The following is a 57,671-nucleotide window of genomic DNA, read 5'->3' on the forward strand; positions in this document are numbered from 1 at the left end:
TACAACTTCGGCCGCAGACTCAAAACACTCAGGGGCCTGACTCCCTACGAATTCATCTGCAAACAGTGGACAGATGAACCTGAACTTTTTAAAATTGATCCGATCCATCAAATGCCGGGACTAAACACCTAGTAAAATCAAAATAATCACTAAGATCAAAGTAATCATGACTGTTTCCATAGCTTGACCTCTAAATCTTATATTTTATCTAATTTTAACATGCTCATTCGATCACTATATATTCAAAAAAGATCATTTTTTATTCTTAAAATATGGAGTTGCATATATATGTTTATTCATATATAAGTATATATAAAGATTCAATTGAGTTTGAGCAAATGCCTGCTACTCCAAAAGTTAAGATTTATCACAACCCTGAATGTGGTACATCACGTAATACATTGGCATTAATTCGTAATGCCAATATTGAACCTGAAGTGATTGAGTACCTTGTAACACCTCCATCTAAAAATGAATTGATTCAAATGATCGCGGATGCAGGTTTAACGGTGAGAGAAGCGATTCGTAAGAATGTTGATCCTTATCGTGATCTCGAGTTGGGCCGTGAGGACTGGACGGATGAACAGCTTTTAGATTTTATGCTGCAGCATCCAATTTTGATTAACCGTCCATTCGTAGTCACTGAATTAGGAACTCGTTTAAGTCGTCCGTCAGAACTAGTTTTAGAAATTTTACCACTCCCACAAAAGGGTGCTTTCACTAAAGAAGACGGTGAACAAGTACTTGATGCAAATGGGCAGCGATTAAAATAAATATGTACTGGGTATCTGTAAGTATTGCTATATCCAGAGGTTTGAGTAGGTGAAAGTATGGATCAAATCAATTTTTTTAAATGTTTAGCTGATGAAACGCGATTCAATATCGTCATGTTGGTTCTTGGAAATAATGAACAGTGTGTTTGTGATTTGACTGAAAAACTACAACTCAGCCAACCCAAGATTTCGCGGCACTTAGCCTTACTGCGTTCTTCGGGGCTTTTACAAGATCGACGTCAAGGGCAATGGGTGTATTACAGTCTCAATCCCAATTTACCCGCTTGGTGCTTAGACGTACTTAACACCCTTAAAAATGCCGATTTACAACCAAAAGTTGCACTATCCTTTCAGCAAATCAATAGTTATTGCGAGTAGAACAATATGAAATTTCTTTTTTTGTGCACTGGAAATAGTTGCCGTAGCATTTTATCCGAAGTACTGTTCAACAGTCGTGCCCCAAAGGGTTGGAAAGCCTACAGTGCAGGTAGCAAGCCATCTGGACAGGTACATCCATTGACCATTGAAACTCTGGAAAACTTAGGTCTTTCAACCGAAGGTTTGTGGAGTAAGACCATTGATGACTGCGAACAATTCCAACCTGATGTGGTGATTACGGTTTGTGATTCAGCCGCTCAGGAAGCATGTCCGCTCTATTTAGGTGGTGCAATCAAAGCACATTGGGGTTTAGCAGATCCATCACACTTGGATTTACCGAAAGAAGAAAAACTCAAAGCCTTCCAAGTCACTGTAGACCATATCAATCGTCGTTTAGATGCGTTATTTGCACTCGATACAGCGCATATGTCTCGTCCTGAATTGATTGCTGCAATCAATCACATCTCAGATATTGAATGAGAACATCATGGCTCAACAAAGATTATCCTTTTTAGATCGTAACCTTACGTTATGGATTTTCATTGCAATGGGGGTGGGAATAGCGATTGGTGTGTTCTTTCCACAAGCCTCAGTGGCATTGGATAAAATGAGTGTGGATTCCGTCAATATTCCAATTGCGATTGGTTTGATTCTGATGATGTATCCACCCTTAGCTAAAGTGGATTATGCAGCGCTACCACAAGTGTTTAAAGACAAAAAAACTTTAACTTTGTCTTTGGTACAGAACTGGGTGATAGCACCAGTATTGATGTTTGCATTAGCCATTATTTTTCTACATAGCTATCCAGAATATATGACAGGCTTAATCCTGATAGGACTGGCCCGTTGTATTGCGATGGTCTTGGTGTGGAACGGTTTGGCCTGCGGGGATAACCAATATGTTGCTGCATTGGTGGCCTTTAACAGTATCTTCCAGATCTTATTCTTCAGTACTTATGCTTGGCTATTCTTAACCTTCTTGCCACCTTATTTTGGTGTTGCAGGACAGGTGATCAATGTCGATTTTTGGACCATTACTCATGCGGTATTGGTGTATTTGGGAATTCCATTTTTCCTTGGCTTTATGACGCGATTCATACTGGTTCGAGCTAAAGGTTTGGATTGGTATCAACATGTCTTCTTACCGAAGATCAGTCCACTGAGTTTGTTGGCGTTATTGTTCACGATTGTGGCGATGTTTAGCCTCAAAGGGAATGATGTGGTGAGCTTGCCACTCGATGTCTTGCGTATTGCCATTCCATTGACCATTTACTTTATCGTGATGTTCTTCATCAGCTTTTTTATGAGCAAGTGGATGGGGAATGACTATCCTAAAACCACAGCAATTTCTTTTACTGCTGCGGGGAATAACTTTGAATTGGCGCTGGCTGTCGCGATTGCAACCTTTGGTTTAGCTTCACCTGTGGCGTTTACCACGGTAATCGGGCCATTGGTTGAAGTACCAGTGTTGATTGCTTTAGTCAGTGTGTCTTTGTGGCTTAGAAAAAAGCTTTTTAAAGCAGAGGTGTAATTTCTATGACTCTCCCAAATGTAGATATGAATCTTCTCGATCAACCGACTTTAGAAAAAGTACAGGCCAAAGGACTGGATCATCCACCCCGTATTTTGCTGCTGTATGGTTCTAACCGTGAGCGTTCATACAGCCGATTGGCGGTGATGGAAGCCGGGCGTATCTTGGAGCACTTTGGCGCTGAAGTAAAAATTTTTCATCCTAAGGGCTTGCCCTTACCTGAAGATGCGGATATGGAACATCCAAAAGCCAAAGAACTACATGAGCTTTTGGCTTGGGCAGAAGGGATGGTGTGGTGCTCGCCTGAGCGTCATGGCTCCATGAGTTCAATCTTTAAATCGCAAATTGACTGGATACCATTGGCAGGTGGTGCAATTCGTGCAACCCAAGGCAAGACTTTGGCGCTCATGCAAGTCAGTGGTGGATCGCAGTCCTTTAACAGCCTAAACCAGATGCGTATTTTAGGCCGTTGGATGCGGATGATCACCATTCCAAACCAATCGTCTATTCCCAAAGCTTTTTTAGAGTTTGAAGAAGATGGCAGGATGAAACCTTCAGCCTTTTATGATCGAATTGTCGATGTCATGGAGGAGCTGTATAAATTCACGCTACTGACGCGTGGGCAAAGTCAGTACCTCACAGACCGTTATTCAGAGCGAAAAGAGTCGGCAGAAGAATTATCTAAGCGTGTCAATCAACGGAGTTTATAAATTCTAGATGATCAAAGATGTTGAAAAGCAGCTTGAGCAATTGAAAAGCCCAATTACAGATTTGATCAATTTTTAAAATTCGCTCAGTTTGTTGAATAGACTGGGCTTTTTAATTTTGAATATGGCTTAACTATAGCAAATGGGAGAGTGGCTTTGGCACAACTACAAGCAGAAGTCGATGTGATTATTATTGGTGGTGGTCAGTCGGCACTTGCTACAGCTTATTTCCTCAAACGTAAAAAAGTGCCATTTGTGATTTTAGATGATCAAACGCAGGCAGGTGGAGCATGGCTGCATGCTTGGCAGTCGCTACGCCTTTTTTCACCGCATACATGGAGTTCGTTGTCAGGTTGGATGATGCCCACAACAGAACACACTTACCCAATGCGAAATGAAGTGATCGAATATTTGTCGGCATACGAGAAACGCTATCAATTTCCGATCATTCGGCCAGTCCATGTCGATCATATTGAACAAGAAGATGGTTATTTAGATGTATATGCTAGAGATCAATATTGGCGGGCAAAGGCTGTGGTCAGTGCAACAGGTACATGGAGCCAGCCTCATATTCCTAATGATATTGGACGTGAGAAATTTAAAGGAATACAGCTTCATTCAGCAGACTATGTCAATGCAACATCTTTTAAAAACAAGAAAGTCATCGTTGTAGGTGGTGGAAACTCAGGCGCGCAAATTCTTGCCGAAGTTTCAAAAGTGGCAGAAACGACTTGGGTCACGACGACAGCACCAGTATTTTTATCAGATGATGTTGATGGGCGAGTCTTGTTTCTTCGTGCAACGGAGCGTTTAAAAGCACAACAGGAAGGTCGGAGTTTGGAACAGCCTGCCGGTGGATTTGGAGATATTGTCATGATTGACAGTGTAAAAGAGGCAAGAACACGAGGAGTGTTACACAGTCGAGAGCCTTTTGTCGCATTTGCTGAGCATTCAGTTGTTTGGGCTGATGGTTCAACTCAAGCGGTAGATGCTGTCATTTGGTGTACAGGATTTAACCCTGCACTTAATCATTTAAGAGGTCTTGGTGTGGTAGAGCCTGATCAAACGGTTGCTGTTCATAATGGGCGTTCAATGAAACTAAATAATTTATGGTTGGTTGGCTATGGTGAATGGACAGGCATGGCATCGGCGACTTTAATTGGAGTGTCCAGAACAGCAAGAGCTGCGGCTGATGAAATTGCGGCCTATTTGACTGATACTTAAACCTATAAGTTTAAAGGGATGCATAGACAGGTTTCATGCATGAACAATTCGATTTGATTCGATACGGATGAGGACGGAAATAGAATTCGCCGTGAAGCAAATGGAAAGCAATTATTGATGATTGATAGGAGGTTTAAGGTACTCTAAGTAGCTAATTAAAATAAGAAAACCTATCTATTTACATCAGAAAAGCAGCCGAAGCTGCTTTGAGTTTTTAAAAAGTATCGTTTAAGTTGCCTCTAAGGCATTCACCATCCGCACAACTTCCGCCAGACTTAGGCGTCTACTTTGGCGGTGCGAGAATTATGGCTTAATTCATCTGCATGTAGGAAATGCGTATGCTGCGGTGCGCGTTTGGTTTTGCTCCATTCTTCCAGCATGTCATATTTCATTTGTTCAGTAATCATGGCAATTTTTTGTGGTGCTTTTTCATCGTCATAAGCCAATTCCAAACGATGGTCATTTGGATCAAAGAAATAAATTGAGTGGAAAATACCATGATTGGTAATGCCCAAGACCTCTATGCCATTGGCTTCTAGGTGTTCTTTCGCATCAATCAGTGCGTGACGGTCTTTGACTTTGAGTGCAATGTGCTGCACCCATTTTGGGGTGTTTTCATCACGGCCCATTTCAGGCTGGGTTGGTAGTTCAAAGAAAGCCAGCACATTGCCGTTTCCTGCATCTAGGAAGAGGTGCATATAAGGATCAAAGGCTTTAGTTGAAGGGACATGGTCTTCAGCAAAAGCGAGAATGAAATCCATATTTAGATTTTTTTTGTACCATTCCACCGTTTCTTTGGCATCTTTACAACGGTAGGCCACGTGGTGAATTTTTTCAATTTGAATGGTCATTTTTATATCCTTATAAAAAAACTTAAGCAGCTTCAGGTTGCATTTCGGGTACAGCGTGTTGAAAGGCTTCTAAAGTGTTGCAATGGGTGTAAATCGAACAAATTTTTGGATAGTCCGATAAATCAAAATCAAAACGTAGAGCGTTATAGACTTGTGGAATCAGGCAGCAATCCGCGAGGGTCGGTTGACTGCCAAAACAGAATTTGCCATTTGACTGTTCTAGCTGTGCTTCAAGGGCTTTAAAGCCTGTTAAAACCCAGTGTTTATACCAAGCTGTTTTCTGCTCATCACTTATTTCAAATGTACCCGTCAGGTACTGAAGTACCCGTAGGTTGTTGAGCGGATGGATATCGCAGGCAATACTTAAACTAAATGCACGGATTAAAGCACGCTGCTGCAAGTCTTGAGGGAGCAGGGCCGTGTCTGGGAATTTTTCTTCTAAATATTCAAGAATACTTAGCGATTGGGTCAGAACAAACTTCTGCTCTACCCATGTGGGCACCAGCTCACTCGCATTAATCTGACGGTAGCTTTCACTATGCTGCTCGCCGCCATTATTGACTAAGTGCACAGGTACATATTCAGCAGAAAGACCTTTTAAATTCAAGGCAATACGAACTCGGTAAGCCGCAGAACTACGAAAATAGGTATACAGTTTCATGGGCAACATCCTAGGCTGCAATTATTGGGTAAAACAAAAATCCACTGCTGGCAGAATTTTGCCGCTGACTTGACCAAAACCAATCCGCAAATCATCTTTTTCACAATAGCCTTTCATAATGACGGTATCGCCGTCTTGAATGAAGTTACGCTGTTCGCCATTTGACAGTGTTAAAGGTTTGGTGGCATTCCATGTGATTTCGAGCAATGAACCATAAGAATCTGGAGTTGGTCCTGAAATGGTCCCTGAACCCATCAAATCACCGACCTGCAAGTTACAGCCCGCAATCGTATGGTGAGTTAGCTGCTGAGCCATGGACCAGTACATATATTTAAAGTTGGTTTTGCAGATCACATCACTTTTGTCGTCATTCTCAGGCTGAATTTCAACCGAAAGATGAATGTCATAACTATTGCTGCTGTTGTCTTCACGCAGATAAGCCAAAGGTTTCGGCTCTTGTTCAGGAGAACTGGTTTTAAATGGCTCAAGTGCTTCCAGCGTCACAATCCAAGGTGAAATAGACGACGCAAAAGTTTTGGCATTAAACGGACCAAGTGGCACATATTCCCATTGCTGCAAGTCACGAGCAGACCAGTCATTAAACAGCACCATACCGAAAATATGATCCCAAGCGTTTTCAATTGGAACAGGTTGACCCAGCTGACTTGATTTACCTACGATAAAGCCAGTTTCCAGTTCAAAGTCGAGTTTACGACAAGCAGAAAATACAGGACGTTCTGAATCTGGCAGCTTGATTTGTCCTGATGGACGGACAATGTCAGTGCCGCTCACAATGACCGAACTGGCACGACCGTTATAACCAACAGGGAGTTCTGACCAGTTGGGTAGCAGCGCATTTTTCGGGTCACGGAACATGCAACCAACATTGGTGGCATGTTCTTTAGACGAATAGAAATCGGTATAGCCTGAAATGTGTACAGGCATATGCATTTTGACGTCTGATTGTTTGAAGAAAACTTGATCACGCAGGGCCTGATTGTCACGAAGTTCAGGATTATCTGCGGACAACAAAGCTTGTAATTCTGCGCGGACCTTAGACCAATTGGCTTTACCTGATTCAATAAACGTGTTCAATGTCGGTTGATTAAAGAGCAGTTTGCCATCTGCCTGTTTGCAATAACCATGCGCTTCCAGTACCGCCAGATCAACCACCCATTCTCCCAGTGCTACGCCAGCACGGGCCTGCGAATTGTGTTTTTCACTAAAAATGCCATAAGGCAGGTTTTCTAGTGGGAAATCTGAATGTGCAGCAATTTCAACAAATGACTTCAAGCGTTTGCTCATGGATATTGATCCTTTCCGTGGAAAATTTAAGTTCTAGATAGAATCATACTTATATTTTAAAATTACGCAATAAATAATTTATTTATGAATAGTGTAAATTGTTAGGCTATACTACTCTGAATGAGAGAGTCAGGTTTAGATGGCTCACATTTTTGATTTAAGTAGTACAATTCACCAATGGAGTTATGACAACTAATGCAGCTATGCAGGGTAAAGCGATGAGTGTTGAGGAAGAAAAAATACAGGGAGGGGTTCAGTCTCTGGAAGTTGGATTAACCGTATTGGATGCATTGACCGCACATAATGCACCGATGATGTTAAAAGAGCTGTCCGAAGTTTTATCCATGCATCCGGCCAAAGTACACCGTTATGTGGTGAGCTTGATTCGTAAAGGCTATGCTCAGCAATTAACTGATGGGCGTTATAGCTTAGGTGAGCGTGCACATGCTTTTGGGGTGAATGCACTCAAGCGAACAGATATGTTGGAATTAAGCCAGCGTTATATTCAGGATATTCAGCAACATCTGAATTGCAGTATTCATGTGAGTAAATGGTTTGCTGATGGAGCGGTCGTGGTTCAGTCTCTAGAATCTAACCATGTCTTTAATATTATTACTCGAGTCGGTTCACGCATGCCTCTGCTGAAATCTGCGACAGGGCGCTTGCATGCCTGCTATCAATCTGAGCACATCATCAAGCCATTATTGGAAAAAGAATGGGAAAGTAGCGCTAAACCAGAGCAGTATCCTGCAAATTGGGAAGATTTTTTAGAACTGAAAGCGAAAATTCTGAGTCAAGGTTATGCTTCAGTCGCAGGAGATATGATGGCTGGGATCAATGCGATTAGTATTCCAGTCTTTAATTTCACGCAGCAACTGGATCATGTCATTACTTGTATTGGCACAGAAGATCAGTTACCCGAAGGACAAATGCAGCAAGCAATTGATTATGTACTTGGCGTACAGCGACAGATCGATGCTTTATTTCGTCCAGCTGCTGCCATATAAAAGCGTCGATTGCATTGAAAAGATGAATTAAGTTTTAAATCCGCCCTTTGGTGGATTTTTTTATGGGATGCGGTCGTGCTAGACAGTATAAATATTTCATTTTCTGCCACGCTGTCTAAAGGAAAAGGGGAAATTAGGAAATAGACAGTGACGCTTAAACCCGTAGACTTAGGTTGCCTTGATTCAAGTTCTGAAAAATAACGATAAAAAAGGCTTCTAACCCTAGAGTGAGAAGCCTAAGTGAACATGATATATTTTTAAGCAAGCACAGACTCAGCGGAGCTTGCCGCTTTAAGCACAGTCGCCATCGACTCAGCCACATAATCAATATTGTTTAAATTTAGGCCAGCAGTACACATACGGCCGCTGCGGACTAAATAAATACCATAATCGTGTTTCAGCAAATCGACCTGTTCTGCACTTAAGCCCGTATAACTAAACATGCCTTGTTGCTGGGTCAGATAGCTAAAGTCCATATCTGGTAGCGCTTGACTGAGTTTGTCTTCAAGTAAGCGACGCATCAGTAAAATGCGCTGACGCATTTCTTCTAATTCAGACTGCCATAGCTGAGACAATGCTGTGTCATTTAATACCTGACTCACCAATAACGCACCGTTAGCTGCTGGGCTAGAATAAATGCGACGGACTGTCGCTTTAAGCTGGCCCAATACATTTTGGGCAATGTTTGCGTCATCGCAGACAAAGCTCAAGCTACCAACACGTTCGCCATATAAGGAAAAGATCTTGGAAAAAGAATGGCTGACAATAAAGTTCATACCAGACCGATCTAGCGCGTGGATTGCATAAGCATCTTGTTCTAATCCTTGACCAAAACCTTGATAGGCCATGTCCAAGAAAGGAATCAAGTCATTTGCTTTTAGAACCTCAATCACTTGATCCCATTCATGAGGTTCTAAATCTGCACCTGTCGGGTTATGACAGCAAGGATGCAGTAGTACGATACTTTGAGCAGGCAGCTGCTTTAAGGTATCTAGCATCGCAGTTAGATTTACGGCATTGGTATTTGCATCATAATAAGGGTAGAAATGGGTTTGAACACCAGCACCATTAAAGATCGCAATATGATTTTCCCAAGTCGGTTGACTGACCCAGATTTCAGACTTCGGGAAATATTTGTTTAAGAAGTCTGCACCTACTTTGAGTGCACCAGAACCACCCAAAGTCTGAATGGTGACGACACGTCCTTGCTGACGAGCAGGGCTTGCCTGACCGAAAATGAGTTCTTGTGCAGCGTGATTAAAGCTCTTGAGCCCATCCATCGGCAAATACACTCGGACTTTGTCATAGTCAGGAATTAAATGAGTATAGGCTTTTTGAACCGACTGCAGCTGTGGCACGATATTATCTTCATTATAATAAAGTCCGATACTGAGATTGACCTTATTATGGCGCGTATCTTTGCTGAATTCCTCCATCAGAGAAAGAATCGGGTCACCTGCATAGGCATCAATATGTTGAAACATGAATACATCCTAATATGATAAATACGATATTACGCTTCTGGTAAGGAAGTGATTTTACTTTTTTCAAGCAACGCAACATGATCTTCTTGCTTCCGTTTAAAGAGATAAGCCGTCAGTAAAATTGCAATCCAGACTGGAATCATGAGAACTGCAATTTGCATATCTGGGCTACGACTCATAATGAGTAGAATACTCGCCATGAAGGCAATACATAAATAATTGGTAAATGGATAGGCCACACTTGGAAAGTGAGTTTTTACCTGCATGCGATTCATGGCTTTTTTAAACTTTAAATGTGTATAAGAAATCACGACCCAGTTAATCACAATAGCTGCTACGACCAGCATCATGAGTAAGTTAAATGCTTTTTCAGGAAATAAATAGTTAATCAGAACACATATTAAAGTAAAGAAAGCTGAAACCATAATGGCATTTACAGGAATACCACGCGGATTAATTTTGCTTAAAAATTTTGGGGCATTGCCCTGTTGTGCTAGGCCAAGCAGCATTCGGCTGGTACAGTAATTGGTACTGTTATAGACAGAAACAGCCGCAGTCAAAACCACAAAATTAAAAACAGCGGCTACGGTTTGGCTGCCCAACGAGTCGAAAATTAATACAAAAGGACTACCACCTTCAGCCATCATATTCCATGGATAAAGTGACAAAATTACGACTAGGCTTAAGATATAAAACAATAAGACGCGGTAAACAATTTGGTTGACGGCTTTTGGGAGAGTTTTCTGAGGATTATCTGTTTCTGCTGCTGCAATACCTACCAGCTCAATTCCACCGAAAGCAAACATAATCATGGCCATAGCCATCACTAAGCCTGTAATACCATTTGGGAAGAAGCCACCGAGCTGCCACAAATTTTGTAAGCTAGACTGGCTATGACCACTACCGCTAGCCAGCAAGTAACTACCAAAAGCAATCATGGCAATAATTGCCACGACCTTAATAATGGCTAACCAGAATTCCATTTCACCAAATAATTTCACGTGCAGTAAATTAATGACATTAATGAAAATAAAGAAACCCAAAGCAGAAACCCACGTTGGAATATCAGGCCACCAGTAATGGATATAGAGGCCGACAGCACTGAGTTCAGCCATACACACTAAAATATTCAGTACCCAATAATTCCAGCCAGACATAAATCCCGCAAATTTGCCCCAGTATTTATAAGCAAAATGACTAAAAGAACCACTCACGGGTTCATGCACAATCATTTCACCGAGCTGGCGCATCATGAGAAAGGCAATAAGACCTGCGATGGCATAGCCTAAAATAACAGAAGGTCCTGCGAGTTTGATGGTTTGTGAAATGCCGAGGAAGAGCCCTGTGCCGATAGAACCACCGAGGGCGATGAGCTGAATATGACGATTACTTAAACCTTTTTTCAGGTTTCCTTGTTCAATGTGCTGCATTTTTATTCTTCATCCATGTGAGATAAAGCCCTGATCCATGATGATGTGTGTACTTATTTTTATATTGTCATCGGAGCAGACTTTAATTTTACGAGTATAATTTTTGCGCAAAAGTTAAATTTCCCTGTACATAAAACTATATGTACAGGGAAATTTTAGAAGTCGTTTAAGCTTTAGATACATCTAAAACGCCACGTTTAATTTGATCGCGTTCAATCGACTCAAATAGCGCTTTAAAGTTGCCTTCACCAAAACCGTCGTCATCTTTACGCTGAATAAATTCAAAGAAGACAGGGCCTAGCATATTTTGAGAGAAAATTTGCAACAAGAGGTGTTTATTACCGTCTTTAGTATTGCCATCCAGCAAAATGCCACGCTTTTGTAGTTCATCGGCAGGTTCACCGTGGTTAGGCAAACGCTCACTTAGCATTTCATAATAGGTATTGGGTGGAGGTGTCATGAACTTGGCACCTAAAACTTTTAATTTGTCCCAAGTGCTGATCAGGTCATCACAAATGAAGGCAATATGCTGAATACCTTCACCGTTAAATTCATTGAGGAATTCAGCAATCTGACCATTTCCTTTATCCGAATCTTCATTGAGCGGAATACGGATTTTGCCATCTGGCGCCGTAAGTGCCTTGGACGTCAGGCCAGTATATTCACCTTTAATATCGAAGTAGCGAATTTCTTGGAAGTTAAAAATCTTTTCATAGAAATCAGCCCAATACTGCATACGGCCTTTATACACATTATGGGTCAAATGGTCGATTTCATATAAACCTGTGCCGACAGGATTGGATGCTACATCATCAAAGAAGATGAAGTCATTTTGGTAAATGTCACAATCGACGAGGAAAATAGGAGAGCCACCAATCCCTTTAATCGCTGGGATATTTAGCTCCATCGGACCAACTTGGTTGTAAATTGGTTCAGCACCAATTTCTATCGCCTTTTTAAATGCCTTTGCCGCATTCTTGGTACGGAAACCCATTGCACAGGCAGAAGGGCCATGTTCTTTATAGAAATAAGCTGCATACGATTCAGGCTGATAATTTAGAATGATATTAATTTTACCCTGACGCCATAAATACGCATTTTTAGACTTATGCTTTGCCACTTTGCTGAACCCAATGGTTTCAAACACTGCATCTAGCTGACCATCTTTAGAAACAAATTCAATAAATTCGAATCCACACAGTTCTAATGGGTTGGCTAATTCATTCATACAACGTCCTCATTTCTTTTTTAAGCAATCCTATTGCTTATCTTTTTAACGATTCCTTTCAGAGCTAACGGACTGGTCGCTACAATTCTAGAGCGAGAGAGACAAATCCGTTTGTCTGAAATGGGGCACTTGTTCAGCAGCATTCTCAATGTTGAGTGAGCAAGTGTAGAAGTTTTAATTCATCATACTTGATCCAAAATATTATTCAATACGTAATTTAATTACGTAATGAATAATATTTGTAAATAATTGACCTATAAATTAAATTAATATTATTCATAAAAATATTTTTAAAATAGGGGCGCTTTGTTATACCAAGATTTCAGGATGAAATCTGTGCTATAGGACTAAAATAGAAGGGAAAAATTGGGTATGAAATTTGGCTCATTCAGTGCATCTATTGAGAATAGCTATTTGAAAATGAAACAGCCAAGCAATTGATTTGAGCACGAAAATTAATTGTAAAATATCAAGAACAGTTTGACTTACTAAAACCTGACTTGAAAACCCAGATGTAGGTGTCGCCGCGAGCGAGTTTGATCACGCTGAATTTTTTGCATTAGCTTGAGCGGCTGTTGAATCAGCGTCCAAGATTGAAGGGGATTATTAGTATCACAGTGTGATAAATCGAATTTTTAGTGTTTATGATTAGGCATAGAGAGATTGAAAACAACCATAAAATGGTGCGCTCTGCGGGACTCGAACCCACGTCGGTCGCTTAGGAGGCAACTACTCTATCCAGTTAAGCTAAGAGCGCAAAAGTGCGGTTAATGTAGCTGATTTTACTCAAAAAAAATAGTTATTGCCGAAACAATAACTATTTAAAAATGAATATTTTATGCTTTTCTATACAGAATTTTGTATAGAACGAACATTAATACGATCCAGATTGGAATCATGATCACAGCGCCGCTTAAACCTTGAGTCCACATGATGTAAAGCACTACAGCAATAAATCCAAGCACAAGGTAGTTACTGAAAGGTGACCAAAGTGCAGGAAATAATGGTTTTTTTGCTTCGCTTTTCATGGCCTTCATAAATTGAAGATGAGTTAAGCTGATCATGGCCCAGTTCAATACCAAAGCACCAACAACAATATAAATTAAGTTGCTGAGAGCATCTTCTGGCGCAAAATAATTCAACAGTACACAACCGAAAATGAGTAATGCTGAAAACAAGACTGCTGGAATTGGTACCCCTTGCTTATTGGTTTTACTGAAGATTTTAGGTGCATTGCCTTGCTGTGCTAAACCAAACAGCATGCGGCTGTTAGCATACATACCACTGTTATATACAGAAAGTGCTGCAGTCAAGATAATAAAGTTAAGCAAATGCGCAGCCCAACCAATACCTAATTGACTGAAGATCATTACAAATGGGCTCTTATCTAAGCCGCCAAGTTGCAATTCATTCCAAGGTACAAGCGATAACAAAATGGTCAATGAACCCACATAGAAAATGAGGATACGGAATACCACTTGGTTGATTGCTTTCGGAATTGATTTTTGTGGGTTATCAGCTTCTGCTGCAGCCATACCAATCAATTCAATACCGCCAAAGGCAAACATGAGGAAGGCAAGCATATAGAAGAGGCCTTCAACGCCATGCGGGAAGAAACCGCCATGTGACCAAAGGTTGCTAAATGAAGCCGTGGAATCTGCGCCTGCCGTAGCCAAAAGATAAAGACCAAATACAATCATAGCGACGACGGCCGTGACTTTGATAATAGCTAGCCAGAACTCTGATTCACCGTAAAACTTCACATTACCTAAATTGACTAAGGTAATGATCACAAAGAAGGTGAGAACCGATGCCCATGCAGGAATATGGGGCCACCAGTAGTTGATATACTTCGCAACAGCTGTCAGCTCGGTCATGGCTACTAGAACATATAGAATCCAGTAGTTCCAGCCTGCAAGAAAGCCTGCAAATTTGCCCCAGTATTTGTTTGCAAAATGACTAAAAGAACCTGCAACAGGTTCTTCAACGATCATTTCCCCGAGTTGACGCATGATTAGAAACGCAATTAAACCGCCAATTGCATAGCCCAAAATAATGGATGGGCCAGCAGATTCAATCACATGTGCGGAACCTAAAAATAAGCCAGTACCAATTGCGCCGCCCATGGCAATCAATTGAATATGACGGTTCTTTAAGCCACGCTGAAGTTGAGACGACTCTTTATTCAAGTTATTTCAGCCCGACAATGGATAAGTGTTTCCGATTGTAATAGATCGCGAAGAAATCGCATAGTAGCTCAAAATTTATGAAAAAAAGTTATTATTCATATGAAAAATAATGTGTAATGAATTGTAAATAAAAAACATACGAATCAATATATTAATTTTATTTAAATTATCAAATCAGGAATTTTATTTGGAAACCGGACGTTCACAAATGATGTTTTTTTAGACTTAAGTCTGTATTTTACGTAGGCATAGGGAAAAAAGGTATGATGAGCCTAAGTTAAATCAGATCTTTTGACTTAACACAATGATAAATATGAAGGATTCAATAAAAATGAGTTTTGCACCGCAAATCAAAATTCCAGCAACGTATATGCGTGGAGGGACCAGTAAGGGCGTATTCTTTAAATTAGATGATCTCCCAGAAGCAGCGCAACAGGCTGGACGCGTTCGAGATCAGTTATTGCTCCGTGTGATTGGTAGCCCCGATCCTTATGCAAAGCAGATTGATGGTATGGGTGGTGCAACATCGAGTACCAGTAAAACGGTGATTTTAGCGAAGAGCCAACAGCCCGAACATGATGTCGATTATTTATTTGGGCAGGTGTCGATTGATCAGCCTTTTGTCGACTGGAGCGGAAACTGCGGTAACTTAACGGCTGCTGTAGGTTCATTTGCGATTTCAAATGGTTTGGTCGATGCTACACGTATTCCAGAAAATGGCATCTGCACAGTCCGCATTTGGCAGGTGAATATTCAAAAAACCATTATTGCACACGTACCTATTACGCAGGGCCAAGTTCAAGAAACAGGTGATTTTGAACTTGATGGCGTGACATTCCCAGCTGCAGAAGTGCAAATTGAATTTTTAGATCCAGCCGATGATGGTGAAGATGGTGGTGCAATGTTCCCAACAGGGAATTTGGTTGACACTTTAGAGGTTCCAGAGATTGGTCGCTTTCAAGCGACATTTATCAATGCAGGTATTCCGACCATTTTCTTAAATGCAGAAGACATTGGCTACACGGGGAGTGAATTACAAGACGCAATTAATGGCGATGCTAAAGCTTTAGCGCGTTTTGAAACCATTCGTGCCTATGGTGCAAAACAGATGGGGCTGATTCAAGACATTTCTGAAGCTGCCAGTCGTCAACACACGCCTAAAATTGCTTTTGTTTCTAAGCCAAAACAATATGTCTCGTCGAGTGGTAAAACCATTACAAAGCAAGACACTGATTTATTGGTTCGTGCACTTTCGATGGGTAAATTACACCATGCGATGATGGGGACAGCGGCTGTTGCCATTGGTACCGCAGCAGCGATACCTGGAACCTTGGTCAATTTGACTGCGGGTGGCGGAGCACGTGAAGCAGTCCGTTTTGGTCATCCTTCAGGGACCTTACGTGTGGGAGCGCAAGCGATACAAGAAAATGGTCAGTGGGTAGTGAAAAAAGCTGTCATGAGCCGTAGTGCTCGTGTGTTGATGGAAGGTTGGGTGCGTATTCCAGCGGAAAGCTTGGAGTAGCGCTATGTAAAAAGCCTCTTTCTGTAGAGGCTTTTTTATGTCAACTCTAGGTTTGTAATAAGAAGGCTAAAAATAACTAAGAGCATGAGCAGTGAATTTTAGAGCTTGATTGATTGTGTAATGGTTGCTTGAAATAGTAGAAAAGTCATTCTTATCACCTCGTCTGCAAAAATTAATAGAATACTGTGCCTTGTTTGTACTTTCGGCATAGAGAAAGCGGGCAGAAAGCAGTATCATGCCAACAGATCATTTCAAATGATCAGCTCAGGCAAACTGAGCACCAGATTAATTTATCCTATTGTTATTCGAGGCGAATGTGTCAGCACTAACCGACGTATCAGCAAATGCACTCCAACAGGCTCAACAACGTATTCACGATGATTTATTGACGGCACTTGATGCTTTTTCAATTCCGGAACCGTTAAAGAGTGCCGTGCATCATGCGGTCATGTTAGGTGGTAAACGTGTGCGTCCTGCACTGTGCTATGCCACGGCACATTTAAATCCAAACAATAATGCAGCTGCCGTGCGCCGTGCCGCGGTGGCTGTGGAACTGATTCATTGTTACTCCTTGGCACATGATGATTTGCCGTGTATGGACAATGATCTTTTGCGTCGTGGTCAGCCGACCTGTCATGTGGCTTATGGTGAAGATACGGCTTTGCTAGCGGGCGATATCTTACAGTCCATGGCATTTGAAATTTTAGGTAGCCGTCTGTTTGATGCTGGCCCAGTGGTTGATCAGGGTATTGTACTGAAGCAGATGCAAATTTTAGCGACAGCGAGCTCTAAAATGGTGTGTGGCCAAGTCCTCGACCTACAAGCCGAAGGTAAACGTGTCGATCAGGCTGCACTTGAAAATATCCATCGGAATAAAACGGGTGCATTAATCTCTGCTGCGGTGATGATGGCCGCGGTGACTGTATTTGACGGTTGCGATCAAGCGATTCCTAAGTTACGCGAATATGCGCAGGCAATTGGTTTGGCTTTTCAGGTGCAAGACGATATTTTAGATATCATTTCAAATACAGATGTACTGGGTAAAACCGCAGGGAAGGATGAGCAAGTCGAAAAATCGACTTATCCAGCCTTGATGGGACTTGAGGCTGCACAAGAGTATGCCAAGAGTTTGCATGATCAAGCCTTTGCTGCTTTGGCTTATTTCCCAACGGATGCGGCAGCAGAACTTAATCAGATTTCACAGTTTTTATTGGCTCGCCAAAGCTAAGTTTCAGTGTTTAGATTAAAAAAAGAGGACATAGCGTGTCCTCTTTTTTAATGCTTGTTCCTTAGAGGCTTGAGTTTTTTCACAACGCCAATAAAAAAGACAGCTCGAAAGCTGTCCTCATTCAATCAAACCAAGCATCAGTTAGATGTCTTTACGTCCCATAACACCACGGATGGTACTTAAAATATCGGCTGGCAACACCACTGTTTTAGCATTGTTCGATTTAGACATGTCTTGCATCGCTTTGACATATTGTTCGCCCAACAAGTAAGCCACAGGAATTTCTTTGTCGCCCACAGCCGAAGTGACCATTTCAATGGCACGTTGGGATGACTGTGCTAAGACCACTTGTGCTTCTGCATCACGACGAGATGCTTCTAAACGACCATCTGCTTCTAAAATCGCTGCTTGTTTTTCACCGTCTGCTTTGGTCACGGTCGCACGACGTTGACGCTCAGCTGCCGCTTGCGCTTCCATTGCGGCCTGCATAGTTGAAGAGGGTTGAATGTCTTGGATTTCAACGGTTTTGAGGGTAATGCCCCAGTCTGAAATATCATCAGAAATGGCTGCTTTAAGCTTAGCTTTGATGTGATCGCGCGATGATAATGCATCATCCAAATCCATTTCACCAACGATTGAACGCAGTGACGTTTGCACTAAGTTTTGAATGGCCCAGGTATAGTTTTCAATCCCATACACTGCATTTACAGGAGTAGTGATGTTGATATAGGCCACTGCATTCATGAGCAAAACGGCATTATCGCGGGTAATCACTTCTTGAGAGGGAATGTCTAATACAATGTCTTTGGTCGTCACTTTATAAGCCACTTCATCGACATAAGGAATCACAAAGTTAAGACCTGGATTCAACGTGGTATGGTATTTACCCAGACGTTGCACGATCCATTTATAACCTTGTGGAACAATACGGACACCTTTAAAAATGGTGACAGCGGCAAAAGCCAAAATTGCTAAAACGACAATAAATCCACCAGACATATGCTTAACTCACTTTTATCTATTTTCGTTGGTTGAGAGGTGTGCTTTGACCATTAAATCATTGCCCAGTATTTCAACGACACGCACTCGGTCGCCGACTTGGACTTTATCTAAAGTACGACAGTTCCATTCATCTGAACCGAGTACTGGAATGGGGAAGCGAACGCGAATGTGTTCATTTTCAGGACTCGCTTGAATCACCATGCCAATTTGACCGATGGTTGCTTCGCGAGACAGTCCTGCTTTGGTTTTGTCAGTCGAAAGCGGTTTAATAAACTTAAACCAAAGTAAAGTGCATAAAATCGACAAAATAATCCACGTCACAAACTGCGTGGTAACACCCATCATTGGGAACATCCAGTACAAAATACCGACCATAATGGCCGCAATACCGAACCACAATGCGGCAAAAGCAGGCAGAATCAGCTCTGATAACATTAACAGAACGCCCAATACAAACCAGTGCCAAGGTTCAAAAGCAAATTCCATACATCTACTCATATATTCGTTATAGGGATATAGATGCAGAAGCATCTATATCAATTTAGCAGATGAATAAGTCTTTGAATATTAAAAATCAAATTTTTTAGAATTTGGCTTTGGGCGCAGGTTTAAAAGCAGCTGGGGTCTTTTTAAAATCGACAATGGCTTTTTCGATCGATTTAATTTTGAGCTGCGCGGCTTTTTCACCCTCTAAAATAGATTGATTGCTGGCTTTTAAGTCTAAAGTACCTAGGTGGCCAACTTTGGGTTGAATCACTACAGTTGCTTGGCTTAGCTCTTCATTGATGCTTTGCTGCCCCATAATATTAATGGTCTGATCGAGCAAACCCCACATATTCAGTGGCTTGTTTCCAACGGGACGGGCTGAAATATCAACCGCAATTACAATATCCGCGCCCATGTCCTTGGCTGTTTTGACTGGAATTGGGCTAACAAGGCCACCATCAACATATTTGGTTCCACCAATCACCGCAGGGACAAAAACGTTCGGAATACTGCATGAAGCACGTACTGCTTGACCCGCATTGCCTTTAATAAAGTCGGCTTTTCGTCCAGTGTCAAGACGGGTCGCCACCGCAGCAAAGCGGATAGGGAACTGTTGAATCGGCTTGTTGCCGACGTGTTTGTTGACATAGTCTTGCAGTTTTTGACCTTGAACAAACCCTTGGGAATTGAGGGTTAAGTCTCGAATGTCCGATTCTTTTAAGGTCAAGGCAATTTGCTGAAGCTGGAAAGGCGTTTTACCACTGGCATAGATACTTCCCACAAAACTTCCCGCACTCGTTCCCGTAACAATTTTAGGTTTAATACCATGTGACTCTAGAACTTTAAGCACCCCAATGTGTGCAAAACCTTTGGCACCGCCACCGCCGAGTGCAATCGCAATCACAGGTTCGCGAGCTTGAATGGGAGTTGTTGTAGGTGTTTTCTTTGATGCAAGATCACATCCTGCCATAGTCAGTGTGAGTGCACCAATCAGAGATAAACGAGCAAAATTCATGGTCAAAAGTACTAAAACGCAAAACAAATAATGGTGCACATCTCAGCAGATTCGACCTTGATTTACTAGCTATTTTTTAAGCGTTTTTGTAAAGGCTTGGCCAACCATTTTGGGTTTTTCGCTGAAAATTTGCCGATATACAGATCTAAAATATGCTCTAGGTCTTGCTCAAAATGCTCTGTGGGATGAAATACGCCCAAGCAGTGGATGGTTTTTTGCGCATAGTCAAAGGAAAACATCACAATCGGAATCTGTGCACCATGCGCAATGCGATAAAAGCCACTACGGATAGATTCGGCTTGCTTACGTGTGCCTTCAGGGGCCATACCGACCCAAATTTTTTCTTTGCTGTGAATAATATCGATAATGTCTTGGGTTAACCCTTGGGCATGGGTACGATTGACAGGAATCACGCCAATCCACTCAAGTAAAGGCTTCAGTGGGGTATGAAACAAACTGTTCTTGCCAAAAATTGTGATTTTTAGGCCTAAACCCAACAGAGCCGTAAAGCCATGCCATGCATCGATATTTGAGGTATGCGGTGAAATAATTGCTACTGCTTTAGGCAGGTTCGGAAATTCGCCAACAAAGCGCCAACCTTGCGCCAAATAAAGCTGCTTAAAAATAGCGCGAGTGAATGCAGATGAGTTACGACTTGGAACTTGATCTGGTAGTTCTGGAAAATTTTGGTTCATTGTTATTATACTCAATCGACCAAGATGTATATCCTCTCATCATAAGCAGTGATCAGCTTGAATTCATTGGCAAAAAAAGTGAAGGGATAGCGATCTCAGATGAACATTTTGACCAATCCATGTATATAGGAACAGCATGCCACAGACTCGCAATGTATATATTTTGCTGTTTTCATTGTATTGGGCGCAGGGCTTACCTGTCGGGTTTATGACTCATGCCTTGCCTGTCATTTTAAGAGCACAGAGTGTTTCATTGGCACAGATTGGAGGCTTCGGACTGCTGATGTTGCCGTGGTCGATCAAAGTGTTTTGGGCACCTGTACTGGATCGCTTTGGGATCACTCGTTTCGGCCACTATCGGAGTTGGATCATCCCATTGCAGTTTCTTACGGTGCTGGTGCTGATCGGGCTGTCTTTCCTCCCGATTGATGGATTAAATCAACCTATTTATTTATGGGCTTTCTTTGTGGCCCTCCTGAGTATGAATTTGCTAGGGGCAACGCAAGATATTGCAACAGATGGATTGGCAGTCAATATTTTAAAAGGGGAGCAACAGCACTGGGGTAATACCTTTCAGGTGATTGGATCGCGTTTGGGTTTTATTGTCGGTGGTGGAGCAATCTTGTGGGCATTAGATTGGCTGAGTTGGCAGAGCACTTTTTTGATGCTGGCGGCAATCGTCTTTATAAACACGCTGCCGATTTTAATTTATCTAGAGCCAAAGCATCGAGCTGTTTCAGAAGCTCGGCCTACACCTTTCAACCTCCAACAGATCAAAAACTATTTGGCTTATTTTGTCCAGAGTCCCGTACTCGCAGCATGGTTAGCAGTGCTATTCAGCTTTAAAATAGCGGATGGTTTAGCAGGGCCACTTTTGAAGCCTTTAATGGTCGATTTGGGTCTGAGTTTTTCTCAGATAGGGATTTATGTCACCATGTTGGGTGCATGTGCCGCTTTAATAGGTGCAGGACTTGCAGGCTATAGTTTGAAGTTGATTCGCCCTGCCACGGCTTTAGTACTGTACTCAGTGCTAAAAATATTCAGTCTGGCGGCTTATACATGGTTAGCCTTTCAATATGAAAGCCAGCACAGTATTCAGCCGTGGCTAATTTATTTGATTAATGCCTTTGAAGATATGACCTCATCGATGCTGTTGGTGGTTATGCTCACCCTAGTGATGCAGTACAGTCGTAAACATCTGGCAGGCACGGACTTTACTTTTCAAGTGGCGCTGATGGCCACTGTCAGTGGCGGTTTGTATAGTGTGAGCGGTCTATTGGGAGATTGGATCGGCTATTTTAATTATCTGTGTATGATTGTGGTCATTGCGATGTTGAGCCTGTGGTTTATCTTCAAATGGCGTGGCATTGCGATGCATTCAGACCTTTCATAATTCATTCATAAATAAATCATAAAAAGTGCTAAATAGTGACGTAAACAATTAAAAAATATAACTAAATAATTTTTTAATTGTTCTGTCATATATGTCTGAACGGTAATATTTGTAACAAATTTACCGTAGGATATTTTGATAATGAAAACACAAATTGCAGCCGCAATCGCTTTAAGTTTAGTGGCAGGGGTAACATTCGCAGCACCTACTTTTTATGGTGAAATTGATGTCACGGCCGATTATTTACCTGAAGACAATGCTTCGCCAAATAAAGACCGCGATGTGGTCGAGCTGAATTCTAACAACTCCTTTTTGGGGTTAAAAGGCGAAGAGAAGCTGACAGATCGCTTAAATGCACTATACCAAGCTGAATTTACCTTTTATGTAGACAATGGCGGTAGCACCGATACTTTCGTTCCGCGTAATTTACTCGTTGGCTTACAAGACCAGAAATTGGGTACATTGAAAGTCGGTAAAATTGATACCCCCGTTAAACAACTGTCTTCAGTGGTAGATACCTTTAATAACTATGTCGCCAACAAAGCCGATGTGGCGGGGATTTTCACGGGTGAAAACCGAGTCGATAACGTGCTGGTCTATGAAACACCTGCTTGGGGAGTGGGCGCAGGTAAACTGAAAGCTGCGGCACTGTTAGCAACAGGAGAAGCTGGTGGTATTGAAAAATCTAAAGGCGGGGCAAAAGTTGCAGGGCGTTGTCTGGGCGATGCTTGGTCAGCGTCAGTGGTCTATGACAGTAAAAAGTTTGTTGCAGGGGTTGGTTATGATAAGGCCATTCCGTCAACCTTTGCAGGACGTGGCACGTTGAATGCGTCAGCGCCTGAGGTGACTGGCGGAGTGGCAGGCAGTGCCTTTGCAGCAGCAGACACCTTACGCGCGATTGGTCGAGTAAATCTGAATAATGGTTTAGCGTTGAAAGCGTTATATCAAACTTCTGAAGTGGTGGATGTACAAGGCAATGATGCTGCCGCGGCTGCCATAGACGATGCACAAGGCTGGTTGGTTGGGGCTGAATATAACTTACCGACTGCCAAAGCTTGGACAGTGAAAGCTCAATACAGTCAAAACTCAACCAGTTTTAAAACATCTAAAGAAGACTTTGATGCGCAGCAGTTTATTGCAGGTGCTGATTATGCCTTTACCAAGCAAGTTAAAGCTTATGGTTACGCAGGGATTTTGACGCTTGAACAAGCATCATTTGAAACCAAACAACCTGTAGTAGGCACGGGGATTGAATACAAATTTTAATGTTTAAGTGATAGAAAAAAGGCGCTGCACAGACAGCGCCTTTTTTATTTAAGCGAGTTTTAAGTTTAGAAAACTACATTGGGGACATCCGCTCAGCAAGACATGATTTAAAATGTTCAATTTGCAGTCTATTTTTAAAGAAGTTTCACTTTCGCGCTTTAACGTATATTTGGCGCTGTGGTTAGCCGTGGTTTTAAATGTGATGTTCTATAAGCAAGTTCAGTTGCTTACGCCCTATCACGGTTTCAAAGCTTATGCCTTTATCGGTGCTACCGTTTTGGTGGTGTTGGCTTTTTATCATTTAGTTTTTCAACTGTTACAGTGGCGACCGATGGCTAAAGGGTTGGCTGCGCTATTGATCGTCACTGGTGGAATGAGTGCATATTTTGTTAACAGCTTAGGCGTTTCGATCACACCAGATCAGATCCAAAACATGATGCAAACCGATGGCAATGAAGTGCGCGACTTGTTGTCATGGCGTCTTGTGCTGTGGATTGGGGCGATGGTAGTACTACCTTTAGTCGTTTTATTTAAGGTTAAAATCCGCCGTGATCCTTTTAAAACCGTGTTATTGCACAAGCTGTTCGGTAGTGCAGTTTCTATCTTGCTGATTGCAGGCATGTTGTTTATTTTCTTTGTCGATTATGCCGCGATTTTCCGTGAGCATCGTGATCTCAAAGGGATGATTTCACCGCAAAATGCGATTAGTTCAACGCTGTCATATTATAAAAAAAATCGACCACAGCAGCATTTACCGTTGGTGACTTATGGTGAAGATGCCCATTTGGTGAAGCAAGTCGGACAGCAAAACTTGCCGAAATTGATGGTTTTGGTGGTCGGTGAAACGGCACGTGCAGAAAGTTTTTCTTTAAATGGCTATGCGAAAAAGACCAACCCTGAGCTGGAAAAACTCAATGTCATCAACTTTAATCAAGTCAGTTCTTGCGGGACAGCCACTGCAGTTTCGGTGCCTTGTATGTTTTCAGGCATGCCACGTGAAAACTACGATGCACAGTTAGCGCACCACCGTGAAGGTTTATTAGACCTTGCACAGCGTGCTGGTTACAAAGTGACATGGATTGACAATAACTCTGGCTGCAAAGGCGTTTGTGATCGGGTTGAGCAGTATAAAATTCCTGAACCGATACAAAAAAAATGGTGTTCAGCCGATGGTGAATGTAGCGATGAAATTTTGGTGGATAGCTTAAAAGCCTATATGGCTGGTATTGCGGCTGATGATAAAACGCCACGTTTAATTGTGTTACACCAAATGGGCAGTCATGGACCAGCTTACTATAAGCGTTCAACGCCTAAGTTTCAGCCTTTCCAACCGATGTGCGAAACCAATGCCATTCAAGCCTGCACACCTGAACAGCTGAAAAATAGTTATGACAACTCCATTGTTTATACCGACCATGTGTTGAGTCAACTGATTGGTGTATTAAAGCAAAACTCAAATTTTGAAACTGGTTTTTGGTATTTATCTGACCATGGTGAGTCGACTGGTGAGCACGGGTTGTATCTACATGGTTCACCTTATGCCATTGCACCGAGTCAACAGACCCACGTGCCGATGCTGATGTGGTTTTCAGAAACATGGCAAAGGCAGAATCCACAACAAATCGCTTGCTTAGGGCAACAAAAAAGCCAAGAATTAAGCCAAGATCATTTGTTCCCAAGCTTATTGAGTTTACTTGGGGTAAAAAGTACGGTGATTGATTCAAAAAATAATATGTTAGAACACTGTACTGCGACCAAAGCGAGCACTTAGACCATGTCAAAAATATTGATTATTGAAGATGATTTTATGATTGCTGAGTCCACACAAACGCTGCTGCGTTATCAGCAGTTTGATGTGGTATGGGTCAATAATGGTTTTGATGGTTTAAAGCAATTACAACAATATCCATTTGATGTGGTGTTGTTGGATTTGGGACTACCGATGATGGATGGGATGCAGGTCCTAAAAAATATTCGCTCGCTTTATCCGACTTTGCCTGTGCTGATTATTTCAGCGAGAGATCAGTTACAAAATCGAGTCGATGGTTTAAACCATGGTGCGGATGATTACTTAATTAAGCCTTATGAGTTTGATGAGTTGCTGGCACGTATTCATGCACTATTACGTCGTAGTGGCGCGTTAAAACAGCAAAAGCAAAGCCAGACTTTGAGTTATGCAGGTCTAGAGTTAGATGAAGATTTGCACTTAGCCAAGTACAAAGGGCAGACCATTGATTTGTCGAACCGTGAATGGGCTATTTTAATTCCTTTGGTCAGTCATCCCAATAAAATTTTTTCCAAAACCAATTTGGAAGAAAAGCTCTATGACCTTGATTCGGAAATTAACAGCAATACCATTGAAGTTTATATTCACCATTTGCGTGCCAAACTTGGCAAAGACTTTATCCGTACCATTCGAGGTTTAGGCTATCGTTTGGGGCAGGTTGAAGCATAAAATGGCGAAGTCGACTCCTGTTTCTTTAAAGCGTCAACTGATTACCTATACCTCTTTATTTAGTATTGTGATGGGGTGTTTGTTGGTGATTGCAGCGTATCGCATTGCACTTGAAGAGACCAATGAGATACTCGATGCACAAATGCGTAATTTGGCTGAGCGTGTTGCAGCGCATGATCCCGCTCCAATTAAGAGTGAGTTTGAAGCGGACAGACACTATCACGAAGAAGATTTATTTGTAGATGTTTGGTCGTATGGACTGCCTGAACAACGGCAACATGAGTTTGATTTATTAATACAACCCGTTAAAAAAGCTGGATTTTATACTCATCATACAGCACAAGGCTTATGGAATACCTATGTGCTGCCAACAGAAAAGTATCAAATTCAAGTCAGTCAGCAGCGCAGTGTAAGACAAAAGCTGGCTTTAGAGCTGGCGGCCAATATGTTGATTCCATATTTACTGTTTATGCCTTTGGCTTTATGGGGACTGAGTTGGATTATTGGGCGTAGTCTAAAGCCCTTAGATGAGTTTAAAGCGGAACTTGCACAGCGTGAACCATATGAACTGAGTGAGATTCGTCCAGACGGTTATCCACTGGAAATTCTTCCGACCATTAATGAAATGAATCGTTTATTTGAACGCATTTCGCTGTCGCAAAAAGAACAAAAGCAATTTATTGCCGACGCAGCGCATGAGCTCAGAACCCCTATTACAGCACTGAATTTGCAAATGAAAATTTTGCTGCATGAGTTTCCAGAACACCAAGCATTAAAAAACCTAAGTTTAGGCTTAATTCGGACTCAACATTTGGTATCACAACTGCTCAATTTGGCGAAACAGGATGCTTCCTTACCAAGTTTAGAACCGACACAAAGGCTAGGGCTAAGTGATGTGGCGGTTGAATGTATGGAGCAACTGATGGAGCTGGCGCTAGCCAAAAGCATCGATTTAGGCTTGGAACAGCATGAAGAACTTTGGCTAGAAACTCAAAGTTCAGCCTTACATTCTATTGTCTATAATCTCTTGGATAATGCGATTAAATATACGCCTGAACAGGGCGTGATTAATGTCTCCATTTATCAGCAAGATCAGCAAGCCATTGTTCAAATTGAAGACAGTGGACCGGGCATTGCGCCAGAACTTTATGATCATATTTTAAAGCGTTTCTATCGCGTACATCACCATCTGGAAGTCGGCAGTGGATTGGGTTTATCCATTGTCGATAAAGCCGCAGAAAAAATTGGCGCCAAACTGCACTTTGGACAAAGTGCAGGATTGGGCGGCTTACAAGTTCAAGTGATCTTTAAGTTGTAGTTTCGGCTTGAGTTGGGCTGGACAGTGTAAACTGTTTATAACACAGCGCATATGCCAGTACATTGACCAGCCAAATCACCCATGCCGTCCATAAATTGTGACTAAGGAAATGCGCACCCCGCATCATTTGCGCCCAACCCATGACAAAGCCTAAAATCAGGGCAGCAAGCAAATAAAACCACGCGCGTTTGGGTTCATTTAGACGGTATACGAAATATCCCACAAAGAGTGCAAAACCTGTTGCGGCATGTCCTCCAGGGAAGCAATGTCCTGCGCTGGCTGATAAGTCCCAAAAGAAATCATGTGCTGTGGCCAGTGTCATGTCCCATGGGCAGGCATGCGCAGATTGTGATTTTAAAATACCAATGAGGCTGGTACTGATGAGGACTAAGCCAATGAAATAACCATTTTGCCAACGCTGGGGCTTGAACGTAGCCCATTTATACGAAGCGAGCCATTTCAGTAAATAAATTACATACACCGCGATGATGATGTCTTTAACATAACGGTGATTCAGTTCTGCTAAGGCCCAGTCGCGCTTTAATGGAAAATGACCAGTTTGATCCATAAAGGGGTGAATCAGTTGTAAGTCGATGGTGCCCGCCACAGGGAAGAGCAGCCACAATACGGCAAAACCCAGCGTCAAAATAAAAAACTGAAGGATGAAAAAACGTTGCTGATCCGACACAAGTGAGGCCATGTTCTGAAAATAAGCGCTATTCCAACAGCGTCAGCTTAAACGAGGCTTAACATAAACGCTGTTTCATCTGCTTTAGCATGATCTGTGCTTTGGTTATCGTTTTAAGGCGAATACAAAGTGTCGGTTCAGTGTTACATTTGCTCTCAAATACATGAGGTTTAAACATGTCGATACGTGCTGTTCTATTTGATTTGGATAATACTTTGACGCATCGTGGACGAAGTGTTGCGGTTTTTAGTCAAAGCCTTGTCGATACCTATCAAAGCCAACTTAACTGCGTTGATGTGGAGCAGATTGAGTCGATTGTGAATCGGATTGATAATGGTGGTTATCCCTTAAAAAAGTATTTAACCCATCCCAGTATCGGTGCTTCTGTGGCTTATGCGTTGCTAAAAGAATTAAACTGGCAGGTGCCTCCACATTTAGAAGCGTTAAGCAATTTCTGGTTTGAACAGTTTGGTTGCAGCGCTGTGGCAATGCCTGAGGCTGAGCAAACACTGACCCATCTAAAGCAAGCAGGATATAAACTCGCCATTATTTCAAATGGCGGTCATTCCACACGGCTGTCTATATTAAATGGCTTGGGCTTTCAGCATTATTTTGATGTGATCAATAGCTCTGGATTGTTTGGTCAAGCCAAACCCCAAGCTGATATTTTTATTGACACCGCTCAGCAGTTGGCTGTTGATGTGGAGCAGTGCTTATTTATAGGAGATCATCCTATTAATGATGTACAAGGTGCGCAGCAGGCAGGAATGCAAGCGCTGTGGCTATCAGGCTTTCATGTTCCTTCAGTACAGATGACTGCACCGAATATCACGGCATTGTCCGAGATTTTTGATTATTTAGAAAGCTAAAAGCCCCTTATAATTTTGAATACGAATAAAAAAGCGGCCCATGTGAGCCGCATTAAAGTGGAAATGTGTTTAGAACATACTGTCATCTGAGTTGGCAGAGATTTTATGAATGGATAAATCTGCACCGCGGAATTCATCTTCTTGGCTTAAACGGATGCCCATCGTGGCTTTTAAAGCGCCATAGACTACCAATCCACCAACAACAGCTATACCAATAGCCAATAGCGTACCAATCAGCTGTGACATCATCGCAACACCGCCTAAACCACCAAACCATTTTTGACCAAAGATCCCGACTGCAAGTCCCCCAAAGGCACCACATACGCCGTGCAAAGGCCATACACCGAGTACATCATCGACTTTCAGCTTGTTTTGGGTGTAGGTGAAAAGTTTGACAAAAATCAGTCCAGCAATGGCGCCAATCACCAATGCCCCAATCGGATGTACGACATCCGAACCTGCGCAAATTGCAACGAGACCCGCTAAAGGCCCATTGTGTAAGAAGCCCGGGTCATTTTTTCCTGCGAAGTTGGCTGCCAAGGTTCCGCCAACCATGGCCATAAGTGAGTTAATCGCGACCAGTCCTGAAATTGCATCTAAACGTTGTGCACTCATCACGTTAAAGCCAAACCAACCCACGATCAAAATCCATGAACCTAAAGCCAAGAAAGGAATAGACGAAGGAGGATGCGCACTGACACGACCATCTTTCTTGTAGCGACCATCACGTGCACCGAGTAAAACCACCGCAGCCAAAGCTATCCAGCCTCCCATAGCATGTACAACCACGGAACCTGCGAAGTCATGGAAACTTGCGCCGAAAGTGTCTTGTAGCCATTGCTGTAAACCAAAGTTGCCATTCCACGCGATCCCTTCAAAAAAAGGATAAACCAAGGCCACCAATAACACGGTTGCAATCGCTTGTGAGCGCATTTTAGCACGCTCGGCAATACCGCCAGAAATAATCGCTGGAATTGCGGCTGCAAAAGTGAGCAGGAAGAAACAGCGCATCAGGTTATAACCATGATCGGCTGCTAAGGTATCCCCAATATGGAAAAAATGGTTTCCATAGGAAATATAGTAACCTACAAAGAAGTAGGCGATTGCAGAAAGTGAAAAGTCCGTTAAAATTTTGCTTAAAGCATTGACTTGGTTTTTATGACGAACTGTCCCTAGTTCTAAAAAAGCAAAGCCTGCATGCATGGCAAGGACTAAAACCGCACCAAGAAGAAGAAAAAGTAAGTCAATATTTTGCATGTTTGGGTTCCATTTGAGTGCAAAATTTTGCAAAAAGAAACCCAGTATACTGATGCTTGTAATTTCGTGAAGATTTCAGCAAAAAGGAAATATTGATTAAGTTTTGCTTAAAAATAATAAGACTCGATATAAAGCAAAACTATGCACCATGATGGTGTTTGTGCATTGCAGTGGTGCATGGGTTAAAATATAAGTTAATATTAAGTTTATGAATATACTATGTTTATCTAAGTTTCTTTATTTTAAATATACAGGTGTATAGTTTATCTTTTGAGTGAAACCCAAAAAGTAGCAACACAAAAAAATGATAAAAAAATTCGGTTAGCAGCTATTGTGAGCCGAGTCTCCGTTGCTTTGTTCTCTTTTGGAACGCTCATGCCATGAAATGTGCGTGCTGATTGTGCATCAGTGAAAGTTTTTAAACACCATTGTATTTTCTCATTCTTATTTTAATTTATCACGGATAAAACATGAATAATCACATAACTATATGTAATTAATTGTAATTATTGTCATATATGATCAGTCCTATTTCATCGTTTTACATCTAAAACGAGACAAAATAGTCGGGCAATATTGGCTTTTTGCTGAAAAGTTATGATTACAGAGTTTGCACAAAAAACAAAGACAAGCAGGCAGAATTGGCATTTTAGGTTTTGCTGCTTGAGCGTGATTTCTTAGAGGATATTGGGGCGTTTTAACTGATATTTTTTGATGGATTATGATGAAGAAAAAACTAATAGCAACATTGTTTGCTCTCCCATGTGTGATGGCTTGGGCCAGTAGTGAAGTAACTTCGGATTGGGGTTATCAAGCACAAACAGCACCGCAGTATTGGAGCCAGCTCAACACCAAATACCAAACTTGTGCGGGGCATAATCAATCACCCATTAATATTGAGCATGTGATTTCAGCAGACCTTGCGCCACTTGATTTTGATTATAAAACTGCTGCAACGAGTATCGTGAAGCTCCCTCATACTTTACAAGCCAATTTTCATCAAGGCAGTTATTTAAGTTTAGAGGGAGAACGATTTCAATTATTGCAAATGCATTTACATAGCCCTTCAGAAAATACGGTTCACGGCAAAAGCTTTCCGATGGAATTACATTTAGTCCATGCTTCTGAAAAAGGCGAGCTGGCTGTGATTGCGATGATGTATGAACAAGGGAAAAAGAATCAAGCACTTGATGGACTGTGGCAGCAGTACAGGCAACCCCAGAAAGTATTCAATTTAAACGCAGATCAATTTCTGCCGACACATCGCGAGTACTACCGCTTTAATGGTTCGCTCACGACACCACCGTGTACTGAAGGTGTACGTTGGGTGGTCTTAAAAGATATTCAGCAGGCATCAGCACAGCAAATTTCAAACTTCGCTGCACTGATGGGGTATCCGAATAATCGTCCTGTTCAAGCCACCAATGCGCGCTTGGTTTTAGACTAGAGCGTGAATTAAAAAAGCAGATCACACGATCTGCTTTTTTAATGTGGGATAACACGTCTATGCTAGTGCAAGATCTTGTCTAAGAACTGTTGAGCGCGATCGCCACGTTTGGTGTTAAAGAAATCATCTTTGCTACAGTCTTCGACAATTTTACCTTGATCCATAAACAACACACGGTTGGCCACTTGGCGGGCAAAGCCCATTTCATGGGTGACACACATCATGGTCATGCCTTCATGTGCCAACTCGACCATCACATCAAGAACTTCATTAATCATTTCAGGGTCAAGTGCCGATGTCGGCTCATCAAACAACATGGCAATCGGATCCATGCTTAAGGCACGGGCAATTGCGACACGTTGTTGTTGTCCACCTGAAAGTTGTGCTGGAAATTTATGTGCATGTGCACTCAGCCCAACTCGTTCTAAATAGCCTAAGCCTTTCTTTTTCGCTTCAGCTTCAGAGCGTCCCAATACTTTAATTTGGGCAATGGTTAAATTTTCAGTAATGCTGAGATGTGGAAACAACTCGAAATGCTGAAACACCATGCCTACGCGACTGCGTAATTTGGTCAAATCTGTTTTCGGGTCTTTGATGGGAATTCCATCGACTGTGATTTGACCTTGTTGGAAATCTTCCAGTCCATTCACTGTTTTAATCAGGGTCGATTTGCCTGAGCCGGATGGACCACAGACCACCACCACTTCACCTTGGCAAATTTGTGTGGTGCAATCGGTTAATACTTGAAAATCGCCATACCATTTACTGACATTTTGGAGGTCAATCATTACTTTTTGGTCGCTCATACGCTTAACCTCCTTTGTAATCGTTTTACTGCATATGTGGCTAGCATACTGATGGTGAAATACACTAGGCCTGCAAATAAAATATATTGCGTTAATAGAGACATCAAATCGCCCCGCACGTAGTTGGTGCGGAAAAAGTCGAGTAGGCCAATGGCGTACACCATGGTCGAGTCTTGGAACAAGATGATGGTTTGCTGTAACAGCAGCGGTGTCATTTTACGAAAGGCTTGCGGCAAAATGATTAAGCGCATGGACTGACCATAGGTCATGCCTAGTGCATAAGCCGCGGCAGACTGTCCTTTAGGAATCGATTGAATCCCTGCACGTACAATTTCCGAGAAATAAGCGGCTTCAAACAGCATGAACGCCACAATACTTGAGACCAAAGCGGTATCAATGGTCAGGTAATTTCCAGTGACTGTGGTGTAGATAAACGGTACAGCAAAGTAGAACCACATCAATACCAACAGCAGAGGAATCGAGCGAAATAAATTGACATAGCCTTGGGCAATTAAATTCAAGATGCGAATTGAAGACAAACGCATTAGTGCCAACAGCGTGCCAATGAAAATACCACCAATGGTGGCGATGATGACCACTTTTAAAGTGATACTTAAACCATGCCATAGGGCGGGTGCAGATAACTGCAAATCATGGGTAAATGCGGTGAGCCATTCCATTATTTAGCTCCTGCAATTAAACCTGGGACACGCAAACGTTTTTCAAGCAGCGTCATTAAGGTAATTAAGCACACGTTGATAACGATGAAAATAATCGTGACATAGGTATAGATTTCGATGGTGTTCTGCGTATATTCGCTGATGGTTTTCATCTGCGAAATAATCTCGGAGACCCCAACTAAAGAGGCTACAGAAGTATTTTTGACGCAGTTGGTCAACTCTGAGCTCAGAGGCGGCAAAATCGTACGGAAGGACTGCGGTAAAATGACATAGCGGTATAGCTGTGCGGTACTAAAACCCATGGCATAACCTGCATTGACCTGTCCTGTAGGTAAGGCTTCAATGCCTGTACGGACTTGTTCGCAGACACGTGCTGCGGTAAACAGTCCCAGACCAATACTGGCTGAAATCAGCGCTGTTGTTCCTGCACTTAAATCGTTAATCCACCATGACTTGATCGGGCCAGGTAAGAAATTCGGCACCACATAAAACCAAATAAATAATTGGATCAGTAGCGGTACATTACGAAAAATGGTGACGTAGCCAGTGCCGATGGCACGTGCGGTTTTATTGGGAAGCGTGCGCATAATGCCGAGAATACTTCCGAGCACCATTGCAATGCTCCAAGCCACAATGGCAATAACAACCAGCCAGCCTAAACCAATTAAAATCCAACTGAGATAGGTGCTATCTCCGACGCCTGTGGATTGCCAAAGGACGCCCCAGTTCCAGGTATAATTCATGACAATCCCCTAAAATAGGTCAGGCAAAGAAACTTTGCCTGAGTGAACATTAATCTTTCCCTTATCGTTTACTGATCACGGTCATGTGGGTTTGCAATTAAGGCTTTAAGTTGGTCTGACATAGCAAAGTTCAGGTTAATGTTTTTCGGTGGAATTGGTTGTTCAAACCATTTGTTGTACATCTTGTTAATTTCACCTGAGCTATAAGTGGCTTTAATTGCATCATCAACCACTTGCTTAAAGCCTGTGTCACCTTTACGCAACATACAGCCATAAACTTCTTGAATTGGTGCTGTACCAACAATGTGCCACTTGTTTGGATCTTTAGCTTTCGATTTTTCTCCAGCAAGTAAAATGTCATCCATCATAAACGCAGCAGCACGACCACTCTGGAGCATCAAGAATGATTCAGCATGGTCTTTGGCAGAAATCACTTCACCAATACCGAGTTCTTTTTCATGCTGACGGATATAGCGTTCAGAGGTTGTCCCTGCTGTCGTTACTAATTTTTTGCCTTTTAAGTCAGCAAAATCCTTCACACCTGAATCGGTTGCAGTAAGTAAACGTGAACCCACTTCAAAGAAGCCCACAGAAAAATCAACTTGTTGCTGGCGTTCTTTGTTGTTTGTAGTTGAACCACATTCAAGATCGACTGTGCCATTTGAAACCAATGGAATACGGTTTTGGCTGGTGACTAAGTTATAGCGAACTTTCAAATCAGGCATATTCAGCTTTTGTTTAACAGCCTCAACCACTTTGAGCTGTAAATCATGTGCATAACCGACAGGTTGATTTGGGTTGTCTGCGATATAGGAGAATGGAATAGAGGAGTCACGGTAACCTAAAACAATGGTTCCTGATTTTTTAATCTTATCTAAAGTGCCTGACTGTGAAGCATCTGCGCCAGTGCTAGCTGCATCCGTTGCAGGTGCTTTGTTGTCGCTACATGCACTGAGGCTCAGCGCAAGTGCACTTGCACAAAATAGGGCAGAAAGATTACGTTGCATGGTCATGTACAAACTCCTTTTGTTTGCAGCATCAATTGCATTGTTTTTATTAAAAACGTCAGAATTGGGTTAAAGCTTTATTCTGTGCAAAAGATGTTCTTTTTATGGTGTTTTTTTTTACAGCTTAGTCTGCATCTTAATCGAGATTGCTTTTGCTGCTCAAGTGGGATTTTTAATATTTTGTTAATAATGCATGAGATGAGTGCATCGCTATATTCCTCTGATATTAAAAAGAAAATTATGCACAATGCGTGCCATTTCAAGTTTCATAATTTATTTTATTAGGCTAATGTCTAATGCCGCAAGGTTGGCTATGCGTTTCGTTATGGATGCATGACAGAATGGATTTTGTTCGTTTAGAACATGCTAAAACAGCAATAGCAAAGAAAAGTGCTTTATTTTGAAGATGATCCGTTTTATGACGCAGTATATAAAAGTCTGTTAGATTCGGTTTACTGTCCTACGTTTTCCGCAGAAGATTAAAAACTAAAAAATAAAAGCGACTGTACGTTATGAACAAATGACAGGGCACAATCGCAAGGGGAGGAGATGAGCAGATGTGTATCAAGAAGTGCTTAGTGCACAAACATATCCATATATTCACGGATTTCAGAAATAGCCGTTTCAATATCAGTCGTCAGCCATGTTGGCTCAAACAGTCCAATATAGTGATCTAAACGGTCTTGAGGTACAACTAAACGCACTGGACATTCTTCTTCCAGTAAGCGCCAAGGAATGATGGGTGTTTCATTGTCTAAAAAGGCTTGCACATTTCGAATGTCAATAATCATGGCATTGACACATTCAGGAAAAGGCATCACTGAAAACTCTTCAGTACGACGACGGAAAAACTCCAGATCGCCCCATTTTAGAATATAACTAGGCTTAGAAAATTCAATAATACCAATAAGATGTTGGTCTCGCGTGTAGTGCAAATGACATTGGTGCGTAACATCAGTGTCTAAATCAAGCGTTACACTTTGTTGACGATATGCCATAAAGTCCAAAAACAGCTAAAACAAGGTGCATAATTATAGCGCAAATTCAGTTGAAGAGCGCTGTTCGCCAGACTCTTTTTGTCTATGCCTAGGTGAAATACTTTTTATATGACTTTTAACACTGAATTGACAGATGAATGAGTATTTTTAAAGTCTTATAAAATAATAATTTATCTTAAGATAAAGCGCTTGTTTACTATCTCACTATGCTTTGAAACACAATGCTACACAAGCAGTTGTTAGTATGAGAATTCGACAACTTGATAATAGAAAATTGAGGGGGAGCTATGCCACATGATTTCAATAAACCGTCCCATGTACAAACGCCAGAGGAGCGGCAGAAGAAAAAACGCGTGCCCGTGTATATATTGGCATTGGTCGGAATTTTCTTAATCGCATTATTATTTTATATGTTTGCAGATACCAAGCCAAATCCGACTGAGGCGCCTCCAGGTCATCCGAATCCGAGCGCAGAGCCTGCAACACCGAATAATAGCACCACTGCAACAGCAGGTGACGAAGCGACAGCCAACGATAGCAATACGGCGACTGCAACTGACCGCTAAATGTGACTAAAGCCCTTGTAATGTACAGGGGTTTTTTCTTTAGCAGTCATCAAAAGGTATTCCATTTCTCATTCATACCTCATGGCAGACAATCACTTCAAAACTAAAATCTGTAGTTGAGCAAAGGTCGCTGTGATGTAGACACAACAAGAGGGAGAACAAAATGAATGATTATGTAGGGCATCAGGGTCGATTTGATGCGATGTATTATTGGGACCAGTTTCACCCAATCCTGTCCGCAATCGCCATCCTGATCATTGGTTGGATTATTGCATTATTGATTGCAGGTGCTGTGAAAAAGGTTTTAACCAAACTCGGGACCAACCAAAAACTTTCCAGTGCTACTGGCCATCGCTCGAATATTGAAAATATTATTTCTCGAGTTGTGTTTTGGCTCATCTTGATTATTGCGGTGATCGGTGCACTCAATGTTCTCAATCTCACCAGTGTAAGTGGGCCATTTAGTAATATGGTTCAACAGTTCTTGTTGTTTATTCCACAACTGTTGGCTGCTGTTGCTGTGGGCTTTATTGGCTGGATTGTGGCAAAGCTGGTCAAAGTGGGTTTACAAAAAGGATTGGATCGGACTCAGTTAGATGAAAAACTCAGTCAGGATGTCGGAGTCAGTACGCTGAGTCAAAACATTAGTGAAATTGTCTATTGGCTGATTTTATTACTATTCTTACCCATTGTTTTGTCGATACTCGGTCTGACTGGGCTGCTCTTTCCGATCCAAAATATGGTCAATGAAGCCGTACTGTATCTACCAAATATCTTTATTGCGGGTGTAATTGTTTTTGCAGGTTATATTCTAGCCAAAATTGTACGGGGCATTATTGAGGGCTTATTGAGAAGCCTAGATGTACAAAAACAGGTTGAAAAAGTAGGACTGTTTAAAAACTCAGATTTGGCTAAAGTGCTCGGATCTTTTGTTTTTGCAATGGTTATTATCACAGCGCTGATTATTGCGTTTGAAGCTTTAGGCATTGATGCAATTTCTCAACCAGCGACGGCCATGCTGTATGAAATCATGAATGCAATTCCGCACATCATTGCAGCGGCATTAATTTTAATTTTGGCCTATGTGGTGTCACGTTTTGTCGCAAGTCTTGTGGTTGAAGTCTTGTCGGGAACAGGTGTAGATGACATTCCAAACAAAGTTGGCTTGCAACGTTTCTTAGGAAACACCAAAGCGTCTTGCGTCGTGGGTTATTTCATTGTGTTCTTTACCATGCTATTTGCGGTCTCTGAAGCAGCAAATCGACTCGGCTTTGAACAGATCAGTGGTTTGATTGCGATGTTTATCCAGTTTGGTGCAAACATCCTATTAGGTGCAGTCATTCTGGGCGTGGGCTTCTGGCTGGCGAACTTGATTGCACAGGTGATTGAGCGTGGTGAATACAACAGTTCTCGTTGGGTGGCGAACATTGTTCGTGTCTTGATCATTGGCTTAGTGTTGGCGATGGGCTTGCGTGCAATGGGTATCGCAGATTCGATTGTGAATTTGGCCTTTGGCTTAACGCTTGGTGCGGTTGCTATTGCTTTTGCACTGGCTTTTGGTCTCGGTGGGCGTCAACCTGCGGAACGGGTTTTGACCGATTTGTTAGATAAAGCCAAAAAAGAAGGTACGCAACCGAATCCACTTTATCAGGCCAAAGCTGAAAGCACACAATCAGCACAAGGCAAAGAAGAGCATGCCCCACTGAAAGAGCAAATGGATACACCAACGGTTGCAGAGGAATATCAACATGCAGATGATATTCCCACTACAGCAGAGGTCGATCCTGCGCATAAACCTTTAAATAAACCTTTTGGTTCAACGGGTGAAGCTGAACAAGATATTGACGTTCACCCCAAAGATCCAGACTAAATTAATCACACTAAACACCGACCGCTGATGGCGGTTGGTGTTTTTTATTGGAGTAAACTGATGTCAAAAAAAGCCCCAAATAAATATTTTGCCCCAATCATCATTGCGGGTATTACGGTTGGATTTTTTGTGAGTGCTTATAAATTTGTCTTTGCAAAACCGAAGATCGATACAACAACACACGCTAATGCTGAAAGAATACCCACTGCGGCAACTGAAGGCCGTGATGCGGATGAATCTGATGAAAAATAATACAAAAGTCTATAGTGTGGAATGAAATTTAATTTGGTATGTTTGATGCATGTGGAATATGGATATTTCATAAATTAGAAATACTTACATGCCTATACTTTTGTGATAGCTGCATGGACATTTCACGATTTATTTTTATAAATTGCAGTTTAAAAAGGAAAAAACAGATGATACAAATATTAAAAAAAACATTGATGGCGAAACGTTCAGTGATCCAGCCGAGCCATGTCCATATTGCCATTGCGAAAATGGACTTAGCACTTGCCCGTCAGCGGAAGCAAAAGCAGTGCGTACTGCTACGCACTGATTATTTAGAATAATTTATCATTTAAGCAGATGGTTTAGACATATTCTGATGCGGCATGCGCAGATGACCATGCCCATTGGAAGTTAAAACCACCCAAATGTCCTGTCACATCCAATATTTCACCGACAAAGTACAAGCCTTTTTGCTTTTTACTTTCCATGGTTTTCGATGAAACTTCAGTGGTGTCTACACCGCCTAAAGTCACCTCAGCAGTACGGTAGCCTTCAGTTCCTGATGGTTTGACTTCAAACGCATGCAAGCGTGTTGCAATGTGCTCCAGTTTTTCATCCGACAGTTGGCCAATCGCTGTTTCAGCCAATTCAGGCCAAATGAGGTTTTGCAGTTCAACCACCACACTTTTCGGGAAATGTTCACCCAGTAAAGTGCGAAGCAGGGCTTTGGGTTGGCTGTGTTTCTTGGCTTTTAAGTAGTCTTGCAAATCCACGCTTGGCAAGAAGTCAATTTTGAAGCTTTGTCCTACATCCCAATAATTCGACAGTTGTAGCGAGCTTGGCCCACTGAGTCCACGATGGGTAAATAAAAGGGCCTCAGTGAAAGCGTTTAAGTCATTTGATAAAGTCGCATCGACCGCGTTGCCACTTAAGCGTGTGGTCACTTCTTTAAAGCTATCTGAAAAGGTAAAAGGCACCAAACCTGCGCGAGTTGGATATACATGGTGACCAAATTGCTTTGCAATTTCATAGCCAATGCCTGAACCGCCTAAGGTCGGAATAGATAAACCACCCGATGCAATCACCACAGATTCGGCTTCAAAATACCCTAGTGTCGTGGCAATTTGAAAACCTTGCTGATCGAATGCAGTGATGGCTTTTACTTCACAAGTGGTTTTAATGTCCACTAAACCTGTTTTTTCACACTCGCTCAACAGCATAGCTAAAATTTCTTTGGCACCTTTTAGGGTGAACAGCTGTCCGTGTTTACGCTCTTCATATTCAATACCATACTCACAAACCATCCCAATAAAGTCCCAATTGGTATAACGAGTGAGGGCTGAAATCACAAAATGCGGATTATGTGAAATAAAGTTGCTTGGCTCGACATAGAGGTTGGTAAAGTTACATTTACCCCCACCCGACATGAGAATTTTTTTGCCGACTTTGTTGGCTTTTTCTACCACCACCACTTTACGTCCGCGTTGAGCTGCCATATAGGCTGTCATTAAGCCAGATGCACCTGCACCTAAAACTAAGACATCATATTGATTTGCGGACATGACACACTCACGGGAGAATAAAGCAGGGCATTATAGACCATCTTTTTTGCTTTTTCAGGACTATCTAAAGCGTAGCTAAACGACCTTGCAACCCACCTGAATGAATCACCAAAATACGATGACCTGCAGGGAATGTACCTTGTTGAATTAAATCGCTTAAGCCCAACAGCATTTTGCCTGTGTAAATCTGTTCCAGTGGAATGTCATATTGCTGTTCAAAAGCATGGATAAACTGCAATAACTCAGTATTAGTTTTGGCATAACCACCACAGCAATATTGATCGGTAATTTGCCAATTCCGTTTTTCAGTCAGTTGCTCTAGCTCTCGACTCAAAAAATCGCCCTTGAGTGCAGAGAAACCCAAAACGTGCTGCTGTGAATGACTGGCTTCAATCAGACTCGCAATGGTGCCACCCGTCCCCACGGCACAACAAATCAGATCGAAATTTTGTCGATCTTCATCAGAGAGAATTTCTGTGCAGCCTTGAATGGCAAGGGGATTGGTTCCGCCTTCGGGAATCACATAATAATCAGGATAATCTTGTTGTAACTGTGCTAAGTAGGCTGGGCTTTGCTTTTGCCGATAGGCTTCTCGCGTCACAAACTGCAACTGCATGCCGAATTGCTGTGCTGTATTTAAAGTTGTATTCAGGGGTTTACAGGCCAGTTCTTCGCCCCGAATAATGCCCAGACTCTCAAAACCAAATAACTGCGCTGCATAGGCCGTGGCGGCAATATGATTGGAATAGGCACCGCCAAAAGTCAGCAGTTTTTTATAGCCTTGTTGCTGCGCTGCCAACAGGTTGTATTTGAGTTTAAAAAATTTATTGCCTGAAATGTGTGGATGGACCAAGTCTAAACGTTTGATGCTGATATTGATCCCGCCAACACTGATGTGCTGATAGGGAATGGACTGCGCAATCTGTTCAAACATAGGACTTTTATCAATCAGGTTGAGTGCTTAGTGTAAGTGAAAAAGGGCATTTTTTTTCACAGGATTAATCCTTTGCTGCATGCGTATCGACCGAGCTAATCACGGACATGCCCGGACGTAAATTTTCTATGCCCGTTTGATTCGGATCAATTGCAATCCGTACAGCAATACGTTGCACCACTTTGGTAAAGTTGCCCGTAGCATTATCGGCTTTAAGCACACTGAACTCTGAACCTGCGGCAGGGGAAATTTGTTCGACATGACCTGTAAATTTCTGATGATTGAGGGCATCCACCGTAAACCATGCTTTTTGCCCAATTTTCATATTGGCAATTTGAGTTTCTTTAAAGTTAGCCGTGACCCAAGTCTGTTGTGGAATCAGATAGAGCAATTGTGTACCTGCTGCCACATATTGTCCCACACGCGGATTGACTTCACCCAGTTGCCCATCCATCGGGGCGATAATACTGCTGTAGTTTTTGGTGGTTTGGGCTTGATCCAGTTGTGCAGCGGCATTGGTTACTTGCGCTTTGAGTCCAGTTTCTGCAACTTGTGCGGTTTTTAACGCTTCTTGAGCAACCAGTACATTGGCTTGTGCCTGTTGTAATAGGGCTAAGTTATTTTGCGTATCTGCAACGGCTTTGTCTTGTTCTGATTTAGATGCTGCACCAGAGTCCCCCAACTGTTGATAACGCTGCTGTTGTGCCAATGATAGTTGGTAGGCTGTTCGCGCTTGTTCAACTTTGGCTTCTGCCGCCACAATATCGGCTTTACGCTGAGCAATATTTTGGCTTTGATTGGACAGAGCATTCTGCGCTTGATCCACCCCAGCTTCAGCCTGTGTGACTTTTTGGTCATAGGTCGTGGCATCAATATGCATCAACACCTGTCCTTTTTTGACGTGATCAAAATCACTGACCAATACATCTTTGACATAGCCATTAATTTGCGAAGAAAGCACTGTGGTTTTGCCTTTGACATAGCTGTTGTCAGTGGACTCAACCGCACTGTCAAATGGTCCAATTTTCCATGCCCATAAAATGATTCCGATACCGATGATCAGTACTAAAAACATCAAGATCAGTGTACGTTTCGCTGTTGGAATCAGTTTACTCGAAGGTGGCGTAATCGGTGTTGCTGCTACCGCGGGCTGTTCCGACTGAGAGGCATTTTCAGACGTTGCGGTTGTTTCAGCGGGAGCTGCTGGTTTTTGATCTTCAGACATAACAATTTCTCAATAAATAGGGAGCAATGGCATTAGACATGACCGATTTTCGCTTGTTGTCGCAGTTGATATTGATTCCGTGCAATCAGGAATGTCCCCCACAACAACAACAGCATAGCAACAACGCCATTAAAGCTAATCACATCGTTATAGGCACGAACTTGAGCCTCTCGAGTCACCACTTGATTGAGATTTTTTAAGGCTTGTTGTTGCTCTAACTGCTGATCGAGCGTGTAAGTATGCGAACTTTGTTGATACGCTAAAAGACGCTGTGCAATCAATGGATTGGTTTCGGGAAGTTGTTGAATCATCTCAGCACGATAGTTTTGGGTTCGGACTTGTTGATAGGTGGAGTAAAACGATGAACCGACTAAGCCACCAAAAGTTTGGGTCGCTGAAAATAAAACAATGAACGTGACAATATGGGTGGGGCCTTTTTGCATGGCGCTTAAGATACCCGTGATCAAGAGTGGACCAATAAATACACCACTGGCAAAGCCCACCAAAAACTGACTGCCGTAGAAGTTGGAAGGGCGAATATCGCTGGTGAGGTGAAAATCTAGCCCGCAAGCAATCAACACCAAAACTTCTGCTAATAGTAAGTGCCAAATAATCCGTTCACGTGAAAAAGTGATGGCACTAAATAAGGTTCCAGACACGATGCCGAAAAAGATCACCACATAGAGCGGGACAAATTGATCGGGGCCCATGCCCATAGTTTTGAGAAAACTGACGGCAGCATAACTTTGCTCCGACATTAAAAAGCGAATTGCAAAGGCTCCGATGATAAAACGAAGCGTGGATGATGTCCCCAGCCAACGCGTCATAATCAGTGGATTGACCCGATAATGCTCATAGACCAAACCAATCACAATCAGGCTGAACCCTGCAATGAGCAAATAGGCCAACCATTTCACTTCAAACCACCACAAGATAGGCCCTTGAGTCAGCACAATACACAAAAAGGCAAAACCGGGCGCAAGCAGGGCAAAGGTGAAAAAGTCCTGCTTTTCAAAAACAGCAATTCTTAAACTACGGGGCAACTTAAGCGACACCACCATTGCGAAACAGCACAGGGCTAAACCAATTTCAAAGGTATACAGGACATTCCAGTTATTCACATCAATGAGATAAGGCGAAATGATCCAAGCCAGTGGAATGCCGAGCTGTTGGAAGCCTAAAGCCAAATAGATACTGCGACCAAAATTTTCCCGCTTAAAGGCCTGCATAATGTAATACATGCCTAAAGAGCTGAGCGGTGCGGCAACCATGCCGCTGATAAAACGCACCAGTACGGCCATTTCAAAGGTATCTACAAAGACGTGTAAAACCAAAACCACAATAAAAATCAGTAAGCCAATTTCAGAGAATAGACGCAGACCGTATTGCTGGCGGGCTTTAAATAGAATCAGGTTCGCACTGACATTGGCCATCACATAAGCTGCGGGGATCCAAGCCACCTCAGAGGGTGTTAGTCCATATTCACCCTGTATTAAGGGTAAATTTGCAGTAATGAAACCGTTACTGAGACTGGCAGACAGTGCGACAAACAAACCAATAAAAAAATATATGAAGCGCTTAGGCGTGGAGTGCGCAATCACGGCAGGAGAGCCGGGTAGGGTTGGTTTTTCTTCGGCTGTCCAGTTTGGCGCAGGTTCGAGTAAACGTGGTGGCTGTGTCATGAGTGGTGACCTTTTATGCCCGAATACCATTGAGTAAGAGCTCAATCGCACGTTGTGCAAGTTGTTGTTGCTCTATATCGGTCAGCCCTTGGAATGAAGTCCTTAAAATGGCCGTAATCATGGCGTAATCTTGAGTGGTTAAATCGGGGCGACATACGCCGTGCCGAATGGCTTGATCAATCAAAGGCTGTAAAATCGCATCGCGGCGTGCGTAGATATCGACCATGACGGGATCATTACGCTCAATCACTCGCCAATATTCCATCAGTGCAGTTAAATACGGTAAGTTATAGACATGGTTTTCAATTAAACGAATAAAACCATCTTCATACTGAGAAAATGCTTCTGCACGAATTGCGAGACGTTCCAAAGCTTGTTCCATTAAGGCAATCACCAAAGCACGACGGTCATCAAAATTACGATAAAAAGTCGCCCGTCCGACATTGGCTGCGTCAATCACCTGTTGTAAGGGCGCATTTATCCCGTGTGTACGAAAAACCTGAACTGCGGCTTCCAGCAATTCCTCGCGGTTTTGTGCAGCGCGCTGTTGGCGACTGGTCATGGTGATTATTTCATTTAATTGGGGAGTGCTATTATTTAACGGACAAAAGTGTCCGTTGTAAATATTCAATCCTGTAAGATTTTGTAAATCAGGTTGTCTTTTTCTAATTTAATCTAATTTCGATAAGAAATAGGCGACTCGGAAACGTTATCTACAACCTGCATGGTGTAAATAAGATAATGTTTTATTCGCTATATTTGAATAAATCCAAGGAATGAACAGGTTTTGCAGATGACAATGGTTTTACCTACTTTTGACTAAACAAAAGTAGGGCGAGCCGCAGGCTGATGAAGAAATTGAATAAAACAAGATAGTTTTTTCAATACATCGGATAAATGTTTAAGTCTAATTTTAGTGAGCTTAAATTACTCATGTTATTGTTTTATTTATGAATGATTGATATTTATTTTATAAAGAAAATTCGCAGAGAACCATCATTTAGATGGATAAGAGTTGTAACAAAGTCGATAGGATTGGAAAAATAAAAGTGCTATGCTGAAAGAACAATAATGATAAATGAGGGGATATAATGAAAACCTTATCTACCCTAGTATTGGTTTTATTGCTCACTCAACTGACCGCGTGTGATGCAAAAAAGGATTTGAATCAGCCTAGAACTGAGGCTCGTACCATGATTATTGGTGGTGTTCCTGTGCATGATCGTGACTATAAACTACCATCACAAGAAATGGCTTTTAATCAGAAAACGCCTACACAGGCTGATACGTACTAATAGGTGAAAATAGGGAGGCATATTGTCAGTACATGGTAGTGCAAGGTGCGATGTGCAGTATAAAAGATGCATTGTGCTACGTCAGATTTGTGAAAATGTGAAGTAGACGTCTTACTTCCTGCAAACGTTTGTTGAATTAAAGCCTTACAAACGTATAAAAGGCCTTGTACTCGCCCAATATGCCCAAACTGTTGTGGCTCAAATTGGCTAGATCAGTTCGATTTGCCAATTTGAAGCTTGAATCTCTAAGTTATTTTGCCTGAGTTGCTGGCTAATTGCATCCGCTTGTTTTTGCAAGTCTGCAACCACAATAGTTTTAACCCAGCGAATTTCACTCGAACTATAACGACCATTTTCATGTCGTGAGCTGTCGATGGCCTGTTGAATAATACGATGCTGTTGTGTGAGCAAATCACGTGTGTTTAAAACACTGAGCATGGATTGACCCGTGCTGGTTTTAGCTTGAGCATTGGTCGCATGAATTTTTTCAATCAGATGATGTAACTCTGTATTCACACTAAAAGCCTCACCAATCAGCGCATTCGGGTCTTCACTCAGTTCATCGCCTTCTTGGATTAGCACATTATTGTTGATGCGTTGTTGTAAAGAGGCGAGTTTGGTTTGTAAGTCACTACGCAATAAAAGTGCTTCTGCTAGTTTCATAGATTTATTTTTAAAGTTTTAGATGAGTCTTATGCTGCATCTGTGCAATCAAAGCTGCAAGTGAGTTTTGTAATTTTTATGAAATCTAAAATCATGAGAAAACGATAGAAAAGTATTTAGTCAGTTTCGGTATTTTATTTAAAACGTGGAGATGTTTTTCCTATGTTGATTAGTCAATTTATTTACTAATGAGGTATAAAGTTTTATCTAATTTTTCTTTTTATCCAATTTAAAATTAGGTGTGTACACGGCCTCAACTTTCAATAAAGTATAAAAGGTGTTTATGTAGGTAATACCCTTACTTTTGATAGGCCAAAAGTAAGCAAAAGCCTTTGTTATCCATACATAACATCCCTATTATGATGGATAACGTGTGGCATCCCTGCCACACTCGCGTATCCAAACGTTGCTTAAATTAAACTATGTAATAGTAGCGACATAAATGTGCTCTTATCGCTATAGATTAGAAGTTTAGTGGAACACGGTTTCCAAAGCTTTCAAACCGACTTTCGGATCAAGCAGACCATTGTAAATTTCAGGGATTTCACGTTCCACCCCAAAGAATTCATAAATGGCAAGCATCGCCCCACGAACTGAATATTCCACAGTAAAGACCACATCGTCTTCAATTTCCACAAACTGTCCAAGGAAAGCAAAGTTTTGTGAGCCTTGAGGAATCACCTGAGGACGATCTCCCGGTTTACGGCAGGCAAACAGGGCAGAGGCGTATGGCATCATGGCTGTGGTAACATCAGTCGTTGTCAAAACATGATCTAAAATGTCGTCAAAACCGAGCTGTTTAATCAGTTCTGTTAGGATTTCTTGCCCCGTGGCTTCGGACATTGGTTTTTTGATGTAATCGCCTATATGGTCAATTTGGAAACCGTAGCCCCATAAGGTATATAAACCTTCAGGTAAGTCGGCAAAGTGTGGCTGTGCAGGAACCACTATGGATAAATGCCAACCCGACTCATACCAAGTCATGAGTGCGCCTGTGCCTGGTTCATTGCCTGTATAGTCAATAATACGTTTAAGTAGCACGTCATCTTTCATGGTCAGAGTGAAAGACTCCCACTTATGTTCATCGACATTGCCATAAAAAGTCATTGGACGGCCAAAGTCTGGGGCTTTTTGTGCCAGCGTTTCCCAAAGCGTCCAGCCATGATCTTCTCGATGACGAATAAGGGCAGGCACGTCATGATTACCGCCATAACGTGAGTCTGCTGTAATAGAGCCTAAAGTGAAAATAGCTAAATCATTGGCTTTCAGATTAATTTGCTCTGAGCCTTCAGGCAGTTGTACATATAGGCGCGAGGCATGGCGTTCTTGAGTTTCAGCATTGGTAATGAAGTCTGCATCTGTGACATAGTGTCCAAAACGCACATCGACGCCTTGTGCGACTAACCAACGCTGTAGGGGCAGGATCATTGAATCATATTGATTGTACTTGGTACGTTTCACACCCGCTAAGGTATGAATGCGTGGTAATTCTTGAATAAAACGCAAGAAATAGCGTCTTAACTCGGCTGCACTGTGCCATTTTTGAAAAGCGAAAGTTGTGCGCCACATGCGCCAGAAATTGGTTTCAAAAAAGGCTTCATCAAAAAACTCATCAATGCGGCGACTGCCAATTTTTTCTTCTTTTGAAGCCAATAGGCGCAGCATCTGCGCACGATGTAGTGTATTCAGACCAAGCTTTGCCGCATCCGCAATGACATGTTCGGCATCAATCAACCGTGCATTGGCGTGGGTTTTCACTTTTTCATTAAACTCACGACATTCTTCACGCACCGAAATGTCTGGATTTTCCAAAGATGGAATACTGGAAAATAAGTCCCATAGGCACAAATAAGTTTCATCGGTCAGCATTCGCCCACCACGTGTTACCCAAGCTTGCGCGGCATGCGGTGTATGTCCACCATCCATCGAACCACCTGAAATATCGAGTTCTTCTAATATATGGATATTTTTGGCAGGGACTTTGGCATCACGGATTGCAAATGCAGCAGCAGCCATACCTGCGATACCACCACCAATAATCCAAAGATGGGATTGTTGCGCGTCTAATGGGGTGCGCTTCTTATTTTGCATGGTTCACCTTTAATTCTGATGTTAAAAATTATGAAGTAAAAATGTGGTTTAGAGAAATAAAACCTTATAAATAGTAAGTCTTTTTATATATGAAAAATGTATGAAAAGGGAAGCAATTCCCCCATTATATTTTGTAATCAAAAATAAGCATATGATGGCTATTTTTAATACACATTTGTCTTTTTATTAAAATTCAATATGATCTAAATATCTGATTTTACATTTTATTATTGAGTAATTACTCTATTATTGTTTTCACTATGCCCTATGCCAAATTTACTTAAAAATAGACTTTTTTATTTATCATTAAAAAATATAATGGACGTACACGCTGCGGCTTGATCACGATATAAATGTGAAAAATAACTGATAAAGTGAATATCGTAAAAACTTTGTTTAGCGTAAAATCGCAGCTGATAAATTCTCACAATTTAGAGGTCACTCTTGGAATCATTTTGGATTTTGGGCTCGATTGCCTTTGCATTAATGTTAGGCGCAATGAGCCCTGGACCGACGTCGATTTATGTAGCAAAAAATTCGATTGCGATTTCTCGAAAGCATGGCCTCTTTACCGCATTGGGAACTGGAACAGGCGCAGCTGTTTTTGGTCTGTTGGCTGTACTTGGTTTACAAGCTTTTTTGTTGGCAGTGCCGTCAGCGTATTTGGCCTTAAAAATTTGTGGTGGGATCTATTTGCTTTGGCTCGCGTTTAAAATTATTAAACACGCCAAAGAGCCAATTGAGGCAGATCATTCCAGCTCAAAAGCAATGACTTTACGCCGTGCCTTTATGACTGGTTTAATTACTCAGCTCTCCAACCCTAAAATTGCGATTGTTCTAGCCAGTATTTTTACTGCACTTTTACCCAAAGAAATCCCAACTTATTACTATTATGTACTGCCTATTCTATGTTTCTTTATTGATGCGGGTTGGTGTTCGTTGGTTGCAGTGGCATTGTCTGCTGAAAAGCCGCGCCGCGTGTATTTGAAGTTTAAAGCAGTATTTGACCGCGCAGCAGGGGCGGTGATGACGGTGTTGGGTTTAAAACTTATTTTTGGAATGAAGTGATAAGGTTTTCAACAACAAAACTGGATTTTGTATAGGTAACTAAAAGCTAAATGGTTATAATCCCTTTGATTTTTTAATGATTTATAAATTAAAGATTTGAGGGATAAATTTTGAATAAATCTATAATTTTGGCCGTTTTGAGTGGCTTAGCATTATCTGCATGTTCAACAACAGAAACGTCAAAAACAATTCAATCACCGCAAGTAGCAGCGGCAGTGGCAACCGTTAAATACGCTGGCACTAAAACGCCTGTTTCTGTAGGAAAATTTGACAACCGCTCAAGCTACATGCGTGGCATTTTCTCAGACAATGTTGACCGTTTAGGTGGTCAAGCGAAAACCATTTTAGAAACGCATTTACAGCAATCGGGCTATTTCTCTGTCCTAAACCGTGACAACCTTGCTGAATTACAACAAGAAGCAGGCTTTACTAAATCCTCTCAATCTATCAAAGGCGCACGTTATGTATTAACGGGCGACGTGTCTGAATTTGGCCGTAAAGAAGTCGGTGATCACCAGCTATTTGGCATATTGGGTCGTGGTAAAACCCAAATTGCTTATGCCAAAGTGAACTTAAACATTGTCGATGTAAAAACAGCAGAAATTGTTCACTCTGTGCAAGGCGCAGGTGAGTATGCACTCAGTGAACGTGAAATTTTAGGTTTTGGCTCTACCGCTTCTTATGACTCAACTTTAAACGGTAAAGTTCTAGATTTGGCTGTACGCGAAGCGGTTAATAATTTGGTGTTGGATATTCAAACCAATAAGTGGTCTGCGCAGTAACTGGTTTGAATCAATGAAAAAAATCGTATTGGTTTTAGGTGCGATCTGCACCATGACTTTGGTGGGCTGTGTTTCAGCGCCAAAATCGTTATATAGCTGGGGCGAATACCCGCAGCAAACCTATTTGATGTTGAGTCTGCCAGAAAAGACTTCTCCACAAGAACAGATTGGCAAACTTGAAAAAGATATTGAAAAAGCCAAAGCCAAAAATGCAGCAGTGCCTCCGGGCTTGTATGCACATTTGGGTTTGTTGAATTTAAATATCAATAATGGGCCACGTGCTGTTCAGTATTTTGAACTTGAACGTCAAACCTACCCAGAGTCGACAGTATTAATGGATCGTCTTTTGAAAAAAATGACAGCCCAGTCTGCGGCAGGGAGTGTGAAGTGAAACATTTCAAAAAACTATGCGTACTTGGCCTTGCAATGACACTCTTCACAGGTTGTGCTACGACACCAAAAAGCAATCGTGACTTATCTGCATATCATGCCAATATGCCAAAATCCATTTTGGTGTTGCCGCCTGTAAATGAGTCACCCGATACACGGGCAACCTATGGGTATTGGTCTACCGTGACTTTACCTGTAGCAGAAGCGGGCTATTATGTGTTCCCCATTTCTGTGGTCGATACGCTATTTAAAGAAAACGGCGTAACCAATGGCTATGATGCGCAGCAAATTCCAATTCAGAAACTCAATGAAATTTTTGGAGCGGATGCTGCGCTGTATGTCAAAGTCAAAGAATATGGTTCTAAGTATCAAGTGATCCAATCGACCTCGACCGTTGCGGTCGAGGCAAAATTGGTGGATTTAAAAACCGGAGCATTATTATGGGAAGGTCAGGAAAAAATCCAACAAGCCAATAATAATAACAACGCCGGTCTGGTCGGGATGTTGGTGGGTGCTTTGATTGACCAAATTTCCAATCACCTATCGGACAAAGCCTATGTGCTGTCTAACAGTGTGAGTACGCAGTTGTATGCTCCGCAGTTGATGCAGCAAAAAGGGTTGCTATATGGACCTCGTTCTCCGCATTTTGTACAAAACTCGATGAGTCCACAGCAGTAAAAAAATCCCCTCAAATGAGGGGATTTTTACGATTTAACAAGCTTCTATTTGGTTGAAGTGACTTTTAACTCTCAGCCCAAAGAAGAGAGGATTTTCGTATAAATTAATCCTTAAAATGCACAGGAATCCATTGATAGCTTTTTCCATCTGCTGAATAGATATGTCCAATAGCAGGGAATGGCAAGTGTGGTGCTGCAATGGTTTTCCCGCCTTTTGCATATTCCGCAAATTGTTTTAAGCGGGTTTGCACTGCTTTTTTCGGGTCGATGTCATAATCAACAGCGGTTTCTGGTTTGTCTAATTGCACAGTATGAGAGTGCACAATGTCACCAATAAATACCACCGTTTCATCTTTGGTTTTCAGCTCATAGCTAAAATGTCCCGGCGTATGCCCCGCGGTATTAATCACTTTAAAGCCTTGAACTTGATCGCCTAATTGATACGTTTTGAAGCGTTGTTTGGCTTGATAGGGCGCAATGGCTTGTTTAATTTTTTCAACAGTTCCTAGGTAGCCGGCTTGTTTTTCTTTCGGGAGCTTTTCGACCTGTTTCGGGTTTAGCCAATAGTTCGCTTCATCGCTCGAAACATAAACCGTTGCATTTGGAAAGTTTGCCACACCATTTTGGCTAATACCACACACATGGTCTGGGTGTAGGTGCGTCAGTAAGATGGTATCGACTTGCTCTGGTTGATAGCCTGATGCTTTTAGATTGCTTAAAACTGAACCCAAATGTTCGCCAAAACAGCTCGCAGCGCCGCTATCCACTAAAACCAGCAAATGACCTGTATTTACAAGGAAGGCATTGACAGAGGTCTGTACGCCCTTGGCTTGGTCGGCAGCATATTTCTTTAAAATTTCATGGACTTCTTTTTCTGGAGTATTTTGAAATAATTTAGGCGACATGAAGTTTGTGCCGTCTAACAGGGCAGTGATTTGTACATCACCCGCTTGGTATTGGTAATAGCCTGAGACTTGTTTTTGTTGGGGGATTGGGGCAGGTGGGGAAAGAGCGAAGGATGAAACACTAATGAGACTGGAGCTAATTAAAGCGGAAGCAAGTAACTTATTCATTTATAAAGTTTCACAAAATTTGTTGAATTGTCTATTTTTTAGCATGTCATGGAGAACCTTTAAACTCCTTTTTATGGATTTTTATTTCAAGAGAATTATTTTTATCATTTGGCATTTTCTGACGTAGATCTTCAACAATTGCAAATACTGTTGAAAATATAGATGATCTTGTTAATTGAATTAAATTTAGGAGACTATTTTCGAAGTCAGTGATTTTTACATAAGTATGTGTAGAGTCATTAGAGAGTTCAAAAGTATCTGGAACTAGAAATAAAATATGATGTTCGAGAGCATTTCGCCAAACTTTATAGAAACCAAATTGTCCATTTTTTTCATTTAGATCAAAAATAAGACTGTTAATTGCAATCAAAGCAAAATTTTCTTTGCTTTCTAGGGCAGATTTATTCTGATGCCAAAAATTATTGAACGCAGTATTTTTCTCAATTTTTAGTGAAAAATACTGACACAAGAAGATTGCTAACTTATCTAATATTGAGAAACATAGTCTGAAACAAGTTCTTAGCTTTTCAGATCTTATATTAATGATTTCTTTGTCATCAAGTTCCGAATAACAGCTTTCATAATCAAACTTAGAGCTATTTGTGAATTTAGACTCATAGAACATTACTCGCATCAAGGAAAATTCGGCTTTCAATCGGTTGAGATATTGTTCATATATAAGAATATTAGTCGGAGAAATTATACCCTCTAAAAGAGTTAAATTATCTCGTTCATTGGCAATGCATGAACAATACATTCCATGAATATTCAGAGTTAAATTTTCTTCTATACACCATTGTCGGAATTGAGTCATAGAAGAATATTCTTTAAGTGTCTCAGCTTCTTCAGAATCTAAGTCTTTAGAATCTAATTGTTCAGTTAAAAAATTGACTTGATTTTTGTAGTAAGGTTTCCAGGTATTCGGAGTTAAATGTGAGTTACAAGCGAATTTATACCCTTTAATTATTTCCATAATCATTTTTGCGGTGCGATGATCTAATAGTTGATCAAATTGCTTTAAACAAGATGTTCGATTAAGCCATGCTTGTGGATAGGGCGTATTTTCTTTTATTACTAAATCATAGAGTTTTAAAGCTTCCGAAAATCGAAATTGTTGTTTGAGAACATTTGCAAGATTAATTATATTTTGTTGATATAAATCGTAATTATCTTCTTTTTTTATTAATTTATAAGCCTTCCAATATAAGTTCTTTACATCATTAAATAATTCTATATTTTTGAAATTCACGTCATCTTCTGAATAACCACAATCATTAGCTAATGCTAATTTTCCATTTGCTAAATTATAATAATAGTTAATATTAGATTGATTTTCATAATGCTCTGAGTAAGTCTCTAAAATTTGGATTCCTTTAGACACGGCACTTTTATTTCTTAACGATGTGCCTGCATCTATAAATTGTCCAGCTAAATTAAAGAATAGACGTAATACTGATTCTGATTTTTCATATTTTTCGAGTTCATTCAACATTATCTCAGAACCTAACAAAGCTTCTTCATATTGTTCAGTATCAATAGAATAAGAAATAGCATTTATAGCTTCGTTGATTTTCTTTAATTCTAATCTCATTTTATTAACTTACATAAAAAAGCCCCACTAAAATATAGCAGGGCTTTTTATGGGTGTCTAAACCTTAAGACACTTTATCACCAGCTTTAGCACCAGATTCAGGTGAAATCACCCAAACACCTTCGCCATTGCCCGCAGCTAAAACCATACCGTTTGAAATACCAAAACGCATTTTACGTGGTGCAAGGTTGGCCACCATCACCACCAATTTACCCTTAAGGTCTTCTGGTTGGTAGAATTCACGAATACCACTGAATACATTGCGCGGTTCAGCTTCACCAACATTTAAAGTCAGTTGTAGAAGTTTGTCAGAGCCTACTACCGTTGCAGCTTCTAAAACTTCAGCAACACGCAGGTCAACCTTCATAAAGTCTTCAATGCCAATAATCTCCGCTTCGCCGACTTTAGGTTCAACTTTCGCAGGTGCAGCTTTCTTCTCTTTTTTCTTTTCAACTTTTACAGGTTCAGCCGCAGCCGCTAAAGAGTCTTTAGATGCATCGACCATTGCCGCAACCGCTTTCGGGTCTACACGTTGCATTAACGGTTGGAACAATGCAATTTCATGATCAACCAATGCAGTTTGAGCAGAAGCAAAGTCAAAGCGGTCTAGTTTTAAGAACTCTTGCACTTGAGCCGCTAAGGTTGGAAGGACTGGTGCTAAATACACTGCCAATTGACGGAATAGGTTAATTCCTACCGAACAAACATTGTGTACTTGTTGCTCTTCGCCTTCAACTTTCGCTAAAGCCCAAGGTTTTTTCTCATCAATATATTGGTTGGCTTTATCTGCAAGTGCCATGATTTCACGAATGGCAGCAGAGAATTCACGTGCTTCATAGGCTTTCGCAATTGAGTCACCGGCATCAATAAAGCTTTGTACCAATTCAGGCTCTGCACAAGTTGCTGATAACTTATTTTCAAACTTGGTGTTGATGAATTTTGCACAACGGCTGGCAATATTCACTACTTTACCAACCAAATCAGAGTTTACTTTCTGAACGAAATCATCCAAGTTTAAATCAGAGTCTTCAACTTTATCTGACAGTTTAGACGCGAAGTAGTAACGTAAATATTCAGGGTTTAAGTGCTCTAAATACGTTTCAGCTTTGATGAATGTCCCGCGAGACTTCGACATCTTCTGACCGTTCACCGTCAAGAAACCATTGACGAATAAACCTGATGGCGTACGGTAGTTTGCACCTTCAAGCATTGCAGGCCAGAACAGCGCGTGGAAGTAAACGATGTCTTTACCAATGAAGTGATAGACTTCTTTGTCAGAGTCTTTCTTCCAAAAGTCATCAAAACTTAAATCAGGACGTTTAGCTTTGATGTAGTTTTCAAAACTCGACATATAACCAATCGGCGCGTCTACCCAAACGTAGAAATATTTATTCGGCGCATCTGGAATTTCAAAACCGAAATATGGCGCATCACGTGAAATATCCCAGTCGGATAGACCCGCTTCAAACCATTCATCCAGTTTGTTGGCAATTGAGACAGGTAAGCGACCTTGGTCACGCGTCCATTTTTGTAAATATTCAGAGAAATTCGGCAGTTTAAAGAAGTAATGATCTGAAGATTTCTCTACAGGCGTTGCACCACTTAAAGTCGACTTTGGGTTTAACAGCTCAGTCGCGTTGTATGTTGTACCGCAGACTTCACACGCATCGCCATATTGATCTTCCGACTTACATTTCGGGCACGTACCTTTAATGAAACGATCCGATAAGAACATGCCTTTTTCAGGGTCAAAAAGCTGGTTGACAGGACGGATGGCAATATTGCCTGCTTCACGGTTTTTCACATAAATTTCAGAAGCACGAGAGCGGTTTTCATCACTATGGGTTGAATCATAATGATCGAAATGCACACCGAAACCGTCAAAATCACGGATGTGTTCCTTTTGCACATTGGCAATTTGATCTTCAGGTGAAATACCATTGGCTTCGGCACGTAGCATGATGGCTGTACCGTGAGCATCATCCGCACATACATAAGTCACATCGTGTCCCATTGCACGCATGGCACGAACCCAAATATCTGCTTGGATATAACCGAGTAAGTGTCCCATATGGATGGGGCCATTGGCGTATGGTAGGGCGTTAGTGACTAAAATATTACGCACGGATATGACTCTCTCATTCGTATTTTATATAAGGTCAACGATTTTACCTTAGATAGCCGCGACTTGCACAAGTGAATCGGTGAAAAGTTTTCAAATGAGACTAAAGCCCATATGAATTGATCGCTAGATTGAGCATCCATCGCTAATTTGAGCAAGATACTGAAAAAATCATGGGAAATACCTTTACTAAAACGGCATAAAGCAGCTTGTTCATCTTTTAATGAAAGATTGAATGGATTGTCCAAAACTCAAATGATGGAACTTCAAACTAATGCGTATTTTCGCTATATTCATGCGCCATTAACAGCGATAATACTTAGATTCAGCCCGTTTTTAAGAGTATGCCGTCCATGATCGATGATGATTTTGATTTCGACCAACCCGTGACCCGAATTCCGCAAAATCCACAAGCGACTAAACTACTGGGCAATCGACTTTTACAACAAGCTGAACAATATCTTGCTTTAATGGGCAGTCGACCACATGCACAATTGGTCGAGTCGCTCCGTCAGCTCGAGTTGGAAGATCCGTACTTTGCAATAATGGCCGATCAGCTTGAGTATGAAAGTGATGAACCAATGGCCAATGATGTGCTCAATCTGTTGTTTTTCTGGCAAAGGGCCAATGAAAAAGAAGCTGATATGACTAAGTTTCAGTTGCCCAATTTAATCCAAACGGACTATTTCCAAGCGACTTTGCTTGACGCTTACGACGCGATGGATTTGGGTGCATTCCAAGCTCAGCGCCGCAGCGTGATTGAAGAAATCTTAAAACTGTATCAACAGCAGTGTTATGCAGGTTGTATTACGGTTCTTTATGGTCAAATTGAAGGAATTTTGACGGATGCGCTGATTGAACATGGGTATTTAAAGCAAAATCAAACCAAGTTCGTCGATGTGTATAAAATTGTACCGGGTTTGAAAGGCCATGAAGTCAAAAGCCTATGGCATAAAGTTAAAATTGCCAGTGAAATCAATCCGTATTTTCTGAGCCTTGAAGCATTGAAAATGGATGCGAGTTCTAGTGTCACGGCCAGCCGTCATAATATGGTACACGGTGCGGACGTGATCCATTTCACGCAAGCACGCAGTTTCATTTTGTTTATTTGGCTGTTTGCAGTTATCAGTTTTATCAGTACGTTAAAGCGTTAGTCACTGCCGTTGAGTGGTACAGGATGGTGTTTAAATTGCTGCATCCTGTACAGCTATTGTTTCCAAATGATGCAAATGAGGTCAGCACTTAAAAAGCAAGGTATAACTCTGAGTTAAGCAAAATTTTAAATACGAAAGAGGGCGGTGACATGACGAATAACAATAAACTCGATGATTTAAAAACCAAAGCGACTGATTTGGGTGAAGACTTGAAGTTGAAAGCTCAAGCGGCAAAACTGGAAGGTGAGAAAGTACTGGAAGATGTCAAACATCAGGCCACTGAAGCCAAGCTAGATGCTGAAAAGCAGCTGACTGACTTAAAGCAAAAAGCAGTAGAAACTAAAGCCGAAGATGATGCAGCTTTTGAGCAAAAGTTGGAGTCTGCACAAGCCAAAGCCGAGCATGCGAAACAAGTTGCGCAGGAAAAATTGGATCATTTTAAAGTTGAAGCAGGGCATAAACTGGATGAGGCGAAACTTAAAGCCACTGAGTTAAAGCATGAGGCCGAAATTAAACTGGAAGAATTTAAGGTGCAAGCCACTGAAAAGTTTGACGAGTTGAAAAAGAAAGCCACAGAAACACTGCAAAAGTTTAAAAAAGACGACCAAGCTTAATCCGTCTGAAATGGCGAATGTCGGCCTTAAATGTTCGCTAAGACTATGGCGTAGACTGTGTACTCAGTGCAGGGTCTGCGTCTAAATTAAACCACATGATGCTCTGAATTTGATTGTTCACGGTGCGAATGGTGTAACGATAGTTTGCAATTTCATATACATATACCGTCTCAAGTGGGCTATTCGGCGCACTGCTGATTGGGGTAGAGGACATAGAAATTGGCGATAAATCGATTTTTTTCTGCATGTCTTGAACTTGATCACCGATAGTCACCGTTTGACCCGCAGGGGTTTTAAATGAATTGGTTGACGTGTCTGCAAAACTAAAGCTAGATATGGTGCAAGCCAAAACAACCACGGCCCAAAGTTTCATTATTTTCTCCCCAAATCGCGTCAAGATAGAACAATAGAATATAGATATTTTGCTATGCAATAACA

56 protein-coding genes, 1 tRNA gene and 1 pseudogene are annotated in these 57,671 nt (G+C 41.6%); 28 read left to right on the forward strand and 30 right to left on the reverse strand.

Going from position 1 to position 57,671, the window contains the following annotated elements:
- The 7 genes and pseudogenes from MF4640_RS18920 to MF4640_RS00795 all read left to right on the forward strand — a co-directional run.
- Positions 1-132: pseudogene (locus MF4640_RS18920) on the forward strand (IS481 family transposase); the annotation flags it as partial.
- A 206-nt stretch (positions 133-338) separates the two neighbouring features.
- Positions 339-773, forward strand: coding sequence for an arsenate reductase (glutaredoxin) (arsC, locus tag MF4640_RS00770; protein ID WP_078388345.1), 435 nt, complete (start codon positions 339-341; stop codon positions 771-773).
- Between the two features lie 57 nt (positions 774-830).
- A complete protein-coding gene (locus MF4640_RS00775; protein WP_078388346.1) occupies positions 831-1,151 on the forward strand; it encodes a metalloregulator ArsR/SmtB family transcription factor in 321 nt (106 codons plus the stop codon).
- A gap of 6 nt (positions 1,152-1,157) precedes the next feature.
- The gene (locus tag MF4640_RS00780) at positions 1,158-1,631 is read left to right on the forward strand and encodes an arsenate reductase ArsC (protein ID WP_078388347.1); all 474 of its coding nucleotides are present in this window, start codon (positions 1,158-1,160) and stop codon (positions 1,629-1,631) included.
- Positions 1,632-1,638: 7 nt separating this feature from the next.
- Positions 1,639-2,682: an ACR3 family arsenite efflux transporter gene (gene arsB / locus MF4640_RS00785; RefSeq protein WP_078388348.1), complete on the forward strand. Its 1,044-nt coding sequence runs from the start codon at positions 1,639-1,641 to the stop codon at positions 2,680-2,682.
- A gap of 5 nt (positions 2,683-2,687) precedes the next feature.
- Complete coding sequence (gene arsH, locus MF4640_RS00790; protein WP_078388349.1) at positions 2,688-3,392, forward strand: arsenical resistance protein ArsH; 705 nt, start codon at positions 2,688-2,690, stop codon at positions 3,390-3,392.
- Between the two features lie 153 nt (positions 3,393-3,545).
- Positions 3,546-4,613: an ArsO family NAD(P)H-dependent flavin-containing monooxygenase gene (locus tag MF4640_RS00795; RefSeq protein ID WP_078388437.1), complete on the forward strand. Its 1,068-nt coding sequence runs from the start codon at positions 3,546-3,548 to the stop codon at positions 4,611-4,613.
- 275 nt (positions 4,614-4,888) lie between these two features.
- Here MF4640_RS00795 and MF4640_RS00800 read toward each other — a convergent pair whose 3' ends face one another.
- The 3 genes from MF4640_RS00800 to fahA are packed head-to-tail and all read right to left on the reverse strand — an operon-like array spanning position 4,889 to position 7,430.
- Positions 4,889-5,464, reverse strand: a complete 576-nt coding sequence (locus MF4640_RS00800) for a VOC family protein (RefSeq protein WP_078388350.1) — start codon at positions 5,462-5,464, stop codon at positions 4,889-4,891.
- 22 nt (positions 5,465-5,486) lie between these two features.
- A complete protein-coding gene (maiA, locus tag MF4640_RS00805; RefSeq protein WP_078388351.1) occupies positions 5,487-6,125 on the reverse strand; it encodes a maleylacetoacetate isomerase in 639 nt (212 codons plus the stop codon).
- 21 nt (positions 6,126-6,146) lie between these two features.
- Complete coding sequence (gene fahA, locus MF4640_RS00810; protein ID WP_078388353.1) at positions 6,147-7,430, reverse strand: fumarylacetoacetase; 1,284 nt, start codon at positions 7,428-7,430, stop codon at positions 6,147-6,149.
- 185 nt (positions 7,431-7,615) lie between these two features.
- Between fahA and MF4640_RS00815 the strand changes: the two genes are divergently transcribed.
- The gene (locus MF4640_RS00815) at positions 7,616-8,437 is read left to right on the forward strand and encodes an IclR family transcriptional regulator (RefSeq protein WP_078388355.1); all 822 of its coding nucleotides are present in this window, start codon (positions 7,616-7,618) and stop codon (positions 8,435-8,437) included.
- 257 nt (positions 8,438-8,694) lie between these two features.
- Here MF4640_RS00815 and MF4640_RS00820 read toward each other — a convergent pair whose 3' ends face one another.
- The 5 genes from MF4640_RS00820 to MF4640_RS00840 all read right to left on the reverse strand — a co-directional run bounded on the left by MF4640_RS00820 (position 8,695) and on the right by MF4640_RS00840 (position 14,768).
- Positions 8,695-9,921 carry an aromatic amino acid transaminase gene (locus tag MF4640_RS00820; protein ID WP_078388356.1) on the reverse strand — a complete coding sequence of 409 codons (1,227 nt, stop codon included), beginning with the start codon at positions 9,919-9,921 and terminating at the stop codon, positions 8,695-8,697.
- 29 nt (positions 9,922-9,950) lie between these two features.
- A complete protein-coding gene (locus MF4640_RS00825; RefSeq protein WP_078388358.1) occupies positions 9,951-11,351 on the reverse strand; it encodes an amino acid permease in 1,401 nt (466 codons plus the stop codon).
- Positions 11,352-11,517: 166 nt separating this feature from the next.
- Entirely contained in the window at positions 11,518-12,579 is a 1,062-nt protein-coding gene (gene hppD / locus MF4640_RS00830; protein ID WP_078388359.1) for a 4-hydroxyphenylpyruvate dioxygenase, read from the reverse strand.
- A 681-nt stretch (positions 12,580-13,260) separates the two neighbouring features.
- Positions 13,261-13,336 (reverse strand) — tRNA-Arg (locus MF4640_RS00835).
- A gap of 79 nt (positions 13,337-13,415) precedes the next feature.
- Positions 13,416-14,768 (reverse strand): amino acid permease, encoded by a 1,353-nt coding sequence (locus tag MF4640_RS00840; protein ID WP_004694612.1) that lies wholly within the window; start codon positions 14,766-14,768, stop codon positions 13,416-13,418.
- A 331-nt stretch (positions 14,769-15,099) separates the two neighbouring features.
- Between MF4640_RS00840 and prpF the strand changes: the two genes are divergently transcribed.
- Both prpF and MF4640_RS00850 read left to right on the forward strand, forming a co-directional pair.
- Positions 15,100-16,290 carry a 2-methylaconitate cis-trans isomerase PrpF gene (gene prpF / locus MF4640_RS00845; protein WP_078388360.1) on the forward strand — a complete coding sequence of 397 codons (1,191 nt, stop codon included), beginning with the start codon at positions 15,100-15,102 and terminating at the stop codon, positions 16,288-16,290.
- A gap of 316 nt (positions 16,291-16,606) precedes the next feature.
- Complete coding sequence (locus MF4640_RS00850; protein ID WP_078388438.1) at positions 16,607-17,518, forward strand: polyprenyl synthetase family protein; 912 nt, start codon at positions 16,607-16,609, stop codon at positions 17,516-17,518.
- Positions 17,519-17,659: 141 nt separating this feature from the next.
- On the opposite strand, the gene MF4640_RS00855 is transcribed toward MF4640_RS00850, so the two are convergent.
- From MF4640_RS00855 to MF4640_RS00870, 4 genes are all read right to left on the reverse strand, one after another.
- A complete protein-coding gene (locus MF4640_RS00855; RefSeq protein WP_078388362.1) occupies positions 17,660-18,517 on the reverse strand; it encodes an SPFH domain-containing protein in 858 nt (285 codons plus the stop codon).
- Between the two features lie 15 nt (positions 18,518-18,532).
- Positions 18,533-19,006 (reverse strand): NfeD family protein, encoded by a 474-nt coding sequence (locus MF4640_RS00860; protein WP_078388363.1) that lies wholly within the window; start codon positions 19,004-19,006, stop codon positions 18,533-18,535.
- Between the two features lie 97 nt (positions 19,007-19,103).
- The gene (locus MF4640_RS00865) at positions 19,104-20,021 is read right to left on the reverse strand and encodes a patatin-like phospholipase family protein (protein ID WP_078388364.1); all 918 of its coding nucleotides are present in this window, start codon (positions 20,019-20,021) and stop codon (positions 19,104-19,106) included.
- 65 nt (positions 20,022-20,086) lie between these two features.
- Positions 20,087-20,716 (reverse strand): 1-acyl-sn-glycerol-3-phosphate acyltransferase, encoded by a 630-nt coding sequence (locus tag MF4640_RS00870; RefSeq protein WP_078388365.1) that lies wholly within the window; start codon positions 20,714-20,716, stop codon positions 20,087-20,089.
- Between the two features lie 136 nt (positions 20,717-20,852).
- Here MF4640_RS00870 and MF4640_RS00875 point away from each other — a divergent pair, with 136 nt between their 5' ends.
- The 5 genes from MF4640_RS00875 (at position 20,853) to MF4640_RS00895 (ending at position 27,148) form a co-directional block, all read left to right on the forward strand.
- Positions 20,853-22,109 carry an MFS transporter gene (locus MF4640_RS00875; protein ID WP_078388366.1) on the forward strand — a complete coding sequence of 419 codons (1,257 nt, stop codon included), beginning with the start codon at positions 20,853-20,855 and terminating at the stop codon, positions 22,107-22,109.
- A gap of 141 nt (positions 22,110-22,250) precedes the next feature.
- Positions 22,251-23,375, forward strand: coding sequence for a porin (locus tag MF4640_RS00880; RefSeq protein WP_078388367.1), 1,125 nt, complete (start codon positions 22,251-22,253; stop codon positions 23,373-23,375).
- A 112-nt stretch (positions 23,376-23,487) separates the two neighbouring features.
- On the forward strand, positions 23,488-25,146 hold the full coding sequence (locus MF4640_RS00885; RefSeq protein WP_078388368.1) for a phosphoethanolamine transferase: 1,659 nt from the start codon (positions 23,488-23,490) through the stop codon (positions 25,144-25,146).
- A 3-nt stretch (positions 25,147-25,149) separates the two neighbouring features.
- Positions 25,150-25,830, forward strand: a complete 681-nt coding sequence (locus tag MF4640_RS00890) for a response regulator transcription factor (RefSeq protein WP_004694591.1) — start codon at positions 25,150-25,152, stop codon at positions 25,828-25,830.
- A 1-nt stretch (position 25,831) separates the two neighbouring features.
- Positions 25,832-27,148 (forward strand): ATP-binding protein, encoded by a 1,317-nt coding sequence (locus tag MF4640_RS00895; RefSeq protein ID WP_078388369.1) that lies wholly within the window; start codon positions 25,832-25,834, stop codon positions 27,146-27,148.
- Here the strand turns inward: MF4640_RS00895 and MF4640_RS00900 are convergent.
- Positions 27,138-27,848: a phosphatase PAP2 family protein gene (locus tag MF4640_RS00900; protein WP_078388370.1), complete on the reverse strand. Its 711-nt coding sequence runs from the start codon at positions 27,846-27,848 to the stop codon at positions 27,138-27,140. The genes MF4640_RS00895 and MF4640_RS00900 overlap by 11 nt on opposite strands.
- A gap of 164 nt (positions 27,849-28,012) precedes the next feature.
- Here MF4640_RS00900 and MF4640_RS00905 point away from each other — a divergent pair, with 164 nt between their 5' ends.
- Positions 28,013-28,705, forward strand: a complete 693-nt coding sequence (locus tag MF4640_RS00905) for an HAD family hydrolase (RefSeq protein ID WP_078388371.1) — start codon at positions 28,013-28,015, stop codon at positions 28,703-28,705.
- A gap of 69 nt (positions 28,706-28,774) precedes the next feature.
- Here the strand turns inward: MF4640_RS00905 and MF4640_RS00910 are convergent, their stop codons facing one another.
- Positions 28,775-29,962: an ammonium transporter gene (locus tag MF4640_RS00910; RefSeq protein WP_078388373.1), complete on the reverse strand. Its 1,188-nt coding sequence runs from the start codon at positions 29,960-29,962 to the stop codon at positions 28,775-28,777.
- A 724-nt stretch (positions 29,963-30,686) separates the two neighbouring features.
- On the opposite strand from MF4640_RS00910, the gene MF4640_RS00915 reads away from it, so the two are divergent.
- Entirely contained in the window at positions 30,687-31,409 is a 723-nt protein-coding gene (locus MF4640_RS00915; RefSeq protein ID WP_078388439.1) for a carbonic anhydrase, read from the forward strand.
- Positions 31,410-31,471: 62 nt separating this feature from the next.
- On the opposite strand, the gene MF4640_RS00920 is transcribed toward MF4640_RS00915, so the two are convergent.
- From MF4640_RS00920 to MF4640_RS00940, 5 genes are all read right to left on the reverse strand, one after another.
- On the reverse strand, positions 31,472-32,197 hold the full coding sequence (locus MF4640_RS00920; protein WP_171253719.1) for an amino acid ABC transporter ATP-binding protein: 726 nt from the start codon (positions 32,195-32,197) through the stop codon (positions 31,472-31,474).
- A gap of 14 nt (positions 32,198-32,211) precedes the next feature.
- On the reverse strand, positions 32,212-32,895 hold the full coding sequence (locus MF4640_RS00925; RefSeq protein ID WP_005399959.1) for an ABC transporter permease subunit: 684 nt from the start codon (positions 32,893-32,895) through the stop codon (positions 32,212-32,214).
- Positions 32,895-33,638, reverse strand: coding sequence for an amino acid ABC transporter permease (locus MF4640_RS00930; RefSeq protein ID WP_004981232.1), 744 nt, complete (start codon positions 33,636-33,638; stop codon positions 32,895-32,897). Before MF4640_RS00930 ends, MF4640_RS00925 begins: the two co-directional genes overlap by 1 nt.
- Positions 33,639-33,706: 68 nt before the next feature.
- Entirely contained in the window at positions 33,707-34,651 is a 945-nt protein-coding gene (locus tag MF4640_RS00935) for a transporter substrate-binding domain-containing protein (RefSeq protein ID WP_010326225.1), read from the reverse strand.
- 569 nt (positions 34,652-35,220) lie between these two features.
- Positions 35,221-35,643, reverse strand: coding sequence for a hypothetical protein (locus MF4640_RS00940; protein WP_004694572.1), 423 nt, complete (start codon positions 35,641-35,643; stop codon positions 35,221-35,223).
- A 287-nt stretch (positions 35,644-35,930) separates the two neighbouring features.
- Between MF4640_RS00940 and MF4640_RS00945 the strand changes: the two genes are divergently transcribed.
- The 4 genes from MF4640_RS00945 to MF4640_RS19365 all read left to right on the forward strand — a co-directional run bounded on the left by MF4640_RS00945 (position 35,931) and on the right by MF4640_RS19365 (position 38,651).
- The gene (locus tag MF4640_RS00945; RefSeq protein ID WP_078388374.1) at positions 35,931-36,209 is read left to right on the forward strand and encodes a hypothetical protein; all 279 of its coding nucleotides are present in this window, start codon (positions 35,931-35,933) and stop codon (positions 36,207-36,209) included.
- 163 nt (positions 36,210-36,372) lie between these two features.
- Positions 36,373-38,079, forward strand: coding sequence for a mechanosensitive ion channel (locus tag MF4640_RS00950; RefSeq protein ID WP_078388375.1), 1,707 nt, complete (start codon positions 36,373-36,375; stop codon positions 38,077-38,079).
- Positions 38,080-38,139: 60 nt separating this feature from the next.
- Positions 38,140-38,331 carry a hypothetical protein gene (locus MF4640_RS00955; RefSeq protein WP_078388377.1) on the forward strand — a complete coding sequence of 64 codons (192 nt, stop codon included), beginning with the start codon at positions 38,140-38,142 and terminating at the stop codon, positions 38,329-38,331.
- A 167-nt stretch (positions 38,332-38,498) separates the two neighbouring features.
- Positions 38,499-38,651 carry a hypothetical protein gene (locus tag MF4640_RS19365; protein WP_005399953.1) on the forward strand — a complete coding sequence of 51 codons (153 nt, stop codon included), beginning with the start codon at positions 38,499-38,501 and terminating at the stop codon, positions 38,649-38,651.
- Between the two features lie 21 nt (positions 38,652-38,672).
- Here the strand turns inward: MF4640_RS19365 and MF4640_RS00960 are convergent, their stop codons facing one another.
- From MF4640_RS00960 to MF4640_RS00980, 5 genes are all read right to left on the reverse strand, one after another.
- Positions 38,673-39,872: an NAD(P)/FAD-dependent oxidoreductase gene (locus tag MF4640_RS00960; protein WP_078388379.1), complete on the reverse strand. Its 1,200-nt coding sequence runs from the start codon at positions 39,870-39,872 to the stop codon at positions 38,673-38,675.
- 64 nt (positions 39,873-39,936) lie between these two features.
- Positions 39,937-40,806 carry a 1-aminocyclopropane-1-carboxylate deaminase/D-cysteine desulfhydrase gene (locus tag MF4640_RS00965; RefSeq protein ID WP_078388380.1) on the reverse strand — a complete coding sequence of 290 codons (870 nt, stop codon included), beginning with the start codon at positions 40,804-40,806 and terminating at the stop codon, positions 39,937-39,939.
- Positions 40,807-40,870: 64 nt separating this feature from the next.
- The gene (locus MF4640_RS00970; RefSeq protein WP_078388381.1) at positions 40,871-42,031 is read right to left on the reverse strand and encodes an HlyD family secretion protein; all 1,161 of its coding nucleotides are present in this window, start codon (positions 42,029-42,031) and stop codon (positions 40,871-40,873) included.
- Between the two features lie 32 nt (positions 42,032-42,063).
- Complete coding sequence (locus tag MF4640_RS00975; protein ID WP_078388382.1) at positions 42,064-43,713, reverse strand: MFS transporter; 1,650 nt, start codon at positions 43,711-43,713, stop codon at positions 42,064-42,066.
- 13 nt (positions 43,714-43,726) lie between these two features.
- On the reverse strand, positions 43,727-44,275 hold the full coding sequence (locus MF4640_RS00980) for a TetR/AcrR family transcriptional regulator (RefSeq protein ID WP_078388383.1): 549 nt from the start codon (positions 44,273-44,275) through the stop codon (positions 43,727-43,729).
- 529 nt (positions 44,276-44,804) lie between these two features.
- On the opposite strand from MF4640_RS00980, the gene MF4640_RS00985 reads away from it, so the two are divergent.
- Positions 44,805-45,008 carry an NF038215 family lipoprotein gene (locus MF4640_RS00985; RefSeq protein WP_004694549.1) on the forward strand — a complete coding sequence of 68 codons (204 nt, stop codon included), beginning with the start codon at positions 44,805-44,807 and terminating at the stop codon, positions 45,006-45,008.
- Positions 45,009-45,215: 207 nt separating this feature from the next.
- On the opposite strand, the gene MF4640_RS00990 is transcribed toward MF4640_RS00985, so the two are convergent.
- Both MF4640_RS00990 and MF4640_RS00995 read right to left on the reverse strand, forming a co-directional pair.
- On the reverse strand, positions 45,216-45,671 hold the full coding sequence (locus MF4640_RS00990) for a DIP1984 family protein (RefSeq protein ID WP_078388384.1): 456 nt from the start codon (positions 45,669-45,671) through the stop codon (positions 45,216-45,218).
- Positions 45,672-46,142: 471 nt separating this feature from the next.
- Positions 46,143-47,762 carry an oleate hydratase gene (locus MF4640_RS00995; RefSeq protein WP_078388385.1) on the reverse strand — a complete coding sequence of 540 codons (1,620 nt, stop codon included), beginning with the start codon at positions 47,760-47,762 and terminating at the stop codon, positions 46,143-46,145.
- A 444-nt stretch (positions 47,763-48,206) separates the two neighbouring features.
- Between MF4640_RS00995 and MF4640_RS01000 the strand changes: the two genes are divergently transcribed.
- The 4 genes from MF4640_RS01000 (at position 48,207) to MF4640_RS01015 (ending at position 50,680) form a co-directional block, all read left to right on the forward strand.
- The gene (locus tag MF4640_RS01000; RefSeq protein WP_078388386.1) at positions 48,207-48,830 is read left to right on the forward strand and encodes a LysE family translocator; all 624 of its coding nucleotides are present in this window, start codon (positions 48,207-48,209) and stop codon (positions 48,828-48,830) included.
- 110 nt (positions 48,831-48,940) lie between these two features.
- Positions 48,941-49,612: a CsgG/HfaB family protein gene (locus tag MF4640_RS01005; protein ID WP_078388387.1), complete on the forward strand. Its 672-nt coding sequence runs from the start codon at positions 48,941-48,943 to the stop codon at positions 49,610-49,612.
- Positions 49,613-49,625: 13 nt separating this feature from the next.
- The gene (locus tag MF4640_RS01010; protein WP_078388388.1) at positions 49,626-50,003 is read left to right on the forward strand and encodes a DUF4810 domain-containing protein; all 378 of its coding nucleotides are present in this window, start codon (positions 49,626-49,628) and stop codon (positions 50,001-50,003) included.
- Positions 50,000-50,680: a DUF799 domain-containing protein gene (locus MF4640_RS01015; protein ID WP_078388390.1), complete on the forward strand. Its 681-nt coding sequence runs from the start codon at positions 50,000-50,002 to the stop codon at positions 50,678-50,680. Before MF4640_RS01010 ends, MF4640_RS01015 begins: the two co-directional genes overlap by 4 nt.
- 103 nt (positions 50,681-50,783) lie before the next feature.
- On the opposite strand, the gene MF4640_RS01020 is transcribed toward MF4640_RS01015, so the two are convergent.
- From MF4640_RS01020 to metG, 3 genes are all read right to left on the reverse strand, one after another.
- A complete protein-coding gene (locus MF4640_RS01020; protein ID WP_078388392.1) occupies positions 50,784-51,752 on the reverse strand; it encodes an MBL fold metallo-hydrolase in 969 nt (322 codons plus the stop codon).
- 46 nt (positions 51,753-51,798) lie between these two features.
- Positions 51,799-53,343 carry an LA2681 family HEPN domain-containing protein gene (locus MF4640_RS01025; RefSeq protein ID WP_010326230.1) on the reverse strand — a complete coding sequence of 515 codons (1,545 nt, stop codon included), beginning with the start codon at positions 53,341-53,343 and terminating at the stop codon, positions 51,799-51,801.
- A gap of 64 nt (positions 53,344-53,407) precedes the next feature.
- Positions 53,408-55,468: a methionine--tRNA ligase gene (gene metG / locus MF4640_RS01030; protein WP_078388393.1), complete on the reverse strand. Its 2,061-nt coding sequence runs from the start codon at positions 55,466-55,468 to the stop codon at positions 53,408-53,410.
- Between the two features lie 350 nt (positions 55,469-55,818).
- Between metG and MF4640_RS01035 the strand changes: the two genes are divergently transcribed.
- Both MF4640_RS01035 and MF4640_RS01040 read left to right on the forward strand, forming a co-directional pair.
- Positions 55,819-56,619 carry a hypothetical protein gene (locus MF4640_RS01035; protein ID WP_078388395.1) on the forward strand — a complete coding sequence of 267 codons (801 nt, stop codon included), beginning with the start codon at positions 55,819-55,821 and terminating at the stop codon, positions 56,617-56,619.
- A 149-nt stretch (positions 56,620-56,768) separates the two neighbouring features.
- On the forward strand, positions 56,769-57,233 hold the full coding sequence (locus MF4640_RS01040; protein WP_078388397.1) for a hypothetical protein: 465 nt from the start codon (positions 56,769-56,771) through the stop codon (positions 57,231-57,233).
- A 43-nt stretch (positions 57,234-57,276) separates the two neighbouring features.
- Here the strand turns inward: MF4640_RS01040 and MF4640_RS01045 are convergent, their stop codons facing one another.
- Positions 57,277-57,606, reverse strand: a complete 330-nt coding sequence (locus MF4640_RS01045) for a hypothetical protein (RefSeq protein ID WP_004694526.1) — start codon at positions 57,604-57,606, stop codon at positions 57,277-57,279.
- Positions 57,607-57,671 lie beyond the last annotated feature (65 nt).

The organism is Acinetobacter sp. MF4640, assembly GCF_002018895.1.
Lineage (GTDB): Bacteria > Pseudomonadota > Gammaproteobacteria > Pseudomonadales > Moraxellaceae > Acinetobacter > Acinetobacter johnsonii.

Bases quoted from the DNA above. Each gene is read 5' to 3' on its own strand.
- arsC (WP_078388345.1), top strand. From the start codon at position 339: ATGCCTGCTACTCCAAAAGTTAAGATTTATCACAACCCTGAATGTGGT.
- MF4640_RS00775 (WP_078388346.1), top strand. From the start codon at position 831: ATGGATCAAATCAATTTTTTTAAATGTTTAGCTGATGAAACGCGATTC.
- MF4640_RS00780 (WP_078388347.1), top strand. From the start codon at position 1,158: ATGAAATTTCTTTTTTTGTGCACTGGAAATAGTTGCCGTAGCATTTTA.
- arsB (WP_078388348.1), top strand. From the start codon at position 1,639: ATGGCTCAACAAAGATTATCCTTTTTAGATCGTAACCTTACGTTATGG.
- arsH (WP_078388349.1), top strand. From the start codon at position 2,688: ATGACTCTCCCAAATGTAGATATGAATCTTCTCGATCAACCGACTTTA.
- MF4640_RS00800 (WP_078388350.1), bottom strand. From the start codon at position 5,464: ATGACCATTCAAATTGAAAAAATTCACCACGTGGCCTACCGTTGTAAA.
- maiA (WP_078388351.1), bottom strand. From the start codon at position 6,125: ATGAAACTGTATACCTATTTTCGTAGTTCTGCGGCTTACCGAGTTCGT.
- fahA (WP_078388353.1), bottom strand. From the start codon at position 7,430: ATGAGCAAACGCTTGAAGTCATTTGTTGAAATTGCTGCACATTCAGAT.
- MF4640_RS00815 (WP_078388355.1), top strand. From the start codon at position 7,616: ATGACAACTAATGCAGCTATGCAGGGTAAAGCGATGAGTGTTGAGGAA.
- MF4640_RS00820 (WP_078388356.1), bottom strand. From the start codon at position 9,921: ATGTTTCAACATATTGATGCCTATGCAGGTGACCCGATTCTTTCTCTG.
- MF4640_RS00825 (WP_078388358.1), bottom strand. From the start codon at position 11,351: ATGCAGCACATTGAACAAGGAAACCTGAAAAAAGGTTTAAGTAATCGT.
- hppD (WP_078388359.1), bottom strand. From the start codon at position 12,579: ATGAATGAATTAGCCAACCCATTAGAACTGTGTGGATTCGAATTTATT.
- prpF (WP_078388360.1), top strand. From the start codon at position 15,100: ATGAGTTTTGCACCGCAAATCAAAATTCCAGCAACGTATATGCGTGGA.
- MF4640_RS00855 (WP_078388362.1), bottom strand. From the start codon at position 18,517: ATGTCTGGTGGATTTATTGTCGTTTTAGCAATTTTGGCTTTTGCCGCT.
- MF4640_RS00860 (WP_078388363.1), bottom strand. From the start codon at position 19,006: ATGGAATTTGCTTTTGAACCTTGGCACTGGTTTGTATTGGGCGTTCTG.
- MF4640_RS00865 (WP_078388364.1), bottom strand. From the start codon at position 20,021: ATGAATTTTGCTCGTTTATCTCTGATTGGTGCACTCACACTGACTATG.
- MF4640_RS00870 (WP_078388365.1), bottom strand. From the start codon at position 20,716: ATGAACCAAAATTTTCCAGAACTACCAGATCAAGTTCCAAGTCGTAAC.
- MF4640_RS00875 (WP_078388366.1), top strand. From the start codon at position 20,853: ATGCCACAGACTCGCAATGTATATATTTTGCTGTTTTCATTGTATTGG.
- MF4640_RS00880 (WP_078388367.1), top strand. From the start codon at position 22,251: ATGAAAACACAAATTGCAGCCGCAATCGCTTTAAGTTTAGTGGCAGGG.
- MF4640_RS00885 (WP_078388368.1), top strand. From the start codon at position 23,488: ATGTTCAATTTGCAGTCTATTTTTAAAGAAGTTTCACTTTCGCGCTTT.
- MF4640_RS00890 (WP_004694591.1), top strand. From the start codon at position 25,150: ATGTCAAAAATATTGATTATTGAAGATGATTTTATGATTGCTGAGTCC.
- MF4640_RS00895 (WP_078388369.1), top strand. From the start codon at position 25,832: ATGGCGAAGTCGACTCCTGTTTCTTTAAAGCGTCAACTGATTACCTAT.
- MF4640_RS00900 (WP_078388370.1), bottom strand. From the start codon at position 27,848: ATGGCCTCACTTGTGTCGGATCAGCAACGTTTTTTCATCCTTCAGTTT.
- MF4640_RS00905 (WP_078388371.1), top strand. From the start codon at position 28,013: ATGTCGATACGTGCTGTTCTATTTGATTTGGATAATACTTTGACGCAT.
- MF4640_RS00910 (WP_078388373.1), bottom strand. From the start codon at position 29,962: ATGCAAAATATTGACTTACTTTTTCTTCTTCTTGGTGCGGTTTTAGTC.
- MF4640_RS00915 (WP_078388439.1), top strand. From the start codon at position 30,687: ATGAAGAAAAAACTAATAGCAACATTGTTTGCTCTCCCATGTGTGATG.
- MF4640_RS00920 (WP_171253719.1), bottom strand. From the start codon at position 32,197: ATGATTGACCTCCAAAATGTCAGTAAATGGTATGGCGATTTTCAAGTA.
- MF4640_RS00925 (WP_005399959.1), bottom strand. From the start codon at position 32,895: ATGGAATGGCTCACCGCATTTACCCATGATTTGCAGTTATCTGCACCC.
- MF4640_RS00930 (WP_004981232.1), bottom strand. From the start codon at position 33,638: ATGAATTATACCTGGAACTGGGGCGTCCTTTGGCAATCCACAGGCGTC.
- MF4640_RS00935 (WP_010326225.1), bottom strand. From the start codon at position 34,651: ATGACCATGCAACGTAATCTTTCTGCCCTATTTTGTGCAAGTGCACTT.
- MF4640_RS00940 (WP_004694572.1), bottom strand. From the start codon at position 35,643: ATGGCATATCGTCAACAAAGTGTAACGCTTGATTTAGACACTGATGTT.
- MF4640_RS00945 (WP_078388374.1), top strand. From the start codon at position 35,931: ATGCCACATGATTTCAATAAACCGTCCCATGTACAAACGCCAGAGGAG.
- MF4640_RS00950 (WP_078388375.1), top strand. From the start codon at position 36,373: ATGAATGATTATGTAGGGCATCAGGGTCGATTTGATGCGATGTATTAT.
- MF4640_RS00955 (WP_078388377.1), top strand. From the start codon at position 38,140: ATGTCAAAAAAAGCCCCAAATAAATATTTTGCCCCAATCATCATTGCG.
- MF4640_RS19365 (WP_005399953.1), top strand. From the start codon at position 38,499: ATGATACAAATATTAAAAAAAACATTGATGGCGAAACGTTCAGTGATC.
- MF4640_RS00960 (WP_078388379.1), bottom strand. From the start codon at position 39,872: ATGTCCGCAAATCAATATGATGTCTTAGTTTTAGGTGCAGGTGCATCT.
- MF4640_RS00965 (WP_078388380.1), bottom strand. From the start codon at position 40,806: ATGTTTGAACAGATTGCGCAGTCCATTCCCTATCAGCACATCAGTGTT.
- MF4640_RS00970 (WP_078388381.1), bottom strand. From the start codon at position 42,031: ATGTCTGAAGATCAAAAACCAGCAGCTCCCGCTGAAACAACCGCAACG.
- MF4640_RS00975 (WP_078388382.1), bottom strand. From the start codon at position 43,713: ATGACACAGCCACCACGTTTACTCGAACCTGCGCCAAACTGGACAGCC.
- MF4640_RS00980 (WP_078388383.1), bottom strand. From the start codon at position 44,275: ATGACCAGTCGCCAACAGCGCGCTGCACAAAACCGCGAGGAATTGCTG.
- MF4640_RS00985 (WP_004694549.1), top strand. From the start codon at position 44,805: ATGAAAACCTTATCTACCCTAGTATTGGTTTTATTGCTCACTCAACTG.
- MF4640_RS00990 (WP_078388384.1), bottom strand. From the start codon at position 45,671: ATGAAACTAGCAGAAGCACTTTTATTGCGTAGTGACTTACAAACCAAA.
- MF4640_RS00995 (WP_078388385.1), bottom strand. From the start codon at position 47,762: ATGCAAAATAAGAAGCGCACCCCATTAGACGCGCAACAATCCCATCTT.
- MF4640_RS01010 (WP_078388388.1), top strand. From the start codon at position 49,626: ATGAAAAAAATCGTATTGGTTTTAGGTGCGATCTGCACCATGACTTTG.
- MF4640_RS01020 (WP_078388392.1), bottom strand. From the start codon at position 51,752: ATGAATAAGTTACTTGCTTCCGCTTTAATTAGCTCCAGTCTCATTAGT.
- MF4640_RS01025 (WP_010326230.1), bottom strand. From the start codon at position 53,343: ATGAGATTAGAATTAAAGAAAATCAACGAAGCTATAAATGCTATTTCT.
- MF4640_RS01035 (WP_078388395.1), top strand. From the start codon at position 55,819: ATGATCGATGATGATTTTGATTTCGACCAACCCGTGACCCGAATTCCG.
- MF4640_RS01040 (WP_078388397.1), top strand. From the start codon at position 56,769: ATGACGAATAACAATAAACTCGATGATTTAAAAACCAAAGCGACTGAT.
- MF4640_RS01045 (WP_004694526.1), bottom strand. From the start codon at position 57,606: ATGAAACTTTGGGCCGTGGTTGTTTTGGCTTGCACCATATCTAGCTTT.